The organism is Shewanella sp. UCD-KL12, assembly GCF_001957125.1.
Taxonomy (GTDB): Bacteria; Pseudomonadota; Gammaproteobacteria; order Enterobacterales; family Shewanellaceae; genus Shewanella.
Genome location: NZ_MPHJ01000018.1, coordinates 57,672 through 106,196, shown reverse-complemented (window position 1 = coordinate 106,196; position 48,525 = coordinate 57,672). Strand labels below are relative to the sequence as shown.

41 protein-coding genes (1 of these 41 cut by a window edge) are annotated in these 48,525 nt (G+C 43.7%); 16 read left to right on the top strand and 25 right to left on the bottom strand.

Going from position 1 to position 48,525, the window contains the following annotated elements; genetic code table 11:
- A partial coding sequence (locus BM736_RS21660; RefSeq protein ID WP_143562459.1) for a transposase occupies nt 1-603 on the bottom strand: 603 nt, incomplete at its 3' end.
- Between the two features lie 100 nt (nt 604-703).
- On the opposite strand from BM736_RS21660, the gene BM736_RS21655 reads away from it, so the two are divergent.
- The 3 genes from BM736_RS21655 to BM736_RS21645 all read left to right on the top strand — a co-directional run bounded on the left by BM736_RS21655 (nt 704) and on the right by BM736_RS21645 (nt 2,264).
- Nucleotides 704-1,225 carry an Imm26 family immunity protein gene (locus BM736_RS21655; RefSeq protein ID WP_076416110.1) on the top strand — a complete coding sequence of 174 codons (522 nt, stop codon included), beginning with the start codon at nt 704-706 and terminating at the stop codon, nt 1,223-1,225.
- 82 nt (nt 1,226-1,307) lie between these two features.
- Nucleotides 1,308-1,829, top strand: a complete 522-nt coding sequence (locus BM736_RS21650; protein WP_076416108.1) for a lipocalin family protein — start codon at nt 1,308-1,310, stop codon at nt 1,827-1,829.
- A 141-nt stretch (nt 1,830-1,970) separates the two neighbouring features.
- Nucleotides 1,971-2,264, top strand: coding sequence for a hypothetical protein (locus BM736_RS21645; protein ID WP_076416105.1), 294 nt, complete (start codon nt 1,971-1,973; stop codon nt 2,262-2,264).
- 807 nt (nt 2,265-3,071) lie between these two features.
- On the opposite strand, the gene BM736_RS21635 is transcribed toward BM736_RS21645, so the two are convergent.
- From BM736_RS21635 to BM736_RS21620, 4 genes are all read right to left on the bottom strand, one after another.
- Nucleotides 3,072-3,509, bottom strand: a complete 438-nt coding sequence (locus BM736_RS21635; RefSeq protein WP_076416099.1) for a hypothetical protein — start codon at nt 3,507-3,509, stop codon at nt 3,072-3,074.
- 180 nt (nt 3,510-3,689) lie between these two features.
- On the bottom strand, nt 3,690-4,652 hold the full coding sequence (locus BM736_RS21630) for a pseudouridine synthase (protein WP_076416096.1): 963 nt from the start codon (nt 4,650-4,652) through the stop codon (nt 3,690-3,692).
- Between the two features lie 207 nt (nt 4,653-4,859).
- Entirely contained in the window at nt 4,860-5,435 is a 576-nt protein-coding gene (locus BM736_RS21625; protein WP_076416094.1) for an LON peptidase substrate-binding domain-containing protein, read from the bottom strand.
- Nucleotides 5,436-5,712: 277 nt separating this feature from the next.
- Nucleotides 5,713-6,768, bottom strand: a complete 1,056-nt coding sequence (locus BM736_RS21620) for a patatin-like phospholipase family protein (protein WP_076416123.1) — start codon at nt 6,766-6,768, stop codon at nt 5,713-5,715.
- 113 nt (nt 6,769-6,881) lie between these two features.
- Here BM736_RS21620 and BM736_RS21615 point away from each other — a divergent pair, with 113 nt between their 5' ends.
- From BM736_RS21615 to BM736_RS21605, 3 genes are all read left to right on the top strand, one after another.
- A complete protein-coding gene (locus BM736_RS21615; RefSeq protein WP_076416091.1) occupies nt 6,882-7,316 on the top strand; it encodes a hypothetical protein in 435 nt (144 codons plus the stop codon).
- Between the two features lie 103 nt (nt 7,317-7,419).
- Nucleotides 7,420-7,881 carry a YhcH/YjgK/YiaL family protein gene (locus BM736_RS21610; protein WP_076416088.1) on the top strand — a complete coding sequence of 154 codons (462 nt, stop codon included), beginning with the start codon at nt 7,420-7,422 and terminating at the stop codon, nt 7,879-7,881.
- A 249-nt stretch (nt 7,882-8,130) separates the two neighbouring features.
- On the top strand, nt 8,131-10,425 hold the full coding sequence (locus BM736_RS21605) for an aminotransferase class V-fold PLP-dependent enzyme (protein WP_076416085.1): 2,295 nt from the start codon (nt 8,131-8,133) through the stop codon (nt 10,423-10,425).
- Between the two features lie 65 nt (nt 10,426-10,490).
- Here the strand turns inward: BM736_RS21605 and BM736_RS21600 are convergent, their stop codons facing one another.
- The 3 genes from BM736_RS21600 to BM736_RS21585 all read right to left on the bottom strand — a co-directional run bounded on the left by BM736_RS21600 (nt 10,491) and on the right by BM736_RS21585 (nt 16,127).
- Nucleotides 10,491-11,363 (bottom strand): AraC family transcriptional regulator, encoded by an 873-nt coding sequence (locus BM736_RS21600; protein ID WP_076416082.1) that lies wholly within the window; start codon nt 11,361-11,363, stop codon nt 10,491-10,493.
- A gap of 259 nt (nt 11,364-11,622) precedes the next feature.
- On the bottom strand, nt 11,623-13,107 hold the full coding sequence (locus tag BM736_RS21595; protein WP_076416079.1) for a tryptophan halogenase family protein: 1,485 nt from the start codon (nt 13,105-13,107) through the stop codon (nt 11,623-11,625).
- Between the two features lie 377 nt (nt 13,108-13,484).
- Nucleotides 13,485-16,127, bottom strand: a complete 2,643-nt coding sequence (locus tag BM736_RS21585; RefSeq protein ID WP_076416076.1) for a TonB-dependent receptor — start codon at nt 16,125-16,127, stop codon at nt 13,485-13,487.
- Between the two features lie 419 nt (nt 16,128-16,546).
- Between BM736_RS21585 and BM736_RS21580 the strand changes: the two genes are divergently transcribed.
- On the top strand, nt 16,547-17,821 hold the full coding sequence (locus BM736_RS21580; RefSeq protein WP_306170171.1) for a carbohydrate-binding protein: 1,275 nt from the start codon (nt 16,547-16,549) through the stop codon (nt 17,819-17,821).
- Nucleotides 17,822-17,945: 124 nt separating this feature from the next.
- On the opposite strand, the gene BM736_RS21575 is transcribed toward BM736_RS21580, so the two are convergent.
- Nucleotides 17,946-18,173 carry a hypothetical protein gene (locus tag BM736_RS21575; protein ID WP_076416074.1) on the bottom strand — a complete coding sequence of 76 codons (228 nt, stop codon included), beginning with the start codon at nt 18,171-18,173 and terminating at the stop codon, nt 17,946-17,948.
- Between the two features lie 302 nt (nt 18,174-18,475).
- On the opposite strand from BM736_RS21575, the gene BM736_RS21570 reads away from it, so the two are divergent.
- The 3 genes from BM736_RS21570 (at nt 18,476) to BM736_RS21560 (ending at nt 23,313) form a co-directional block, all read left to right on the top strand.
- Nucleotides 18,476-19,747 carry an MFS transporter gene (locus BM736_RS21570; RefSeq protein ID WP_076416071.1) on the top strand — a complete coding sequence of 424 codons (1,272 nt, stop codon included), beginning with the start codon at nt 18,476-18,478 and terminating at the stop codon, nt 19,745-19,747.
- 91 nt (nt 19,748-19,838) lie between these two features.
- Complete coding sequence (locus BM736_RS21565; RefSeq protein WP_076416069.1) at nt 19,839-20,690, top strand: ROK family protein; 852 nt, start codon at nt 19,839-19,841, stop codon at nt 20,688-20,690.
- 4 nt (nt 20,691-20,694) lie between these two features.
- Nucleotides 20,695-23,313, top strand: a complete 2,619-nt coding sequence (locus tag BM736_RS21560) for a family 20 glycosylhydrolase (protein ID WP_076416067.1) — start codon at nt 20,695-20,697, stop codon at nt 23,311-23,313.
- 22 nt (nt 23,314-23,335) lie between these two features.
- Here BM736_RS21560 and mepA read toward each other — a convergent pair whose 3' ends face one another.
- The 8 genes from mepA to BM736_RS21520 form a co-directional block, all read right to left on the bottom strand.
- Nucleotides 23,336-24,256, bottom strand: coding sequence for a penicillin-insensitive murein endopeptidase (gene mepA / locus BM736_RS21555; protein ID WP_076416065.1), 921 nt, complete (start codon nt 24,254-24,256; stop codon nt 23,336-23,338).
- Between the two features lie 2 nt (nt 24,257-24,258).
- The gene (locus BM736_RS21550; protein ID WP_076416063.1) at nt 24,259-24,813 is read right to left on the bottom strand and encodes a thioredoxin-like domain-containing protein; all 555 of its coding nucleotides are present in this window, start codon (nt 24,811-24,813) and stop codon (nt 24,259-24,261) included.
- A 458-nt stretch (nt 24,814-25,271) separates the two neighbouring features.
- Entirely contained in the window at nt 25,272-28,529 is a 3,258-nt protein-coding gene (locus BM736_RS21545) for an efflux RND transporter permease subunit (protein ID WP_076416061.1), read from the bottom strand.
- 47 nt (nt 28,530-28,576) lie between these two features.
- A complete protein-coding gene (locus BM736_RS21540) occupies nt 28,577-29,860 on the bottom strand; it encodes an efflux RND transporter periplasmic adaptor subunit (protein WP_076416119.1) in 1,284 nt (427 codons plus the stop codon).
- Nucleotides 29,861-29,949: 89 nt separating this feature from the next.
- A complete protein-coding gene (locus BM736_RS21535) occupies nt 29,950-31,281 on the bottom strand; it encodes a TolC family protein (protein WP_076416059.1) in 1,332 nt (443 codons plus the stop codon).
- A 228-nt stretch (nt 31,282-31,509) separates the two neighbouring features.
- The gene (locus BM736_RS21530; RefSeq protein WP_076416057.1) at nt 31,510-31,989 is read right to left on the bottom strand and encodes a hypothetical protein; all 480 of its coding nucleotides are present in this window, start codon (nt 31,987-31,989) and stop codon (nt 31,510-31,512) included.
- 233 nt (nt 31,990-32,222) lie between these two features.
- Entirely contained in the window at nt 32,223-32,423 is a 201-nt protein-coding gene (locus BM736_RS21525; RefSeq protein WP_076416055.1) for a DUF3012 domain-containing protein, read from the bottom strand.
- Nucleotides 32,424-32,483: 60 nt separating this feature from the next.
- A complete protein-coding gene (locus BM736_RS21520) occupies nt 32,484-32,855 on the bottom strand; it encodes an STAS/SEC14 domain-containing protein (RefSeq protein ID WP_076416053.1) in 372 nt (123 codons plus the stop codon).
- A gap of 285 nt (nt 32,856-33,140) precedes the next feature.
- Between BM736_RS21520 and arfB the strand changes: the two genes are divergently transcribed.
- The 4 genes from arfB (at nt 33,141) to accC (ending at nt 36,132) form a co-directional block, all read left to right on the top strand.
- Nucleotides 33,141-33,557, top strand: coding sequence for an alternative ribosome rescue aminoacyl-tRNA hydrolase ArfB (gene arfB / locus BM736_RS21515; RefSeq protein ID WP_076416051.1), 417 nt, complete (start codon nt 33,141-33,143; stop codon nt 33,555-33,557).
- Between the two features lie 193 nt (nt 33,558-33,750).
- Nucleotides 33,751-34,206, top strand: coding sequence for a type II 3-dehydroquinate dehydratase (gene aroQ / locus BM736_RS21510; protein WP_076416049.1), 456 nt, complete (start codon nt 33,751-33,753; stop codon nt 34,204-34,206).
- Nucleotides 34,207-34,228: 22 nt separating this feature from the next.
- The gene (accB, locus tag BM736_RS21505; RefSeq protein WP_076416046.1) at nt 34,229-34,714 is read left to right on the top strand and encodes an acetyl-CoA carboxylase biotin carboxyl carrier protein; all 486 of its coding nucleotides are present in this window, start codon (nt 34,229-34,231) and stop codon (nt 34,712-34,714) included.
- A 56-nt stretch (nt 34,715-34,770) separates the two neighbouring features.
- On the top strand, nt 34,771-36,132 hold the full coding sequence (gene accC, locus BM736_RS21500) for an acetyl-CoA carboxylase biotin carboxylase subunit (RefSeq protein WP_076416043.1): 1,362 nt from the start codon (nt 34,771-34,773) through the stop codon (nt 36,130-36,132).
- Nucleotides 36,133-36,302: 170 nt separating this feature from the next.
- Here accC and BM736_RS21495 read toward each other — a convergent pair whose 3' ends face one another.
- From BM736_RS21495 to BM736_RS21460, 8 genes are all read right to left on the bottom strand, one after another.
- The gene (locus BM736_RS21495) at nt 36,303-37,862 is read right to left on the bottom strand and encodes an ammonia-forming cytochrome c nitrite reductase subunit c552 (protein WP_076416041.1); all 1,560 of its coding nucleotides are present in this window, start codon (nt 37,860-37,862) and stop codon (nt 36,303-36,305) included.
- An 819-nt stretch (nt 37,863-38,681) separates the two neighbouring features.
- Entirely contained in the window at nt 38,682-39,545 is an 864-nt protein-coding gene (locus BM736_RS21490) for a hypothetical protein (protein WP_306170170.1), read from the bottom strand.
- Between the two features lie 35 nt (nt 39,546-39,580).
- Nucleotides 39,581-40,765: a BamA/TamA family outer membrane protein gene (locus BM736_RS21485; protein WP_076416039.1), complete on the bottom strand. Its 1,185-nt coding sequence runs from the start codon at nt 40,763-40,765 to the stop codon at nt 39,581-39,583.
- A 328-nt stretch (nt 40,766-41,093) separates the two neighbouring features.
- Complete coding sequence (locus tag BM736_RS21480; protein ID WP_076416037.1) at nt 41,094-44,279, bottom strand: HD domain-containing phosphohydrolase; 3,186 nt, start codon at nt 44,277-44,279, stop codon at nt 41,094-41,096.
- A 124-nt stretch (nt 44,280-44,403) separates the two neighbouring features.
- The gene (locus BM736_RS21475; RefSeq protein WP_076416034.1) at nt 44,404-44,994 is read right to left on the bottom strand and encodes a DUF4145 domain-containing protein; all 591 of its coding nucleotides are present in this window, start codon (nt 44,992-44,994) and stop codon (nt 44,404-44,406) included.
- Between the two features lie 464 nt (nt 44,995-45,458).
- Nucleotides 45,459-46,511 (bottom strand): MJ1255/VC2487 family glycosyltransferase, encoded by a 1,053-nt coding sequence (locus BM736_RS21470; RefSeq protein WP_076416032.1) that lies wholly within the window; start codon nt 46,509-46,511, stop codon nt 45,459-45,461.
- A 33-nt stretch (nt 46,512-46,544) separates the two neighbouring features.
- Nucleotides 46,545-47,105: a phosphatase PAP2 family protein gene (locus BM736_RS21465; protein ID WP_076416029.1), complete on the bottom strand. Its 561-nt coding sequence runs from the start codon at nt 47,103-47,105 to the stop codon at nt 46,545-46,547.
- Between the two features lie 148 nt (nt 47,106-47,253).
- A complete protein-coding gene (locus tag BM736_RS21460) occupies nt 47,254-47,502 on the bottom strand; it encodes a YgjV family protein (RefSeq protein WP_076416026.1) in 249 nt (82 codons plus the stop codon).
- 335 nt (nt 47,503-47,837) lie between these two features.
- Here BM736_RS21460 and rraA point away from each other — a divergent pair, with 335 nt between their 5' ends.
- Both rraA and BM736_RS21450 read left to right on the top strand, forming a co-directional pair.
- A complete protein-coding gene (gene rraA, locus BM736_RS21455) occupies nt 47,838-48,323 on the top strand; it encodes a ribonuclease E activity regulator RraA (RefSeq protein ID WP_076416023.1) in 486 nt (161 codons plus the stop codon).
- Between the two features lie 169 nt (nt 48,324-48,492).
- Nucleotides 48,493-48,525, top strand: the start of a protein-coding gene (locus tag BM736_RS21450; RefSeq protein ID WP_076416020.1) for a formimidoylglutamase. 1,011 nt of this gene lie beyond the right edge of the window; 33 of the gene's 1,044 nt are visible here — the first part of the coding sequence; its start codon is at nt 48,493-48,495; its stop codon lies off the right edge, out of view.

The window sequence follows — 48,525 nt, the reverse complement described above, 5'->3', positions numbered from 1 at the left end:
CTCCGAAATGGTTTGTAAGTATTCTTGCAAGACAATCTGTTGACTAGGGTGCGGTAATATCAGTTCAGTCAGCCACCGTAAGTGCTTTAGCGACCAATTAGCGGTGCCTCTATAGTTAATGTTATTTCTCAGCTGAAGCGCTTTAAGCTGGTATTTAGCGTCTTTTAAATCTTTCATCGCAGTTTCACGAGCACGAGATAAATCGCGGATAGCTTCATCTTCAGGCTCCGGTACGTAGATAGTGGTCAGATCTTCAGATTTGAGTAGCTTTGCTAACTTAAGCGCATCACGTTTATCGGTTTTAATTTTCTCACCAGGCTTTTTGGGAATAAGAGAAGGGGCTATAACATAGCAACAGTGACCTAGGCTGGTGAGCAATCGGTAGATCCAGTAACCGCAGGGCCCTGCCTCATACACAAAGTGTAAGGTTGCTTCTGGATACCTAGATTGAAACTGTCTAGCCAGTTTAGTGATAGAGGCTTTCGCACTTGAAATTCGTCCAAAATGAACCGCTTGCGCTCCTCTTTGATCTTCAATATAAGCAACTTCTACAAATTCTTTATGTGTATCAAGGCCAATAAAAAGTATGTTATGTTTATTCATGCTGATCTCCGATTTAGTTTCTTTAACAAAACTATTATGGCTCTGGCTTTCAGCTAACCCACGATTGATTGGAGATCAGCATCTTTAGTGGGGAGTCATTATGTCTAAGAGACAAAGGGAAGTGGCTAAGAAAACTTGGGATATAGGAAATATCTTTAGTGTTGAGTTAAGTGATGGGACATTTTCTATTGGCCAAGTTGTTGGGCGTGAGGCGGAAGTTCTTAACTCAATTACATGTGCTTTTTTTAAGGTTAGGTTTCAGCATTATCCTTCAATGGATGAAATTTTTGAGCTAAATGATACGAAGTTAATAGCTTGCCAATTTACAACTAAGGATCTTCTTACTAAACGTATTTGGAAAGTGCTAGGAAATAGGAAGCCAGTTATATCTACTATTTCATTTCCACATGAAGATTGCAGAGATAATGGGTGGATCGGTGCAGAAATGCACGGTTCAGGAATTATGAACCAGTTTCTTAATGCGTACTATGCTCTTGAGTTTTGGGATGACTGGTTCGAACCAGATTATCTCGATACTATTTTATGGAAACATGCCAAAAAACCTGAGAATTTGAGGTATAAATTGCCTCTTAACAAGCTGCTAAATCCAGATTCACCATAGCTGTCATGCCATTTGCTGCGCAAGTCGCCCGCCAGCTATGGTTCACTTATTAGCAGGGCGTTAGGTTTACACGGAGGTAACCATGAAAAAAATCATATTATTTATAGTGTTACTGTCTTTAGGTGGCTGCCTAGGGATGCCTAAAACCATCCAGCCAGTAAGACCATTTGAGTTGAATAACTATTTAGGTAAATGGTACGAAATTGCTCGTTTAGACCACTCATTCGAGCGGGGCTTGAGTAAAGTAACAGCCGAGTATTCGATGCGTTCTGATGGTGGTGTTTCAGTTATCAACCGTGGTTACTCTGCTGATAAAAACGAATGGAAAGAAGCGGAAGGTAAGGCATATTTCGTCAATAGTGAAAATGAAGGGTACTTGAAAGTTTCATTCTTTGGTCCATTTTATGGTTCTTACGTGGTGTTTGAATTAGAAAAAGAGAACTATGATTATGCGTTTGTGTCAGGTCCGAACAATGACTACCTTTGGTTGTTATCAAGAACCCCAACGGTAAGTGAAACAGTTAAATCGAAATTTGAGCAATTAGCAAAAAAGAATGGTTTTGCAGTTGGGCAGTTGATATACGTGGAACATAAATCAACCTAACAAACAATTTAAGAGTGACTCCTAACGCTTACCGGCTTCACCCATCGACCTTAATTTTATAATAATTCAACAACTTACCATGGTCAGCATAGCGATATCGCACCTTAAATGGCCATTAGCTTTATCAGGGATATAATTAAAATGGACTCAGCAGAATTACCAATCATATTACTAAACTTCATTATTATTTTAGTTGCTTACCTCTCGATATACCCGAAACTCGCAGGTAACAACTTTAATAAAATCTCTTTTTATGATCTTTTTACCTCAGCGTTTGCACTCTTAGTCGTTGGCTTAAATTATTGGGGTAGTGGACATGAGTTCAGTTTGTTATTCACCAATACAAATTGGTTTTGGTTTACGCTTGTGACTTATGGCGCAATAGAAATTCCGATCGCGGTTTGGTACTTTAAAAAGCACAAGGTTAATGTGTAAATAAAGCTAACAAGCTTCTGTCCAAAAACATGTCAGGCGCTACATTGAACTTGCTGGCAGAACATCTGCTGTGGGACGTGCAAGCTTCTAAATCAGGATGATTTAATAGAGCCATCAGGGATGATTTTACGGCGACTTGCAAAGGGACATAGCAGAAGAGCTGCATTTTATTGAAGTTGGATTGTTTGCTTTGGCTGTATGAACTACCCAAAGCGACTTATGTCCAGAAACGAATTACGACCAGTAAAACATAATCGAAGAAACAAATGACTCGATATAGATGCGGCTGTGGGCTTCCAAAACATGGCCGGAAACCTTCCCTCGGTAACTGCTCCCTGCATTAATCTACCTCCTGAACCCTTTCAGTCGTTCATTCTTCAGCATCCCCACCCTCTAACCCATAGGGATATGGGGAATGTCTTTAAGCGTCCGGAACGTTTAATACCAATCGGTATAAGAAAGTGGTCAGTTCAGAGTTATTTTTGGCGGCTTAATTCAAGGCGAATGAGTGAGGGAATGGTGATCCCTTTTGAGCTTATTCAACACAGAAGTAGGCTGCAAAAAAAACTCCTAGAAGGCGAGTTTTAGCACTTCTGATACTGCGTTAACGAGCTTAAACGTAGAATAACTATGTCTCTCACTCGCTGCCTTGTCTCACAAGCGCTAAACTCTCGCTGAATGGCCACATCTTTATACCGATTGGTATAAGACCTTATCGGTCAGATGTTTTGGTAGAGCATACAGGGACGGTACTTGCAGCGTCCCACTAAAGTATCGACATGTGAGGTCACTCATGCAGATCTATGTTTAATTTCCAGGTGGCTGGGCTGGCATGCTAACAGGCGCCGATACCGCTTGCTCAGTCCCTGGTCTTGGGTGATGAGCATATTCATTCCCTGAGTTAGGAGCTGATCTAGGCGCACGGTTTGCGTTAGGCGCCTGACGGGGTGGATGACTAGGTGTGCTATCAGCATCAGGTATGCTCTCTTGAGCGCTTGAAAGGCCTAGCTCTTTTACTGCTGGAGTGCTTTTAGCAACAATAGCAGGCTCGCTATCAGATGTCGGTGCACGCATAGAAACTGGCGCTACAGGCTTAGCAGCGGTACTTGCTGAAGCTTGAACTGGCTTCTCTGATGCTGATGTCGCCTCAACAGGTTTAGGCTCAGAGCTTAAACTTTGGTAACCGATAGCCCCAGCAACAGCGACTGCAACTAAGGTGATGGAGATCAGGGTAGATTTAGACATTATTATTATCCTTATTTTCTTTTATGTAGATAGCATCTACTCCTCGACCACTGATACCAAAAGATATTACTGAGGCTCTGACAGCTATTCGCTAGATTAACCAGCATAGAGGCAGGGAATAAAAAAAACAAGCATAGGATATTTTATCCAATAGTGACTTGTATCCACTCCATAGCTGCACTAAAGCGGAAAGGAATCAAACCCTTCACACTCAATATCTAATGCTATTTGGGTTATCGGATCGATGAACTTCAACCGTTTAGCCACTAACTTCAGTGGTTTACTATAATCATCGGCGGATTTTGGTTGCAGTTCTGGGTAGCATCTATCATTCAGAATAGGCATGCCTAGGCTCTGCATATGCACTCTCAATTGATGCGTCTTCCCCGTTATCGGTGAAAGCTCAAACAGACCAAACTCTCCTTTTACCGCGATTAGAGTGATCTGAGAATGTGTATTAGGCTCTCCTTCAACGACTTTCATGGTGAAACTTGGCTCACCTTTTACCATTCTATTTTTAACTGTCCAGTGGATAGGCAGCTCCAGCTCCTGAGCTTGGCCTTGGCTGTGAGTTTGAGTTTGAGTTTGAGTTTGAGTTTGAGCCAGTATTTCAGGGCTCAATCTGGCTAATGCCTGATACTCTTTCACTATTTGATGGTTTTTAAATAGATCATGATATTGGGTTCTAGTTTCTGGCTGCAAAATCATCATGACTATGCCAGCTGTTGCTCTATCTAATCGATGAGCTGGCACCATAGTCTCTATACCTGTTTTTATTCTTAATCGATTAACCAGGCACTCATTGACAAAGTTGCCACTTGGGTGGAGCGCGAGAAAGTGAGGCTTAAATGCAAGTAACACTTGGTCATCCTGATAGAGGATCGCCTCATCGAAGGGAACCTTAGTCTCAGCCTGCACTTCGCGGTAATAATAGACTCTGGCTCTGGGTTTAAACGGGGTATCAAGCTCAATTAAACTGCCATCTTGCCAATGAACTTTGCCATCAAGTATACGTGCTCTCCATACATCACTACCAACCTGCTTAAAGCGTTCAATAAGAAAGCTCAGCACAGTAGGCTTATCTATGACATGTTCAGGAAGTACAACATAGGAAGCTTGAGAGGCACGAACAGATGAAGGCATGATAATTCTAATTAATTCGATTTAAAGACAAGTTATTTTAACAGAAAATAGGCTGAGAGGGCGGGCCTCGCCCTTCGGGGACTTCGCTACGCGACTGCGAGCTCAAAAAAGTCAGAAGAAAAAAGGTTTTGCAATTATCTCGTAGGGAACTTGTTCCCGTTCTCGAAGTGAGCCAGTGAACGAACTCGAAGCGCAGCGAACCTGCACTTAGTCAACATGTGACTTAATGAGCTCAAGTACAAAGTCCATGGTTTTATGGCAATCAGGTTGGTTCAGTAATACCTGCTTATCTTTATTATACAGAGGCAAAACCTCAAGCCAGCGCTGACTCACCCAAGTCGCGTTATCAAGGTGTACATTTGAATAGAGACCAAACAGATCTGGGTTAACCTCATAAAATTGCTCTAGGGCTGCACTAATAAGTTCAAACTCACCTCTAATAGGCTCCTCTTGCCAATTATTACAGGGCAACGTTCTTGCTATCCATACCCCATCACGCTTTTGCGCCGCTGAGAGAATTTTGACCCGCTGTTTCCCCTCTAAAACTACCCCTAATGAGTCGTCATCGAGTTGATTAAAATCGATGATTTCACATTGAGTCGCATTGGGGTAACAGGGAGGGTTGCCATTGGCCATAAACATACCAAAAGCGAGTGGATAGTAGCCTTTAAGCACCTCGGCAATCACATGCAAGTAGCTAGGGTCGACAATACGTACTTCGAGTCTTCCTTCGGGCAACAGCACAGCATCGCGCGTCAGTAGCGCCATCTCCTGTGTTCGCATAGTAACCTCCCGCCCTTAGGCTAGGTAACCGGTACTGATACCAGCATTAGGCCCGATTTAAAATGACTTAATACAAAGCAATATTCCTAAAGTGTAGCAGGTGCAAAATTAAATGCTGCGAGGGCCTATTTTAGGTTTAAATACCAATCAACATAAGCACCATTTTTCTGCCCAAGTCACTTTAATTAGACAGAAGCAGGAAGGGATTTGTTTCACTCCCAACCTAACTATTATCAAGGCGAATATAAAAACGATAAATTGGATAAGTGCTATCTATTTAAAAAGGTTCAATAAAGTCCATGATGTTTTGTCGTTCAATGACATTATCCAACTCCTCTGCCAGCACCTGACTCATCGAGATGGTTTGTTGCCAGTATTTAATTCTCTGATCGCTCGACAGATGCTTAAAGTCACCTCTATCCGGTAACTTGCCATAAGGTAACCCGTCAAGGTAAGACTGAGTTGGCGCGAGAATCAGTGCATTATGGTAGTTATGCTTGGCCCGGCGCCAAGACAATGACTTATCAAACCATCCAGGCGTGATTTCAGGGTAAAAGTGAGGATAAAGTGTTAACCCTTGGGCGTGAGACAGTGGCAGGTCAAAGTGATAATCGGTGATCCCACCATCAACATAATGCCCCTTAGGTGCGCCAGGTATATCAGTAACAGGCGCTAATACCCAAGGAATTGAGCCTGTAGCCAGTAGAACTTGAGCAATATTGTTTTCAGTTAACGCCACATGTTGGCTAGGTAGATCGTTCAGGGTATTAAACGGAGAGTTAGCATCAACAGAGCTAAATAGGAAACGTTCAAAGTGCAAACCTAAACTCTGACGACTGATTAAATTGCTCGCTGCTGTCGTTGCTAAACCAAGCCCCAGTGCTAACCGGCTTGGTAACTGATTTAAGTGTTTGCCCCTGCAGGCAAGGAAGTGTGTCTTGAAAACGGAATTGTTGACAATATCACGTCCACTCTCCTCACCTAATAGCCCTCCAATAATGCCTTTAACCTGCTCAGAAACCTGCTGTGGCGTGGGCTTGCTATCGTACCTCTGGCAGATATATAACTCTTCAAAGCGAGAATAAGCCTTTAATGGATCTTTTTGCCCTAGACATGCAAGGCGCCAAGCCCCAGATGAGGCACCTAATGTGTGCAAAGGTTTGCTCTGTTGACTGAAAAACTCACCAAACAGATACTTATCTAATCCAGCAATGCCTATCCATTTCGGCCCACCCGATGCAGCCAACAATTGAGTGAAAAGCGCTGGTTTTAGTCCATTAGCCTCAATCTGTTTAATGGCTGTAGGTCCCGCTAGAAAACGTAGGGCTGACAAATCTGATTCTCCATCAATATTAGAGATAACATTATTTAACAAAAGTTAGCTTTTTAAAATAGTGAGACTACTATAGCCTGAAGAAAAGGATATCTTGATAAGGATTATCAGAGATGGAAAGTAACTATATTCGCCCCTTTAAAAAGCTTAGCTATACCATCGCACTTATTTCCACTGCCTATATTGTCTTTATTTTCAAAGTCAGTGTATTTGACTCGAGTTGGGATCTGCTCGTGCCCTTACTGTTTATCTGCACCTGTGTGTGGTGGATCTATTTCATTTGGCAACAAAAAATACAGTTCAACCATGATTCTGTTGAGTTTATAAAGCTATCCATAGAAAGTGATTGGGGCCCAGCCAAAAACCTATCGGTAAAGTACAGCGAGATAAACTCAGTGCGTTTACTCGGCGACCAGCTATTTATTCATGCTACTAAAGGAAAAATCAGCTTCCCGTTAAAACCTAAATCAACACTGACAAAGCAGTTAAAAAAAGCCTTCGAACTCAGGGATATTCCCTTCGAGATAAAGTCATGTTTACAGCCTTAGACTCCATTTGATTTCGATTCAGTCACTTTAATAGACTGGGCGCTTGAATAAACTCATTTGAGCGCTAAACTCTTGGTTCATAACAAATCAATCAGAGTAAAAAATGATCGTCGACAAACTCAATAACCTAGATCTTTATTCAAACATCAGCCCGAGAATCGCAGCCGCCTTAACTCATCTGGCCGAAACCGATTTCAGCAAGCTTGATGTTGGCAGCTATGAGCTCGATGGGAAAAATCTGTTTGTTATCGTCAATGACTATGAAACTAAGCCTCGCCAAGTTGAGCCATTTGAAGTCCACCAGCAATATATTGACGTGCAATATGTGGTGAGTGGCGAAGAGGAGTTTGGTTATCTGCCACTCGCACAGCAAATTCCTTCAAAGCCCTATTTTGCCAAGCATGATTACGCCGAATACGATTATGAAAGCAACAAAGATGATGCTGCTTTTATCCCATTTAAAGCGGGTATGTTTGCCATCTTCTTTCCTGAGGATATGCATATGCCAGGCACGAGTAATAAGCCACAACAGGTCCGTAAGGTCGTCATAAAAGTTAAAATTTAACTTTATACCTCTCACACAGTAACAAGCCTCTCTCTTGGATAGCGCTGATACTCTCAGCGCTAACTATCTCAGTAATTTATTGATACTCACTCAAGCTCACTATTAGGCTCAACGAGATTGTAAAAAACTAAAATAGTGATCTTGATCAATTAACCTAAGCTGCTAATATAACCACATCGAATTACATATTCCATTTAGCTATATACAAAGTCAGTATCGCTAAAAAAATAATAACAAGATGGATAACCTATGAGTCAGTCAGCCAGCTTAAGCCAAATCTACTTAGATGCTAACGCCACTACCCCCGTATTACCTCAAGCCGCTCAAGCTGCAATGCAAGCCATGGAGGAGCTTTTTGGTAACCCGAGTAGTAGTCATATCACGGGCATTAAAGCTAAAAACTTAATGGAGCAAACTCGCCAAAGAGCTAAAGTTCTGCTTGGTACAGGCAATGGCGCGCTCATTTTTACCAGCGGCGCGACTGAAGGCATTCAAACAGGAATTTTATCTGGCTTAATCAAGGCTAGAGAAACCATTGAAGCGGATAAGCAGTACAGTATTCTCTACGGCGCAACCGAGCACAAAGCTGTACCTAACTCTTTAGAACATTGGAATAAAATCCTAGGCCTCAATGCAGAAATTAAAGCGATTCCCGTCGACAGTTTAGGTAACTTAGATCTAAAGTTCATCGAGAATGAGGTGCCTAATGCACTCATGATCTGCACTATGGCCGTCAACAATGAAACTGGTGTCTATCAAGATATCCAACGATTAGATAAAACCATTCGCCAAAATAACCCCAATGTTTTTTGGATGGTTGACTGTGTACAAGCCCTTGGAAAGCGTGCAATGAGCTTGTGTGAAACCAGTATCGATTACGCCCCATTTAGTGGCCACAAACTTTATGCACCTAAGGGAATAGGGTTTGTTTATATTCGTGAGAATGCCCCTTTTACTCCGTTTATCGCCGGTGGTGGCCAAGAAAGTGGCCTGCGCTCAGGCACCGAAAACTTACCAGGCTTTGCAGCGCTCAATGTGATCTTCGAGATGCTGATAGACCATGAAAACTCCTGTTTTTCAAACGCTGAAATACTTGAAAACTACCGCCAGCAATTGGTTTCAAGTTTAACGGCGGCTTTTCCGGAGATAGTGTTTAATCACAGCTTTGAAAATAGCGTTCCTACAACACTCAACTTTGCAGTTCCTGGCTTTAGCAGCAAAGAGCTTATGGATCTGTTCGATGCGGCCAGCATTCGCGTTAGCTCAGGGTCGGCATGTAGCTCTAAGGTGACCCGCAGCTTTGTTCTCGATGCCATGGGACTGCCCGCTTGGCAAAGTGAATCAGCGATTCGCCTCTCTTTTGGCCCTGCCATGACACAAGATGAAGTAAACGCAGCCTGTGACAGAATTCAACTTGCTGCCAGCGCACTCACCCACAGTTGTTTAATGTTAGATGCCACGCAGCTAAGCGATGATAAAACTCCCCTAGATGGACTAGTACAACTCAGAGGCGGCGCGAGTTGCACATGGATCTATGCTGACCAGAAATCTAAACAAGCCCTCATTATCGACCCACTCCCAGAGCTTGAGAAACGCATAGATACACTACTAAAGTGTCAACAACTCACCCCAGTTGCCATAATCGATACCCATGGCCATGCCGATCACCATTCAGGCCGAGTTCCATTAGCAAATAAGCATCTGCGCCAACAAGCTTGTGATTATTTAGGCTGGCCTAAGTCGAGTGCTAAACTGCACATCGATGGCACTGAGGTCGAAGAGATAACGATTGGCGATCTGTCACTGCTCAAGCTTGACTCTCCCGGCCATACCGACGACAGCATCACCTTGTTATTAACGTCAGACACCAACAAGCTTCAGAGCGCAACGCGGTTCGCTTTTTGTGGTGATACGGTATTGATGGGAAGCCTTGGGCGCACCAACTTTGAGTCGAGTAGCGCCAGCAAGATGTTCCATAGCTTGAAGCAGCTAGATCACTTGATTGGCCGCAATACCTTGCTATGCGCGAGCCATGATTATAACAATGAGTTTACCACCACCTTAATGGCAGAAATTGCACGTAATCCACTGCTTAATGATGTGTTAAGTGAGCGTATTACCGAAAATCAGTTTATCAAGCAAAAGGCCCTTTTAGACGCTAACCTCAATGATGAAGTAGGCACTGAAATCATGTGTGGCGCCTATACCTCAGATTGCCATAAACTCGCGATTAAAGAGTACGATGCAACGACTCTACAGAGCCAGCTCGGTCACTCTGATAACATTAAAATTGTGGATATTCGAGAGCCCCATGAATATGTACTGCAGCACTCACTAGGCTTAAATGCGATCGCGACTGATGGCATTAATGTCCCTATGACTCGACTTGTACAGTTTATTCAGCAACACCAAGCAGATAAAAACAGTGAATGGGTATTAGTCTGTCGCAGTGGCAGTCGCTCACTTGTCGTAGCACAAGCCATGCAGCGTTTAGGTTTTAACAATATCGCCCACTTAAAAGGTGGCTATGCATTAAGTAGCTAACTAACTGATAAAAAATAATAGGCGAACTCATGGAGTTCGCCTTTTTTATGATTGCTCGCTACGACTTAAGAAAGCACATGCTTTATCTTGATGCTCTTTCTAAAAAAGCTAGGTGTACTGCCCTTTATCGATAAGAATTGGCGATTGAAATTTGAGATATTATTGAAGCCACATTTGTCGCTAATAACCGCAATGGGATGGTTCGAGTTAATCAATAATTTACAGGCTTTACCGATACGTAGCTGATTAATAAATTCAGTTAACGTCCGCTCGGTACGTTTCTTAAAAAAGCGATGGAAGTGGTTAGTACTCATATGTGCAATTGAGGCTAGTTCATCGGCATAAAGCGAACGATCGAAATTGTTATAGATAAACTCAATCACCCTATCGAGCTTATCGATTCCTGCATCGGTTTTATTGCCAAAAGTAAAAAAGCTACTCGATAACACCTTAGCTTGCGCATCTAAGCTCATTATATTGAGCAAATTCATTAGCAAAACATAACGAGAAAATGGGTCAGCATGCTCCATCTTCACAAAAAGGTCGATGGCACTTTGAGTACACTGATGCCCATAAAATAGCCCTCTTGAGCTCAGCTTTAACATGCTTTCAAGGCCATTTAACTCAGCATGTTCAGCCACGAGTCCATCGAGCCAGACCTTAGGGATTTGTGCCACATATACCGTCTGCTTGGTGCCGTTGTCATTCTCATCAGTATGCCAAGTGTGGGGCATATTCGGCCCAACCAAGACCAGATCTGCGCCTGAGTACTCTTCGATATTGTCGCCAACATATCTCAAGCCTTCACTATTAAGCGTTAGGCAGATCTCATACTCTGGATGATAGTGCCAATTAAAATCAATATTCGGCAGTTCATATTTCACAAATCGCCATGAGCAGTTAGCCGATGGGATCACCTTCTCACACATAGGTTTCATTTTAAAAATCCATTTTTTACTACTAGTCCTACAGATGAACCATCTCAAAATTATTATCTATCGTGGTGATCTGTTTAATACTGCTTACCTACTTTAAGGCTAAACTCACTCCTCTAAAATAAGTCTATCCGCTCACCTTTTAAATTGTATTAGACCTAAATAGCATATAATTTTTTTGATGACTAACTGCCAATCTGAGTATATAGAGCCCAATAACAGACTGATAAATATATAAAATATACAAACAAAGCATAAATCATTAACCAGGTAATGGTCTAAAGTACGCTTTGGCGACATTTTCGCAGTGAAGCTTGGCCTGTAAAACCAGTTGATTATCCAGAGGTTCATGGGCAAGTTTCAGTTCACTGTCACGGTAATCCATCCCTGCGAGCAAGGCATACCAAGAGGGACTAAAGTAAGCTAGCTCTGCATCTAACTGATACAGCAAGGCGTCAAAGTCCTCTCCTTTTCGCCAGCAAGACAAAATCTTAGCCAATCGCGGCGCCAAATACTGCTCAGAGCTCACCTGCTGCCAGTAGGCAGTATCTCTCCTTTGGCTCGTGACATAATGACCATGGATATACTCTTTAACCCCTAACACCAATTGTGTCATCTGCTGGTTGTACTTGTTTTTTACTTCCTCTATATCGGCTTGATCTTTATCCAGCGCTTTTATAAAGGATTCGATCCCCCACTGAGTCACCATTAAAGCTGTGGCTTCCAGTGGCTCAATAAAGCTATGGGACAAGCCGATAGCTAACACATTCTTTACCCATGGCGTGCGGCGCATACCTACCCGCATCTTCAAATGTTTAAATTTAGCCTGCTCAACATCAATATTGAGCTCAGCTGCTAGCTCGCTCTCAGCCTCTGCTTCAGTTAAGTGATTCGAGCTGTAAACATAACCGTTGCCAGTCCTCGATGTCAGAGGGATCTGCCACATCCATCCTGCCGACAACGCCTTAGAGATGGTGTAGTTTTCTGGCTGCTTGGTTTCATCCCTAGCGGTACTTATCGCCACCGCTGAATCATTGGCTAACTCTTTAGAAAAAGATTCAAATTGCACCTTGAGTGCTTTTTCAATGAGGATAGATTGAAAGCCACTGGCATCGACAAACAAGTCTGCCGACATATCATCTCCACTGACTAAATGAAGTGATTCAATATCACCATTTTCAGTCAAGTTAGCGTCCAAAACATCATCAAAGGCATGGCTCACCCCAGCGTTAAGGGCGTAATCCTTAAGCACTTTTGCAAGCTTAGCCGCATCGAAGTGATAACCGTACTCAGGTTCTGCAGTTAACGGTTTCTCGGCTTTGGGTGAACGCTGCAGCTTCGCTAAATGTCCAGATATAAAGAATTCATCTCCAGTAATATGCGCTCCCACTCCTCTGCGTCTAGCATTGGCACAGTGGAAAAAAATCTCTGCGGGCTTAACGTCTAATGCCGAATAGAATGGATGAAAATATCGACTGCCAGCTCCATTCCAGTTATCAAAATAGATACCAGTTTTATAGCTGGCATCACACCTGCTCATCCAATCAGATTCAACAAAACCTAAGGCATCCATAAAACGCTTTAGATAGGGCGTTGAGCCTTCGCCAACCCCTATGGTGCCAATCTGACTCGATTCAATTAAAGTAATATCTAGCTGGTGAATTCGGCTAGCCTTACTGAGCGCTGCCGCCGCCATCCAACCCGAGGTTCCTCCGCCTACTATGACAACTTTTTTAACTACGCCCATAAACTTAATCCCTTTAACGACACCTTAATGACTGAATATCTGGCTTTTTATACCAATCAGTATAAGAAAGTGATCTACTCAGAGTGCTTTTTGGCAAGTAATTCAAGGCGAATAGCTGATGGAATGGTTATTCCCTTGTGAAGCTGTTCAACGAAGAAGTAGGCGGCCAAAAACACTCCAGAAAGGCGAGTTTTAGCGCTTCATATGCAGTGTTAACGAGTTTAAACGTAGAATAACTATGCTCTTCACTCGTTGCCTTGCCTCTGAAACGCTAAACTCTCGCTGAGCGATCACATCTTTATACTGATAGGTATTAAACAACAAAAGGAGAGCCTGTACACAGGCTCCCCTAATCGTGTCACTAGCAATTTATACTGTTAAAACTGATAACTTGCACTCAGGTAGTAACGAGAACCGAACTCGATGGTATTTTGAGTCAGATCGTAGTTAGTATCTGTTGACTGTATTACTTCGTTAGTTAGGTTAACCCCTTCTAGCGTAAGGTTTAGGTTTTCAAGCGCATGCCAAGTAATTGAGGCATCCCATTGACTATAGTCATCGTTTAATACTGCTTGAGTCGCACCCACTCCTACCCATTCTGTACGCCAGTTATAGGCAATGCGAGTCGTGATGTAGTCATTTTCGAAAAACACTGAACCATTAAATGAGTTTTCAGATACGCCAGGTACCATCTCCTCTTCACCACCTGGGCGAGTCGTTGTACTGTCTACATAGGTATAGTTAGTCAAGACACCAAAGCCTGACTCCCATGTATGCTGTAGTTGCAACTCAATACCTTTAACAGAACCCTCTCCACCGTTACGTGGACGTGTTACGCGGCACTCATCCCAATCAGATTCTTCTGCTCCACAACCTTCAACGTACTCACGGCTTTCACTGGTAAAGACAACGTTGTCAATTTCTTTGATAAAAATAGCAGAGGAGAGCAAAGAAGAAGCAGAGAAATACCACTCTATGCCTAAGTCAGCTTGGTTAGATTTATAAGGCTGAAGATCTGGATTACCACCACTTGCACTACCAATATTGGCAGCAATGTTTAAACCTGGCTTTAAATCACTGTAGTTGTTTCGCGCCATGACTTGAGAGGCTGCACCACGCAAGATTAAATCATCACTTAAGTTATAAGCGATATTAAAACTTGGTAGCCAGTTATCATAATCTATGGTCTCTTCAAAAACTTGACCATCGGCAAAGCCTGTCGACTTTTGCTCAGTCGTCACATAGCGTAGACCTAAGTTACCGCGGTAGCTGTCACCCGAAAAATCGACTTGAGCATAAAGGGCTAACATCTCCTCTTCAACAGAGAAGGTGTTACCTTGGTTAACCACCTCTTCTAGCTCACCATTTTTATATTTCTGGCTAATAAAATCCCACCACTTATCTTCATCAAGATAAGCATAAGAACTTAATGTATTGCCCGAAGATTGAGAGTGTAGGTCGGAAAGCACGCCACCGCTCCAGTTAGATAGGTTGCCGTCTGGGACAAAACCTAAAATTTCACTTGGGTTACGGTTATAAGCTTCACGGGCAAAATCACTGGTGTTGTACTTGATACCAGAGGCAATATTGTCGATATAGTCATTATCTAGCTCAAAGACCAGATCAAACTGAGCATAAGCAACATCGTGCTCCTGAACTGACGTCTCATAGTTTGCTTCTTGAGCGTGCTTAAATTGGGAAGCATCCGTTGCATCTAGTGATGTGAGTTCCACTTGATAGGGGCCAGTTGCATCATAGCTAAAGCCTCCATCAACACTGCCCTGACCATCAGGAAAAGCGGGGTCACCAATCTTCTCGCCATCATCTGTTGCTGGGATCCACCACGAAGAAGCACCGCCCTGAGTACCACCTTCCGAAGTTGACTGCCCCACAACGCCACTCAAGGTGAAGCCGTCGCCAGTGTATTTACCAGTAAGGTTTAATACATCGGCTTCCATATTAACCGCATGACGAACCACAGGATTGTAGATAATAGACGCGTATCCTGGTTGGATGGTTGCCGACTCTGTGCCACCTTGAGCATTGTTCACCACATTCGTCGCTTCTGTACCACGCGCACTAACAGTGAGGAAGTTATGGTTAACGTGGGGATTATCAAATTCAAAGTTAAAGTAATCTAAAGTGAGCTCAAGGTTCTCAGTTGGCATAAACTGCAACGTCAGTTGAGCACTGGTACGCTCTCTTTCGGCTCTAAATGCTTGCGAGCCTATCCCCCAAGCACCTACTGCAGCCTCTTCACCCGTTTCCTCGTTCGCGCCAAAATAGGGATAATAGCCACTCAGTGATTCCAAGACCTGACGACCACTTGTCAGCTTTTCTATTGAATATGCCGCTAAGATACCGAAACGTTCATCTTCATCTTTCCAGCTGCCAAGAAAAGCGCCGCCAGGATCATTCTCTTCATAAAGTGAGCTTCGCGCCACTTCAGCCGAAATCATATACGTATTAGCGTCTAAATCTAACGGCTTACGGGTTTGCAGGTTCACCGTACCACCTAAGGCACCCTCTTCAATGCGTGCTTCTGGTGTCTTATAGACTTCAACGGCTGAAATTTGCTCAGCCCCCAACAATTCCATATTGAAAGTACGAGTTGCAGGGCCTAAATCATACCAAGAGGTGTTGGCTACAGACTGGCCGTTAAGCAAGATACGAGACTGTTCTGGTGCCGTACCACGAATGGTGACACCGCTTACTTCACCATATTGTCTGTCAACGGTCACACCTGAGATACGCTGCAGGGCATCACCGACGTTTTTATCAGGAAACTTACCGATATCTTCTGCTGTGATGGCATCAACGATAGAGTTAGCGAAGCGTTTGGTATTCAACGATTTTTCAAGGGAGCGACGCATCCCTTTTACTTCGATGACTTCAATGCTCTCATCGGCTTGCTGTTCATCAGCTGCCAGTACAGGACTAGATGTCCCCATTAATGCACCCGCTACGCAGAGTGCTAAGCTTGATCGCTTAAAATGTTGTAGATTATTATTAGCTTTCATGGTCAGTCCTATCTTCACATCCAATGTTAAAAAACTATTACTAATCTATACTGCAATCCGCCCCCATTTCGGTACCTTTCAATCAAGTGTTAATACTTATCTATCACAAATCAAAGATCATTCGTTCAAATAACCCTCAAATGTAAATATTTCGTTTCTAAAAACAGCGTTCCAAAACATGAATTAAAAATAGCACTTTATGATGCCACTCTAAAATGTCCGACACTTATAAAAATTAAAAATAACAAAACCGAGAGATAAAGAGGAATAAAGACTAACAAGATAGAAAAATACATTTATAAAATTGAATCGTACAACTTATACATATATTTCAAACCTAGTTTATTTATAGGCCGCCAATTATTAATGGCTGAATATAAAATAATTAATTACCCTGAGAAATGTATAAGGATATAAACGTGAAAATTAAACCACTTGTTTGTGCTCTATCGCTAGGATTAATCACTATGGCGCAAGCGCAAGCTGCTGATAAAACTATTTACCTGACCTTTGATGATGGCCCAATGAATGCCACTCCTGCATTAATTGACACATTAGATGCCGCAGGTATCAAAGCAACTTTCTATATCAACGCTTGGCACTTAGATGGTATTGCAGATGAGAATGAAGATCTTGCGCTAGTATCACTTTTACAAACCCTAAAGTCTGGCCATGTAATAGGCAACCATAGCTATGATCATATGGTACATAACTGTGTGGAAGAGTTTGGACCAACAAGTGGCGCGGACTGTAATGCAACAGGTCTGCATCAGATCAACTCCTACCAAGACCCTGTTTATGATGCCTCTATGTTTGGCAAGAACTTGGAGGTGATCCAAGCTTACATTCCTAATATTCATAGCTACCCAAACTATAAGGCAGATAGCCTAGCTCGCCTTCCCTATACTAATGGCTGGCGCTCAAGTGGCGAGCTAAAAGGTGACGGCCTGTGTGCGACATCTGATGATTTTTTACCGTGGGAGCCAGGCTATGTCTGCGATGAAAATAATCCATCAAACAGCTCATCTGCAGCCATTCAAGTCTCAAACATTCTAGCCGATAGTGACTACTTACTTCATGGCTGGGATCTTGACTGGGCCCCCGAAAACTGGGGGATAGCATACCCAGCAAACAGCTTAACTGAAGCAGAAGCTTTCTTAGGTTATGTTGATGCAGCACTGAACGCTTGTGCACCTGTGACGATTAACCCTGTCAATTCTAAAACCCACAACTTTCCCTGTGGTGACTCCCTTCATGCCGATAAAGTTGTCATCCTGACCCATGATTTCCTTTTCGAAGATGGTAAGCGTGGACAGGGCGCAACATTAAACTTACCTAAGTTAAGTAAGTTTATCGAGCTTGCTAAAGCGGCTGGCTACCAGTTTGATACCATGGATAATTACGCACCGAAATGGCAGCTAGAAACCAATTATCAAGAGGGCGATTACGTCACCTATATGGGTGTTATCTATAAGGCTGTTAGCCCGCATACGGCTCAAGCTAATTGGGCGCCAACAGCTAACTCAAACCTTTGGGTTAAGAGCACACCGAGTAGTGTCTGGTCTGAAAATGTCAGTTATCAGGCGGGTGATGTCGTCTCATATATGGGAACTGAATATACCGTTATTGCAGATCATACTTCTCAAGCAAGCTGGGCACCGAATAGCAGTGATACCCTATTCTCGGCTAACTAATAAAGCAGCCCTTAGCTTATAAATAAAGAGTCCATAAATAAAGAGGCCAGGTAGTCGTTACCTGGCCTCTTCTATAAAACCGGCTCAATATTAATACTATGCGCTATTAATACTGAGCATAGAATCAGTTAGAACACTGATTTTGAACACATTGCTCATAGAGATAATTAAACAATGGTTCACTGCTCGCACACGCAGAACCACCACCGCCTGCGCAGATCTGTATTTGCTGCTGTTTTGCGATAGTTTTACAAGACTCAGTACAAGATGAAGCAATAGCGCTCGTCGCACTTAAACCTAATGCTACGCCAAAAAATATTGCGACCAATTTTAAATTAGCTAACTTATTCATTTTAACATTCCTTATTAATTATTTAATCTAGCTGCAAGCACTATATAAACATTTATATAAACTGACTAAATAAACATGCATTATTTATTTAACTGAATCAACTCCACAAATTATCAAGCAAAATAAATAAAACTCAGTACCTTACGACATAAAATCAATGTGATGATTGAATAGTATTAATATTTGATAGTTAAGTATCTCTACTACCGTAAAACCTAGGCACTATATAACAAACAAATTAATAACAAATCAGCTCAAAATTAATCAGAACGATTGAGTGAGTGATGCAAAGGACGCAATTAATGAATAAGAGTAAATTTCTTGTAGGCTTAGTCTTACTCACCTTTTTTGTTGTATCTTTTATTACCAACATTCTGGGGCCGATATTTCCATCACTAGTCTCTGATTTCAATATCAGCTTAGCCATTGCAGGCTTTTTACCTTTCTCTTTTTTTGCCGCCTATGGTGTCATGTCAATTCCTGCAGGAGTCTTGGTCGACAGATACAGCGAGAAAACCGTGCTCTATATCGCTTTCATTATGGCTGCAACGGGTTCGCTCCTCTTTGGCCTAATGCCAAGCTTCACCATGGCAATGATGTCGCTCTTTCTTATCGGTTCGGGGATGGCCATGTTGCAAGTGGCGATCAACCCATTACTCAGAGTCGTGGGCGGTGAGGAGAACTTCGCCTTCTACTCTGTTTCTGGTCAGTTACTATTCGGTGCAGCCGGTACCTTGAGTCCATTGGTATACAGCCATATTGTTACCGGGCTAGAAACAGAAGCCAGTGCAGGCTTGCTTATCAGCACCTTAAACAAACTCGTCCCGAGCGAGATGAGCTGGTTATCTATGTATTGGTTATTTGCACTTATCTCACTCGCTATGCTGGTATTGATCTCTTTGGTCAAGTTTCCAACCGTGCAGCGCAATAGTAATGAATCCGCAGGCACATTCGATATCTATAAAGCCCTATTGAAAAACAAAACCGTCATCTTGTTTTTTATTGCCATTGCCGCTTACGTCGGTGCAGAGCAAGGTGTTGCCAATGCTATGTCGCTATTTTTACAGCAATACCATGGGCTCGACCCTGTCACTGAAGGTGCTGGTGTCGTCAGCCAATTCTGGTTAATGCTAACCCTGGGCTGCATTTTGGGACTAGGGCTGGTGAAAGTGCTTGATAGCAGGTTGGTATTAATCGGCTTCTCATTATGCGCCATCGCCTCATTAACGGCGGCAATCTTGGGCTCAACCCAAGTCGCGATGACAGCGTTTCCCTTGGTCGGTTTCTTCCTATCAGTGATGTGGTCTGTGATTTTTTCACTGGCACTCAATTCAGTTAAGCGCGATCACGGCTCTGTCGCAGGCATCCTCTGCACAGGCATCATAGGCGGCGGACTTGCCTCCCCACTTGTCGGTTTTATCGCCGATACCAGCGGCGACCTTAGACTAGGCATGCTTGTGGTCTACGCCCTGCTGCTTTACATCCTCAGCATAGGCTTTTGGGCCAAACCTTTAGTAAGCAACAAAACCATTCAACTATTTAAGTCTAAAGGAGATGTCTCCACTCAAGTATAAATATCAACACATAGAGCAAGTTACAGCTGTAGCTAGATACGTTTTCCATCTTATTCACTCTGCGAACTGCAGGGTTATGACTAGGTTTAATATGAGTTTTCCTTCTATTGTCACTCTCGATATTGGTGGCACTAAAATCAATGCAGGCCGTTACGTTAACGGTGTAATCGAAGAATCACATTCATTTGAATTTTGCGCCACGAAAAGTTCAGAAGATATTGAGGATTTTATTATTCACTGCATTGATACTTTTTTAATACAAAGCACTATGGGCATTGCCATAGGTGTACCTTGTATTGTCGATACTCAGCTAGGGGTGGTTTACGATGCCGTTAATATTCCGGCATGGAAAGAGTTTGATCTCAAGGGCTGGCTTGAAGCCCATTACAAGCTCAAGGTCTATGTCAATAATGACGTTAACTGCTTTACCGTTGGCGAGCATCAGTTTGGCGCAGGTAAAGGCTACGATGATATTGTCGGCTTATGCCTAGGCACTGGAGTCGGCTCAGGGTTTGTTATTCAAAACCAGCTTTATCAAGGTCATAACTGCAGCGCGGGAGAAGTGGGAGAGGTAAGCTACCTCAGTTCAAGTATTGATCATTACTGCTCTGGCCGTTTTTTTGAACAGGAGTTTGGCATAGATGGGGCAACACTCGCCAAACAAGCCAGATCGGGTGCTATAGAAGCGATAGATGCCTTCGATCAATTCGGCAAGCATCTTGCTCAAGCCATCTCTCACCTGCTACTGGTGATGGATCCCCAAGTGATCGTAATTGGTGGTTCTGTGTCTCACTCTTTCGATCTGTTTATCGAGGGGGTGTGGCAAGCTCTGGACAAGTTCCCCTATCAGAAGGTGATAGATAACCTCTCAATTGTCCCCTCGACTCAAGATAACAGCGCACTGTTAGGTGCCGCGCAACTCCATTTAGCCTCCATCAGGTAGCACTATGCATAAAAAAATACTGATTAGCTTATTCACACTTCTGTCAGCCTCAAGTCATGCTGTGCAAACCGACTCAGCACAGCAATCTCTGCAGCAGTTTGCCAGTCAACTGATGGTAAAGCATGAGTTCGTCGACTCACACCCACAGCACTGCCCCAATGATCTTGATGAGTGTTACTTATCGAAAATTCACCTGCAAACTCCCCAGGACACTAAGGTGGGAGTGAAAGATTGGGGGATCTACTTTAGTCAGCTCACCCCAGTACAGCTAGCACATTCTGATGAGTTTACTATTACTCATATCAATGGCGACCTTCACCGCATTGCTCCCACAGAGCAGTTCAGCGGATTTAAAGCAAACCAAGCGCTCAGCATCAGTTTTTATAGTTACGGCACCCAGATCACCCGCTCAGAGTTTATGCCCAATTACTTTGTTCATGCTGAGGGGTTATCCGCCACCGTTATTGATAGTACTCGCACAGGTATTGATGCCGAAACAGGCCTTGAAACTCAGGACTACCTGCTTCCCTTTACCGACAAAGTCGCGCAATTTAAACTCGCTGAGCGTGATAACACACCTTGGGCAAGCCCAGAGTACATATACGCCAGCACAGCGAGTGTGCCAAAAAGCCTCGATGTTAGTGACAGTTTGATCCCTCAACCTCAATCAGTAAAAACACTCTCAAAAGAGAACCTAGACCTAACAAATGGCTTAGCACTCAAGTTGCAGGGAGTATCAGCCAAGGCACTCAATCCAGCCATCGCCAGACTGAACCTGTTAGGAGTGAACCTCAACCCAAAGGGCCTGCCACTGACTATCAGAGTCGATAATACCCTCGACATACATGATGAAGGCTACCGTTTTACCAGCCAGAATGAGCAAATTTCTATCTTAGCTAAAACTGACACAGGCGCCTTTTACGGCCTTATCTCTTTAGCGGGGTTAATCACCTTAGATGACAAACGCATTCCATCTATCGAAATTGTCGATGCACCAAGATATAAGTTCAGAGGCATGCATATTGATGTCGCCAGAAACTTCCTCTCTAAAGCGTTTATCTTTAAAACCTTAGAGCAGATGGCCGCTTACAAGCTCAATAAACTGCACCTACACCTTGCCGATGACGAAGGCTGGCGTATTGAGATCCCAGGATTGCCAGAGCTTAGCCAAGTGGGGGCTAAACGTTGTTTTAATGCACCCGATAGATGTCTAATGCCTCAACTTGGTAGCGATATTAGCGGTGAAAGCCAAAGCGATGGCTACTACAGCGTCGATGATTATCAAGCTATTCTTGCCTTTGCAAAGGCAAGGCATATTCAAGTTATCCCCTCTCTCGATATGCCAGGCCATAGCCGCGCTGCGATCCACTCCATGGAAGCCAGATACCAAAAGTATTTAGCCGAAGGAAAAACCGACTTAGCCCAGCAGTACCGCTTAGTCGAGCCTGCCGATAACACCCAATATAGCTCGATTCAGCATTACTCCGATAACACTCTCAATGTTTGTCTAGACTCAACCTACGCCTTCATCGACAAGGTCATTGCTGAGGTGCAAACCATGCATCAACAAGCTGGAACACCGCTGACGACTTATCATATTGGCGCCGATGAAACCGCTGGGGCTTGGCTGGACTCTCCTGCATGTAACACGTTAAAACAGGAGCAAGCTGAAAAACTGAGCGGCTTACACACATTAAACGGTTACTTTATCGAGCGGATATCGGCCATGTTAGCCGATAAAAAGATCAAAGTTGCAGGCTGGAATGACGGCATGGGTGAAACTCGGCCTAACAATATGCCACAGCAAGTGCAAACTAACTCCTGGTCACTACTGTTTGAAAAGGGCCATGTTGCCACCCATCAGCAGGCTAATTATCACTGGGATACGGTGATCTCAACCCCAGAAGTCACCTACTTTGATTTCCCCTATCAAGCCCACCCAGAGGAGCCGGGTAATCATTGGGGCGCAAGAGCAATCAGCACCCGCAAAGTTTTCGAATTTATGCCCGACAACTTGCCCGCGCATGCCGAGTTTTGGTTTGATACCTACAATCTGGCTTATACAGCCGATGACCGCCAAACGCCACTGGCACAAGGCGTGAGGTACAAGGGGTTACAGGGCCATTTATGGAGTGAAATGCTGCGCAGCGATCGCCAAGCTGAATATATGCTATTCCCTCGCCTGCTTGCACTGGCTGAACGTGCCTGGCATAAAGCCGACTGGGAGCTTAATTATGACTATTCTGGTCAACTATACGATAGCAATAGCCAGTATTTTACCGAGAGCGCAGTACAGGCAAGAGAGAGTGATTGGCAACGCTTTGCGTCTATCTTAGGTCAAAAGGAGCTAGCAAAATTAGAGCAAGCCAATGTCTTCTACCGTATTCCAACGGTTGGCGCCAAGGTAGAACAAGGTTATTTGCAAGTAAAAATGCCCTACCCAAATATCGCTGTGGAGTATCAGCCCATTTTAGAAGAAAGCAGTGCTGAGAATCCGGCAAACAGTGAGGAAAAACCAGCTCAATGGTTACCTTACACCCGTGACTCTAAAGTTAAGGGCCCGATAAAGATCAGAGCCATGAGTCTAGATGGTCAGCGCAAGGGCCGCGCTCAAAAGCTATAACAAACGAGCGATATAGCCTGAGCTAATTGAGAAGAGATTGACACTGCTCAGGCTTTATTTTCACCCGTTTGGGTTTGGGCTTAGCTTGTTGCTTGCCCTTTGCCAGCTCGCTTTTATCAGGTTTTACCGGATCTAGTACCTGCTGTTTCCACCAGCCTAATTCTTCACAACCAGTGCCGCTTTTGGGCGGCTTTTGATTCTGGCATAACCCATCACCTTGCGGGCAAGCCAGACGTACATGCATATGGATCTTATGCCCCCACCAAGGACGCACCTTCCCAAGCCAATCATGTGATGAAACACTAGCGCCTTTAGTTTGCTCACAGAGCTTTTGCTTTATCGCTGGATTAACAAATACCCTAGCAACCTGCGGATTTTCAGCGGCTATGCGTATCATATCACCATGCACAGCTTGCCAATTGCCATTAACCCCAAAACGGCCGCTATCTACCAGACTCAACTCATCTGGCGTCTCTCTTTGTTCAAGGCTTTGCTGCTCACTTGCTTGCCTGAACCAGATATCGACATCCAAACCAATTTGATGACTTGAGTGACCAGAGACAAAGTTGCCACCTCGTGGCATGGAGATATCAGCAATTAACAGATCGTCACTACCCGACTGATGTAGCTGCTGAGAAAAGTTCTCAACAAAATTGATAAGCTGAGGGTGGCCAAAATATCGACCTCTCGATGTACGGATCACTTGATAGCCAAGCCCCGCTAATGGCAAAGCCTCAGCACCGGCTAAACAGCCATTGGCATAGGAGCCGATGGCTAAGCTATCTATGCTTGCTGCCGAGCCTGCATCAAGATTTTGGCTCTGCACTGAGTAAGGCGTTTTAAATTCGCTCCACACGTTGGCTAAGCTCAAAGTAGATGTCAGTATCAAGGGCGCGACAAGGAGAAAAACCCTCCCGCCATGATGATAGCTTCCTCGTTTCATTCTCAAAACTTACTCATATCTTGGAATGTAGAGCCATCAACTAATATCTCTTTCCACTGCTTCACAGAGCTCACCTCGAAGCTGTTTTCAACAATGCGAGTATGCTTATCTAACCTTATTGCATAAGGAAGTGATGTATATCCATTTGCAAATGAGCGGTTCTGTAGCAATTCCCCACCGTCAATTGCTAACCATGCCTCACCGGAGAAGTTTGCTCTATCTAGCATAGCTTTTACTGCATCGATATCGTCATCGAGTGCAACGGCTAAGAAGCGGGTATTAAACTGAAAACTTTCCTTGAGAGATTCTATATTTTTAAGCGAGGAGAAACAGGGCGAGCACCAAGAAGCAAAAAAGTAGATAACAACCTCTTCGCTATCAAGTTCATCAAAGGATTGATGGCCTCCATCTAAATTAATAACAACGACTCTTTCTATCGGCTCACCGAGTGCTTGTTGAGCTTGTAAGATTTTAAGCTCGTAGGGATCTAGCTCATCATCTGCATTCAATGTCGCAGAAAAGAGTAATGCTGAAACCAATAAAATCCATTTAGACATAATAATCTCCATATTAATTATGTTTTTTCACTGGGACTGAATGTACTTCTACTTTGAACAAAGGAATCATCACTGACAACCAACATACCCAGCATGCACTGAGTTTTCAATATGTCGTTATTGTTAGACTCTTATAGCAACAAAAAAGCGCAGCATCCTGCTGCGCGTACTAAATCGACTCACCGAAAACGTATAAAGAAACTGATCAGGTTAGACATCTAATCAGCACACTCGTTTATTTACGTTGACCTCTGCTCACCAGAGGTCAGTAAGTGAATGTAGCGAATAAAAGGTGCGACGGCAGACTAACGCTACGCACCTTTTGACAAGCTTCCAGCTCACAGAAAAGTGTTAAGTGATAAGTCATAAGCTGTAAGTTTAATATTGTCCATTTGGACGGCTGTGAATACACTTCGCCAACTGGTTTTTGCTTACAGCTTAACGCTTAAAACTTATCGCTAGCCTCTCTCTTCCCTTCTGTACATCCAACGGTAAAGCGTTGGCAGTACTAGCAAGGTCAAAGCCGTTGAGCTAAACAAACCGCCGATAATCACTACAGCTAACGGCTGCTGGATCTCGCTACCGACACCCGATGACAGTAAGATAGGGATCAAACCAAGGGCCGATGTTAATGCCGTCATCAATACCGGACGCAAACGCCCTACCGTACCTTCATAAACACTGGTATATAGGCTCTCTCCGGCATTGGAGCCTAGCTTCTCTTTCAGTGCTGTTTGTCGTCTCTGGTTAATCGAGTCCACCAGTACAACACCGTTAAGTACTGCGACACCAAACAAGGTGATAAAGCCGATTGAGCTAGGTACCGACAGATAAGTGCCACTAATAAACAGCGCCACTACGCCACCAATTAAGGCCAATGGCACGTTAGCCATGATCAGCCCAACTTGCTTAAGCGAGCCAAACGAGAAGAACAATAGCAAGGCAATTAGACCAATCGAGATAGGCACAACTAACATCAACTTTTGCTGAGCACGTTGCTGGTTTTCATACTGACCGCCAACAACCACTGTATATCCCGCTGGCAGCTCAGCCTCAGGAATAATGGCATAGATATCATTAACGACCGAGCCCATATCACGACCCGAAACGTTAGCCTGCACTACAACACGTCGCTGCACATCATCGCGGCGAATGTTAGGTGGCGCCATCTCAACTTCAACACTGGCCACCTCACCTAGGCGCACTGTCGCGCCGCTAACACCGCTGAGAATAAGATCTCTCAGTGCATCGGGAGAGCTACGATACTCCTCAGCCAGACGTACATTAATATCGTATCTTGCGTTGCCGTCGATCACTTGGCCTGCACTCACGCCACCGATACCTTGGCTAACTAGGCTCATCACCTCATCGACACTGATGCCGTAACGCGCAAGTAGATCGCGCTTAGGTCTCACAACTAACTGAGCCTCACCGCTCACCTGCTCCAGCGATACATCAACCGCACCAGGGATATTCGACACTAACTCAGTTAAGCGCTCACCACTTGCAGAAAGCACATCTAAGTCAGGGCCAAAGATCTTAATCGCCAGCTGAGCTTTAACACCAGATAACAGCTCATCGACTCGGGTTGCGATTGGCTGAGAGAAGGTAAACAGCAAACCTGGGTATACGCTAAGCTTCTCCTCCATTTTACGCTGTAACTCAATGCGAGTTTCCGCATGCTCCCACTCATCAATTGGCTTAAGACCGATATAGATCTCGATATTACTCACAGGCTCTGGGTCGCCGCCGAGCTCTGGCGCACCGATACGGCTCAGAGCGTAATCAACCTCAGGAAATTCGAGCAGCATTTTTTCAAGCTTAGGGGCCACATCAATTGAGGTACCAAGACTTGCGGTTGGCGCTAACGTCACACGTAAGTTAATGGTGCCCTCTTCAAGCTCAGGGACAAATTCAGTACCTAGGCGTGGTAAGAGCGCCATACTTAGCGCAAAGAGTATCACAGCCGTAATGACGACCATCTTAGGTCGAGCCATAGTCGCAGATAACAGCTTGCGATAGACAGCCTCGATAGGCTTAAGTACCGCACTTTCTCTTAGGGTGATACCACGTTTAAACAGGAATACCGCTAACGCAGGTACTGCAACCAGTGCCACCACTAAGGCAGACAACATGGCTAAGATGATACTGACCGCCATAGGCTGAAATAACTTGCCCTCCACACCTTCAAGCGCAAACAAAGGTGCAAATACGACGATGATAATCGCTGTCGCAAAGAAGATTGGGCTACACACCTCTTTAGCTGCCAGCATAACGCGCATTCCTATGCCGCCTTCACTGCCCCCCTCACTGCCACTGTGAGCGAGCGTCGCTGCACCATCTTCACCAGCATGATGTGGATCGGCCTCACCATCGGCTCGGCTTCTAGCATCACTGAGATGTTGTCTATCTGGCTGAGTCAGATGCTTGAAGATATTCTCCACCATCACCACGGAGCCATCCACCAGCATACCGATTGCTACCGCCAGTCCACCTAAAGACATCAAGTTAGCCGACATGCCGAAATATGACATCACCATCAGCGCTAAACCTATCGAGACAGGAATAGACAGCAGCACTAAAAGGGTCGCACGTATGTTCACCAGGAACAGCGCTAAGATCACCACAATAAACACAAAGGCCATCAAGAGCGCATCACGCACTGTGGTCACCGCTTGATTGACTAAGTCAGCCTGATCGTAGAAAACTTCAAAGGTCACGCCATCTGGCAAAGCCTGTTCAACTAAAGCGGTACGGGCGTTGATATCATCAATGGTCGCCTTAGTATTAGCGCCCATACGTTTAAGGATAACTCCCGCAACCACTTCACCCAGTTGTTGTGGCTTGCCAGCCTCATCACGGCGCGTCATAGTCACAGCGCCTACACGGATTTCACTGCCATAATCGACATTAGCAATATCACCCACACGTACAGGGGTGCCTGCAATTTCAGTCAGTGGGATCTGTTTGATCGCACTGAGTCCAGCATCCCCTGCAGGCAACAGACCATAGCCACGAACAACCAGTTGCTCTTGGCCTTGATCCATAAACCAGCCACCCGCATTGCGGTTATTGCTCTCTAGCGCAGTAGTGACCTGCTCCATGCTCAAGCCATAGCTAAGCAATTTATTGGGATCTATCTGTACTTGATACTGACGGACATCACCACCAAATGAGAGCACCTCAGTGACACCACCAACAGGCATCATGATGAGTTTAACCAGATAGTCATTGAGACTACGTAGCTCGCTTGCACCAATACCTGACTCAGGTTCGGCGCGTAAAATATACTGATATATTTGCCCTAAACCTGAAGTATTTGGCCCGATTTCAGGCACACCGATACCATCAGGGATCATCTCTCTGGCGGCTTGTAACTGCTCAAATACCTGCTGGCGAGCGAAATAGATATCGGTACCTTCAGCAAATACCACTGTCACCAATGATAACCCCGTACGCGATAGTGAGCGCACCTCAGTAACTGCAGGCAAGGCGTACATGGCCGACTCGACCGGATAACTGATTAGCTTCTCAACTTCTTCAGCCGCTAAACCTTCGGCCTCAGTATTTACCGTAACCTGCACGTTGGTCACATCTGGAAAGGCATCCAGATTCAATTTGGGTAACATAGCAACACTGGCTATCACAATGGCGATAAGTGCCAGCACCACCATTAGTCGGTTGCGCACGGCAACCTCTATAAGTCTCTGTAACATAAGAGAGCTCCTTAAATTTTTACAATGTGGTTATAGCTAATTGCTAATTAGTGGTTATGGATATCAAAGCCAGACTTCGCTTGCTCTGAGGCTAAGAAAAATGCCCCGGACACCACCACATTGCTGCCAGGTGCTAGGCAACGAACTAAGTTCATGCCACGCTGACGCTCTACCACCTCGACCTCTACCGCTTCGAAGCCATCTTCATCTTCAACAAATACCTGCCAGTCACCATCGCCACCACGAGTCAGCGCCGCATCAGGCAATATCACACCACCTTGCACAGAATTTGGCAGATACAGCTCGGCAAACTGGCCCGCATGGATCACATGACCAGGATTTTCCAGACTCACTAAGATCTGCTCGGTACGAGTCACACTGTTAAGCTCGTGAGAGCGGCCAATGATCTTAGCTTCTAAGGTTCTATCACCAACACGTACCAAAGCTTTGCTACCAATACTGATATTTTCAGATTGCGCAGGAGTCACCTGAGCTTCAACCCAAAGGTGAGACTCATCGGTGAGTTGCATAAGGGCAGTACCTGCGGCTATCACTTGTCCTAATAGCGCCAGATCTTGCTGTACACGCCCATTTATCGGTGCCAGCAGTTGATAACTACCGATAGTACTTGGATTGGATTCCAGTTGAGTGATCTGCTCAGGCGTCATCTTCATCGCCTCTAAAATAGCGCGCTTAAGCTCTGCATCGACCTGTGCTTGCAAACGGCGACTAGCGCTAACAGCACTTTTCCCCATACGGTTAACCCGGCTCCACTCTGCAGCGGCGTTGATATAATCAGCTTGCGCTTGAGCTACGGCAACACCACCTAAAGTCAATAAGGCATCACCTTTACTCACCTCCTGACCCGGCACCACATGGCGTTCTAACACGCGCACATCGAGTTGAGGGGCAAGTGCCATGGTTCTATCTCTGTCGACAACCAAGGTGGCCGTTGCTACAGCTTCCAAGCTGAAAGACTCTTCAGACAGTTGTGTGACCTCTATCCCTGCGAGGGCTTTCTGCTCATCGGTTAACTTAAGTGCGTGGTCCTCCCCACTCTCCTCTTCACCTTCGGCGCCGTGACCATGGCCATCATCTTCAGTTGCGGGCTCAGCCTCATGTTCGTGACCATCCTCCTCAGAATGTGCAGCCACAACTTTTTCCGTTTTAACCGTTTCGCTGCCATGATCATGTCCTTCACCAGCAAACGCAGTTGTCGGAGCGACAACTGCTGTCGTCAGCGTCATTAAAAATGCAAAACTCATGGCTCTTGCGATAGCATTTAGATGAAATGGAGTCGACTTGATCTGTGTTTGTGGCTGATTTTTCATATCTTTGCTCATGCTATTTAATCTGTTTTCAGTGCTTATACTTTGTCTATTCAATACACGTGTTTTCATAACAAGCATCCCATCTAAAGTTAGTACTTGGCCGAAGCGCTCTGGCGGGCATCTGCCACTGCTGAGGCAGGTAATTGCGCCTGTAGGTAGGCTTCCAACTGGCCACTCACGCCCATCCACTCAAGCCAACTTGTATAAAGAGCAGTCTCTAATGACAGTCCAGCAAGATAACTAGTAGAAAGTTGACGCTGGCTCTGCAGATAAACGCTGGTTTCAATATCTCCAGCGCGCCATTGTTGAGTAAGCCCCGATGCTGCTTCATGACCTGAGTTGAGCACGAGTTCGCGCCAATCTTGATAACGTTTAGTGAGCCTTGGCAAACTCAACTCAAACTTCTTCTGCTGCTGCCGTAATACCCGCTCTTGTGCTAAATAGGTTTGCTCTGCAATCGCTATCTCTTGGCTGGCAACCGCTAAGGTATCGCTATAGTTGTTACGAATTTGCAGAGGAATAGACACGCCTATTCCTAACTTGTTTTCTTCACCTTCACGCTCAGCACTTAGGCTGATAGTCGGATCCACTGAGGTATCCGCTTTTACCTGCTGTGCATTAAGCTTAGTGAGCATCACTTGCTGATAAGCGCTTTTAAGCGCTGGCAGTTCTGGGTCTACTTGTGTTGAAGAGGTAGGCAGTGCGAGTGCACTGATAAAGCTAGTGAAAGCCTGCTTGCTATCACCGAGTAGCATAAGCACGTTTGCATCTGCAGCTATGGATGCTTGTTCTGCAATCGCATAGTCTGCGGCTCGACTTGCCACATCAAGCTGGACTAACTGCAGTGCAACCGATGAGAGGTCCCCAACCTGTAACTGCTGTTTAGCGATATAGAGAGAGCGCTTAGCTGAATCGAGTTGCTGCTGTTGAAACTCTAAGGCTTTACGGCTCTGAGATTGCTCCACAAGTGCTTGAATGGTCGCTGCCAACAACTGGCTACGCTCGAGTGTGATATCAGAAAGCAAGATCTCCGCTTGAAGCTGAGCAATACGAGTTGCAGCCCCACGCTTATCCCCCCAATCAATGGTCTGGCTGATCCCAAGTGTATAAGTATCTGTGTCTGCATTTTGATAATCGACACCTAACTCTGGGTTATAGATAGCTTGATCGGCGGCCTTAATACTAAGCTGGGCTTGGGTGCGTTTTGCCTCTTGCGCGGCGACCTCTGGTAAACGATTAAATGTTTGCATCAGGCTCGGTAACCAAGTTTTAAAACCCACTTGATTACCTGCTGTAAGCCAAGATTCACTGCTGTTAACAGCAGAATTAGTCTCTAACTGGTTTGAATTTTCAGCATAGACAGGCACAAAACTGCCCGTGAAGCTGGCTAATAACAGACTGGCTATTATTGTCTTTTTCATCGTATATCCTAATCCCCAAACATGCTCTTGCAGCAATCGCTGCGCAGCAATTTGAACGCGACCTAAATATAGGTATTCGCGATGAAATTCAGCTATAACAGAGTGTTTTAGGGTTAAATCATATCGAAGATCATTGGGCTAATACCCTAAGGATCCACTTAACGTTAGTCATGATTTTCTACTTGCGATAGACGGTTCACCTTAAAGCGATGTCAGCAAGTATAGGAGTTATACGATTGGAGGGCGGTAATCAGGTAACGCTTCAGGAGGTAAGTAAGGACTAACCATAGCGATAAGTTCATCGCTTGTTGGCACTGTAGGCTCAGTAGACAAGGCTGACATTACAGTAGCGTGACCACCATGACACTGACAATCTAAGCAGAGATCAAAAAGCTTGGTCTCGGTCTTACTCACTTTATGAGTGTGGGGTTCAACATTAGCCGATGCTGAAAAGGCATCATCAAAACTAGCAGCAAAGTAGCCATTTGAAGCAAACTGGCCATCGGCATATACGTCATCACAACTCGTGTCTTGATCAATATAGCTTGCATCGGTACATGCTGTACATTGCTCTAATTCAACCGTAGTAACCTGAGCTGTAAACTGAACATGGGGATGATTTGCAGGCTCTTCGTCATGACTACCAAGATGCAGCTGATGCTCGCCCATGTTGCCACCTGCAAATTGCAGAAGCACAACAGCGATCATTGCTATAGCGATCTTGTGAGTGAATTGACGAAAATAATGTTGCAAAGAAAGCCTTATTTAATCAAGATTCAGAAAACTAATTACTGGGTTCTTACAATCTGACTGATATTGTAATCAAAAGTTCAGCACTGACAATACAAAATACCTAAGTGTTTTTGTAAAGTATTGTCAGTGTCACATAAACTCTTTTATTTTATGCTGCTTGGTCCACACTAAAACAACTAACCATGAAGCTATTTAAATACACAATGCTTAGCATAATCAGTCGCTTCGTTAGTGCTCCAGTCGCCTTTATCTTTCTCTTCCATCTGCTTACACCACTTGTCACTTCCCACTTCTGGTGCGCAGCCACTCAAGCCAAGGGTAAACATAGCCGCTAACGAAATAGCACTCAACTTAACTAATGGACGGCTAAAAATATTTGATACTGACATCTTATTTTCCTTTAAAATTCAGGTGCAACCAGCAACTCATTTACTGGCCTGGATATAGATTTAAACTTGGTGACTTTTTCGTGCTGCGATCCAATCTATTGCTAGCTGTTTCTCTTCAAGCGGGTACCAGGCGACTTCAGCCTGCATAAATGGACCTAGCAACTTAACAGCATTGCCAAACCAATCGGGGCCACCGACTAACACCAAACCATCAAATTTAGGCAGTTGAACTTCACCACTACCCGACAAGGATTGAGAGTCCCAACCTTCTAGCAATACATCTGCTTCAATATACAAACACACCTTACCTGACTGTTCTCGGTAGTCATCGATAAGTGGCTTTAATTTTTGCTGATAATCCGATGTCGACAAACGCCCACTTGCGAAAAGGCTTATCACCCCATCGGCAATATCAGGGATTTTGCATAGCATAGAGAAACTCCGAACAAGTATGAACTGTCATGCAATGACTCGCCTTCACAGCAATCATGCATATCAGATTTGCCAATATCAACTATCTCGATACAAGCTGAATAGCCGAAGCATACCAGATTTCCCAAAGCTGACTATATCAAAGCGAAATTATCTTGTTTAATTACGCCTAGCTCCCAATCTTTGCTTCCCAAAGTTGCTCTGCCATTAGTGATAAAATCGCTAACAGTACAGTAACTCAATAAAATGTTAATATAGCTGCATCAGATAACGACTTATTTAGCCATGATAAAAATCTCAAATAGTGTGTCACTAAAAGATCATGAATTAGAATGGCAGTTCATACGCGCTAGCGGTGCTGGCGGTCAACACGTCAATAAAGTATCTACTGCGGCGCAGATTATTTTCGATATTAATGCCTCATCCCTGCCTGATTTTTACAAACAAGCCCTGCTAAAACGCGCTGATCATCGCATCACTAAGAGCGGTAAGATTATTATTAAATGTCAGCAGAGTCGCAGTCAGGACTTTAACCGTCAAACGGCACTGGAACAGTTTATCGAACTGGTTGCCAGCGTTGCCATTGTACAAAAAAAGCGTGTAGCCACTAAGCCGACTAAAGGCAGCCAGCGCCGACGCGTAGATGCAAAAAAGCAGAAAGGTGCCACCAAAGCGCTGAGACGAAGTAAGTCGGATTATTAATAATGCTTAAGATTTAAAGTTCCTAGGCACTAGATCCTAGGTTCTAGAACCTTCTTCCCATCAATTTCGTCGAAAATGCAGCCAAATGTCGACATCTTCAGCAACTTCTGTTGAAATCAGATGAATCATCTTATCTGTGGTTTATACCAATCGGTATAAACCACAAGTCATCTGTATTCTTAAGGATTTTGACATGAGCAGCAAAGCAAAGGTCTTACTCATTAACGGCCCCAACCTTAACCTTCTGGGACGCCGAGAGCCTGGACATTATGGGGTAAAGACCTTAGATCAAATTGTTAGAGATCTTACAGAGGAATCTAATGCTGCAGGAGTATTGCTCGATCATATTCAATCGAATGCTGAGCATGAGCTTATCGATGCTATTCATAACAGCGATGCTGATTTTATCATCATCAATCCTGCAGCCTTCACCCATACCAGCGTAGCGATACGTGATGCGATTTTGGGTGTCTCCATTCCCTTTATCGAAGTTCACCTGTCCAATGTGCATACTCGTGAGCCATTCCGCCATCACTCCTACTTTTCAGATAAAGCCATTGGCGTGATCTGTGGTTTAGGCTTTGAGGGGTATCACTTTGCTCTACAGTCCGCTATCACGCGACTACATGCAAAAACGGCTGAACACTAAGCGAAAACGTTGAGGGGTTGAAATGGATATTCGTAAAATAAAAAAGTTGATAGAACTCGTTAAAGAATCAGGTATAGAGGAGCTAGAGGTCAAAGAGGGTGAAGAGTCTGTACGGATCAGCCTTAAGAGTCCGACTCAGCAACATACCCAGCAGCACCTCTATACTGTCAGCAATGATAGCTCTAAAGTTAATAGTCCTAAAGTTAATGCCGTAACACCTGTTACTGACCCAGCTATAGCGACAACAGACCCCGTCGAGCCCAATGAAAATTGCGTTATCTCTCCTATGGTCGGCACTTTTTATCTTTCCCCAGCCCCAGAATCCGATCCACTGATACAAGTGGGTCAAAAAGTGGAGCAAGGGCAAGCTGTCTGTATTATTGAAGCCATGAAGATGATGAACCAAATAGAAGCGCACCGTAGTGGTATTATCAAAGCTATCTTGGTTGAAAATGGTGACGCTGTCGGTTTTGATCAGGCGCTGATTGAAATTGGCGATAGCGAATAGCGAATAGCGAAAAAGTAGTGAGCACAATTAAGGTTTAGCAACAGGAATAGTGATTGATGAATATGCCCATTGCTCGCCCCATTAAACGTGTACTGATTGCCAATAGAGGTGAGATAGCACTCAGAATTCAACGTGCTTGTCATCAACTTGGTATTGAGACCATCGCTATTTACTCGAGCGCAGACAAAGATTTACTACATATCAAACAAGCCAGTACCAGCTTATGCATTGGCAAGTCAGATGCAAATGACAGCTATCTCAATCTTGCCACGATTCTCGCGGCGGCAACCGCCACAAATGCTGATGCTATTCACCCTGGTTATGGCTTCCTTTCAGAAAATGCCACTTTTGCCGAGCAGGTTGAAGCCTGCGGTTTTGGCTTCATAGGCCCTGATGCTGAACTCATTCGTTTGATGGGTGATAAAGTCTCGGCCATATCCGCAATGAAGCAAGCAGGCGTTCCTACTGTGCCGGGCTCAAATGGCACACTGTCTAATGATGAGCAACTCAATCAGCGCTTAGCTGACAAGATTGGTTACCCTGTCATTATTAAGGCGACAGCAGGTGGCGGCGGCCGTGGTATGCGAGTCGTCGAGAATGAACATGACCTGATAGCCGCTGTTGAGCTCACTCAGGCAGAAGCTAAAGCAGCTTTTGCGAATGGCGACGTTTACATGGAGAAATACCTACAAACACCACGCCATATCGAAATTCAAATCCTTTCTGATGGTCAAGGCAGTGCCATTCATCTAGGAGAGCGTGACTGCTCTATGCAGCGCAAGCATCAAAAAGTGGTTGAGGAAGCACCCGCCATAGGAATAAGCCAACAGGTTCGTCAACAGATAGGTCAGCTTTGTGCCAATGCCTGTATCGAGATAGGCTATCGCGGCGCTGGCACCTTCGAGTTTCTCTACGAGGCTGGCCAATTTTACTTTATCGAAATGAATACGCGTATTCAGGTAGAGCACCCTATTACTGAGATGGTCACAGGCATAGATCTCATCAAGGCGCAGTTGGAGATAGCAGCAGGCGAACCGCTATCAATCGAGCAAGGTGATATTTCACTTAACGGTCACAGCATAGAGTGCCGTATTAACGCCGAAGACCCACAAACCTTTATTCCCTCACCTGGTACTGTCACTAGATTCCATGCTCCCGGTGGCATGGGTGTACGCTGGGATTCACACCTATATCAAGGCTACACAGTTCCCCCCTTTTATGACTCTATGATCGGTAAGCTGATCACTTGGGGGCCATCGCGAAATGAAGCTATGGTCCGTATGCAGACAGCGCTCAATGAACTTCTCATAGAGGGCATAAAGACCAATATCCCTTTGCTACAACAGATATTAGAAGATGAAGGATTTCAACAAGGCGGGCAGTCTATACACTACTTAGAAGAAAAGGTTTTAAAGTAAGGACTTCATTAACAGCAAGTGAAGGTTAGCATTAGACGCTAAGAGAGATGATTACTAGCAACTCAATGCCAATAAAAGATCGACACCATAAAAAATGTCAGCTGATGGAGCTCAGCTGACATTGGTCTAACACGGAGGAGATGTTATTTATAACGTGGAGTCGAAGCTTACTATTTCAGCTCTGCTGGCCACTCTTTTTTAACGCGCTTTTCGATGAAATTATCTTTCGACTTTCTCATGCCTTCAAGGTCTAAACCAGCTAAAGGCTGCACCTTAGCTTTAGTATCGTATTTACTTGCATCGTACTTATACTTAGGAGCATATTTCGCGAGTAAGCTATTAGCTTCAACAAGTGCCGCATCTAATATCGTATTCGACTTTGTCAGCAAACGCACAGCTTCTGCTGGGTTGTGTGCATGTATGCCATGAGAGGCTGTTGCGCTATCCCAGAACCATTGTGCATTTCTCACTTTAACTAACAAACTATTCATCTCAGTTGATAATGCATTATCAGCTTTTAAAGCAGCTTCATAGTTAGCTTTAGCCTGGGAGATCTTCTTACCAGCCTCTAAACCCTTAATGCCATTAGCAGCCCAAATTGCCTGTGCTTTAAAGTGCACTTCGGTTAAGCGAGGATCTGTGCCATTAGGCTCAAAGCGGAGCTTATTAATTTCAGCCTTACGTTCAGTGAATATCTCTTTGAAGTCTGCACCTTCATGACAGCTTAAGCATGTCTCAGGCAGCTTCTCAGCTTCAAAAGTCACTTTATGATTAGAGTATTTAACTCCATTTTCATTAGTCGCTTCAGGCATATGACAGGTCGTACAGCTGAACTCCAAATGCTCATCCATCTCGTGAGATGTACGATCCATCAAGTTTTCAAATTCAGGATGCTGCGCTTTTAACGATGGCGCACCAGAGATAGCATTAGTCCAATCTTTAAAACTAATTAGATCATAGTAGGCTAGCTGTGCTTCAGCGGCAAAACCTTCATACAAGCCATCTGTTCCTTTATAACTTACGATTTTCTTATAATCGGTTTTTACACCTGGAACCCAATGATCCCATGGGTAGCGTACCTTCTTGCTGTCTTTGCCATCAAAGTAGTATTCAACATGACACTGAGCACAAGTTTGACTGGCTTGCATATCTGCATTTTGCTTAGAAAAATCAAGCCCAACCGCCTTCATGGCACGGTCTGCGTATGGGCGGCTCAACCTTAGCTCATCACTACCCAACTCATGACAATCAGCACAACCAATGGCGTTATTTATTTCATGACCCCAAGTCGACCATGCATTATCTGAAAAGTTTGCTTCGCCAACTTTGTCATACATACGAGCTACGTCTGGCGTTTTGCAGGACCAGCAGCTTGCAGGCATAGCTTCACCTACTACTTTTCCATCATGCCCAACAACAGGGTGACCCGTTCTAAGGGTGCCAATCATGTCAATTAATGCAAAGTGATGGCCGCGGGCACGATTGTAGTCCTTAGCAAATCCATAGCCTGCCCAAGCAGAAACCAGATTCGGGTTTGCTTCCAATAGATCAACGGGCTTACCAGACTCAGGGTTACTCTGCTCTGTTTCAGCCCAAGTCTTATACTGCTCTGGAAAGCCCTTTTGCCAGTTATCGCTGTTATATAGGTCTGCTTTACTATCATTAGCCATAGTATTGCCAGTAAAAACTGCCGATATCATTACAGCAAGCGCAAGCTTTTGTAGTTTCATACATCACTCCTCAATGGGATTTATTTTTATATCCAATAAATATTAAATGTCATCACTAAAACTTAAATACACTTATAAAAACTGTGCTTAAAAGTTATTGAATTAATATCACAGCAAAATTAACCACTCATAAAATTGAGTGGTTAATGTGACAAGCATCTAACCCGAGGTAGTAACTTAGTTATTAATCATATTTTCAATCGTTTCACGTACTCACTTGTAGGTATGGATTAAGTATAAAAATAGGAATTAGAGAAAGTCACTTATATTTAAAAGTAATAAACCACCTATAAATAAATTATAAAGAGACAGCAATACTTAGCTTTTAAAATGAAAAATATTAATATTAAACAACACGATAAGAAGACAACCATCTACTTACGACTTAAGACTAATAAATGAGCAACTAATAAACCCTAATGTTAATTAGTATTGAATGCGAAATTAAAACTTTGAACTAGCGCACAATAATTCGAGTTTATAAATTAAGGTAAATCGAATGAATCATTTAATTAAAAACAACTAATAGACCTCAAACTTAAATTTATATTAAAAAACAATTAAACCAAACTGAAGGCGTTAACATTTAATAGGATAATTTAAGACAAATTAGTTCTATAGTTGAAAATAGAAATAAAAAGAACCAACAAAGAGAAGAATAGATAAAAATTAAAAATTAGATGAGCATAAGGTTAGCCATACAGGTATTAAGTAAGCATAAATAATCGAGTGTGAGCCGATAAATAGCGCCCTTCTCATGCCAATCGAAATAAATCACTACGTAATCAGCCAGCGTTTGTCACTCCGCCAGATAAAAGCTTAAGGGTTTTGTGAGGCGGTTTCGCAAGTTGAATTATAACTATCAAGCTCAATTAGGCCTTGAAGTATGATGCCGTGGTAGCGGGCTTTAATCAGTTGGTAATCCAGTGATGGCGCAAAATAGTAGGTCACATCCTCCGCGCCAGATTGTTCGACAGGCACTAAGCTTAACTCCCCCCAAGGCGGCACATTGGTTATCTGAGCATCCTTAACATAGAGTTGATAGGGCTCAGTTTCATCAGAAGCTTGCCTGATTAAAGCAAACTGCTTACGGCCTTGAAGCAGATATTGACGCATCTGAATCAACAAAGTATCCACATCTCGCAGCGGGATATCTTTGGAGCTATAGCTATCTAGCTCCCCATCTATATTTACTTGAGATTCAAGGCCATTTTTATCAAATGTCACCTGCATATCTCTAGCACGAAACCCAGTGACCTTTTGATCAAACTTTTCGGTTATCCACTCATTAGTGCTATTCGACCAAGATAGCTCTGTACGCTGTTGGTACTGTGTGCCAATACCTAAGATACTCGCTTTACTTAATGATGTGACAACAGCGTGCTGATCACGCCAAGTTTCCACTCTGCTCATTGAACCTGTGTGGATACCGCTCAGATAGATAGAGTAGTTTGATTCGCGCACGCACTCCTCAAGCTCTCTATCTGCTGACTGCTTATCAGCTGCATAAGCAGTATGGCTTAACAATGGCGCGAGTAATGATAATAGAATGATGACGCTAGTTTTTAGGCAATAAGATGCCCTTGAGCGAGTAAAAAGTGACAAGCCTCTATGGCAGCATCGAACAGTGGGCTTCATAGATACAGCAAGGACTGAGCGACTTAAGGCACTTAGTATCATCATCTAATTACTCTTTAATACTCTTATCAAATTACTGATTAAAAGACTTCATTTACATTGAGGTAGAAGTTGGTTTCATTCTCACCCACACCTATATCAAAACGTAAGTTAATATTGTCTTTAATATTAAAACGAAATCCTGTTCCATAGGAAGTTAATAGCTCTTCAGTAAGATCACTAACCTTAGGTGCTACACTGCCAACAGCTCCCCAAAAAACCATACCGTAACGCTGAAAGATAGGTAAGCGATACTCTACTTGCCCCATCATCATCTGCTCGTCACGATAACGACCTTTGATAAAACCACGCATGGCACTAGAACCACCAAGATCTGGCAACATATTCCAAGGCACATCGCCATCGGTAAAGTGCCCTTGCACTTGCCATGCAATCAGTCCGGGGGCTGCGCTTAGCACTGAAGTAGAACTTAGATCGATATAGTTAGCTAACTCAATATCATAGGTTGAAAATGATGAGGATTCATTATTTTGATACAAGCCGGCGTCAACCTGAAATAACCAGCCTTCAGTCGCGTTTAAACGGTAGTCTCGTGAATCATAAACACTGGTCAATACGACGCCTGAACTGAAGTTATTTGGCAATATGTCGCTTGAGTCTACAGGGGTGTCAGTGTCTACTAACGTTAATTTATCTGCACTTGCATAGATAAAGTCAGCACCGACACCGATAAAGTAATTATCAGTGACTTCTGTCATCCAGCGAGGTTTGAAGCTGTATAACTGCCCTTCATATTCGTGATGATTAATGTCTTGATTGCCTTGCTCTATCCCTTGGCCGTAATACACTGCCGCTTCATTATTGAGCTCTAACTCCAGCAGTAACCTTTGCTTGCCTTCGTTGAAAAACGTCATATTTTCAACTTCAACGCCATAGGAGTTATTCATCGAAACAAAGGAGTTCAACACTAAGGATGATGGCTGCTCTTCTGGTGAAGCATCGTCAGTTTTATATAGACCTACCATCAATAGGCCTACACCAAATTTTTTCTCTGGTGTGTAATAGGCTGTCGGTAGGTAACTCATATCGATAGCTTTACTGTCGTCAAATTCGCCATCGGCACCAAAGACTGACAAGATATCATCTACCCATGTCGGCTCCATATCTTTGGGAGTATCAAACAGGGGCTCTACGGCCATCGCGCCCTTAGAAAAGGCAGAAAAAGCAGAAAAAGCAAACAGGGTTAACAGTAAAATCCGTTTCATAAAGACTCTTATCTATGATGGGGAATAAAGAAGGTACTTAAGACCTTTCTGGCAGTCACTTGACTTGCCGGCCGCATTCTAACACGACGACAATTTTGAACCATTAATTTGTGTTTAACCAATCTGCTCTCCTCCCTTACCACGTCGTCGTAACAAAGGAGTTTAGTCAGAAACGGTTATAGAAAATATCAGGTGATAGGATAAGGTGGTTTACGCAAAAAAATGTGAAATAGCCAATTTGAACATTTTATTCCGGCCAAAGTAGCGCCGGAATGACAACCTAAATCAACAGCCAAAATAAAAATCATAGCTGTATAATCTCCAACAATTACGCACTTTTTCGCTTTGGCTCTTCATCTAGGTACTTAGCAATGTCAACTTCGTTGATCTGCTTAGCATCGAGGAACTTATGGGCATACTCTAGATAAATCCCGCTTGTTAGGAATAACTTAAAGACCTCTATATCTAAGTGCTCATCCAGGGCCATTTTATGTAGAATATCAATCGCAACGCTAAGTGGTTTTGCCTTTTTGTAAGGTCTGTCAGCAGCGGTAAGCGCTTCAAAAATATCAGCAACAACCAAAATACGCTCAGGAATAGACAGATCATCAGCTGATAGCTTACGTGGGTAGCCTGTGCCTTTTAGGGTTTCATGGTGTGTTGACGCATAACGTGGCACTTTCGCGAGCTCTGGTGGGAATGGAAGATTTTCCAGCATCTTAATGGTACTGGTCACATGCTCATTAATCTTAAACCTATCTTCAGCGGTTAATGTACCTCGTGAAATAGACAGGTTGTAGAGCTCTCCTAAGTTGTATTGATGCTCTGGAATATCCATCTTGATATTAAACTTAGGATCAAACTCCACTTTATTAATGCGCTTAATAATATGCTCAGGTTTGTCTCTTAACAAAGGCTCGGTGACTGGGAAATTAACCTCATCGACTTCCTCACTAAGGTTAAGCTCCTCGACGGGCGACAAACCTAGCCTGTCGTCAAAGTGACGTTCCCAAGTGATGCTCGCGAGCTGTGCCAACCTGTCTTTATGGGCTTGGTCCATAAACTCGCCGCCTACATTAGCATTGGCGATAAAGGTAAAGTCTTCCATCAGTTGCGCTCGCTTTCTCTCGAGTTCAACAACTAAGGTGTCACTCTTTCCAGTAGTAATAACACCTTTTAAATATTCAATTTCAGCATCACGCCATAGTACTTCGAAACGCATACGAACTTCATGAATACGGTTATATACAGCCTCGAGTTTAGTCCCTTTATCAACAATATATTCAGGCGTGGTGATCTTGCCACAGTCATGTAACCAAGCTGCGATTCTGAACTCACGTTGCTCATCTTCAGAAGCAAATTTAAACGCTTTAAAGGGGGCTTGTTGTGACTTTTCGGCCGCTTCAGCCAGCATCATGCCTAATTCAGGCACTCTATTACAGTGTCCAGCTGTATACGGGGACTTATCATCAATCGCTTGTGCAATTAGCTTAATAAATGACTCCATCAACTCTTTCTGGTTAAGCTCATAGAGCTGAATCGACTCGGACATATTAGACATTGAGCTCGCTAGCTCATCAATCTCCTCAATACTGCTACTTACATTTGTGACCTCATCATAACGGCGCTGCCTTATCTTTTCGTTCTCGATAGCCAAGGCTTTTATAGGGCGGATGATTGGTGAAGCAAAAAACCAAGAGATAGGGAGTACTAATAACAAGCATAATGTGGTGATAAATATGGACTGGCTAACCTTCTCTTTACTCGATGCTAGCAAGACTGAAGCGGGTACCACGATAGCAAATTTATCTTGAGCAGCGGTATCATCGCCAAAGCTAGTAACAAAGATAAACTGCTCAATGCCGTTTATCTTTGCGCTAATCAGTTGATTTTGTTGCTTAGGATCTGCAGCCTTATCTATCAATATCTCATAGGGAACGGTCCCTTGCGGAGTAAAACTCTGCAGTTCTCCATGCGCAAACCATTTCGCAGCTAAGGCATCTCTTTGCTCTTGGGTAATATTTTTGATGGCCTGATTGATAATAGTAATTAAAGGAATGTTTTTCCCTTGCATCACCATATGTAGCCCTGTAGGGACACTTGTACCACCAAAGCTAATAGACTCATGGTATTTAATTTGATCAATAAAGTAGCTCTGGGCTGTGTAATGTAAAATCACGCTGTTATCAATTGCTGCAAATACTTCACCACGCTCTACGGCTTGCAAGATAGCCTGAGTCGATGCCAATTCAACAACATGAATCTCAGGAAAGTCTTTTTTGATCCATTGAATGATTGACCAGCCTTTTGGAATCGCAACACGCTTGCCGTTTAGCTCTGAGAGTTCGGTTATTGTATCGATTTCAGGCCGAGTCACTAGGCCATAATGAAGATCTAAAAAGGGCTCGCTAAACTCACCTAAACTTTCATTTTTATCAGTCCACATGATCGAGTGAAGCATATCTAGCTCCTCCATCATGTAACTATCGATCAATTCGTTCCAGGTAAAGCCATTAACAAAATTAAACTTCAGCCCAGTCGACTGCCCAATCATTTTTAGTAGGTCAATACTATATCCCTGTGGCTCCCCGGAAATAGTAAAATCAATCGGCGCCCAATCGAGCTCGTTAGACACCAGTAGTTCAGGTGTATTAGCAATTAAATCACGCTGCTTGGTCGTTAATGATAATTTTGGACTTTCTGGCATCAAGGTATTGAGCTGAGGCTGGCGGTTTGAAGCAATTAGCTCACCAGTAGGTTTATACAGGTAAGTCTCAAGCTTAGATTGATCCCCCCTTGCTATTAGATAATCACTGAGCGTTGACAGCGCAATATCGACAGCTAGTACAGCATCAGAATTAGCAAGCTTAATCGAATAGGTCTGCCCAGGAGCCTGAAGGTGCTGAAACAGATAAGGCTCAGTTTTATTAACAGTGACGCGATTAGCATCGGTAAACCAAGGGCGCAAGCGAGCATCATACTCAGTCGGCTTTTGACGGCTTGCACGAAGATTGAATGCCGCATCGAAATATTGATAGTTCTGGCTTCGCTCACTGCCCTCGCCTTTAATCTCAATAGTCACCCAGCGATCTAAATGAGACGCTTCTAGCTGAGAGCGAATAATAGGATGAGCATCAAGATTAATAAGCTCATAAAAGTCACCACTCGGTAAGCCAACATAGATGGCATAAAACAGAGGATTGCTTTTCATCACCTCGGCAAAAGTATCAATAGACTCAGGGTTGAATGAATCGTTTTCGACTAAGTTATCAAAGCTGGATAGCAGTTTAGTGACATTGTTTGCTTGAACATCGATTTGAGAGAGATAAGTGGAGGCGTTTTGAGCCGCTTGATTATAAAATTTAAGGGCTGAGTCGGTCGCCATGGCCTTACTAAAATAATATTGCAGACCTATAGCGATGGCAGCGGTTATCACCGTCGCTAAAATAAATATCCCTACAACAGTAAACCTGATAGTGAAGCGCTTACTTTTTCTTGTCGTTCCGATATCCATTGCTAGTCCCTGACAGCTCAATCCATGAAGCTATACAGTGTATAAAAGCAAAGCTGCAAGTCAACCAGATTTAACAAGAAAACAACAATGAGACAACCTTTTGAGTGGTAATTAAACGGATTAACTAACTGGCAATTTTCTCAACTTTTTCCAAGCACTCGCTTTCCCCTTCACAAGCTAAAGTCTCAAGGTGACTAACAAGTTTAAAACAGAGCTCAATATATTGAACCGCTTCCACCTTGCCTATCTCATAACCTACTGCGTGGGCGACGCGATTTCTAAGTTGCCTGAGTTCACTAAATAGCTTTCCTTGTTTAGTGTTTATCAGGTTTTCTCTAAGTAAGATGCTCTCGATATGTTTATAACGCGTATTTAAATCTAGCTTTATATTAATCTTTTTAGCCTTAATCAGCGCTTCAGAAGCAGTATCAACCGCTTCCCATGCTTCGAGTACCGCTGAATTGGGCAAATTATTCGCCGAGGCTATCAGCAGTGATTTACTGTCATATTTAAGCTCAGGAAAGGCGCCTTCTGCTTTTTGACTGATCGCTTTCAACTCTTGACCGAACTCGACTTCTAACTCTTTAAACTTAAACTTCTTAGCCAAGGGGATCAATTTTGAGATAGGTCGTTTAAGGCTAAACACACAGATAAGGAGAGCCACTGGCCAAGCCAACTTATCAAAAAGCTGTATAACAAATTCCATCCAATTCATGTTTCATTCCTTTGATTTACTCACTTAAGATGGAGAGTAGCAAGTTAGCCAAACGAAACCTAGAGGTTGATGTGCTTGTCGAATAACAAGTTGCTTAAATATTTTTATTTCATCATTGGGGGTTATTGGTACTTGGCAGTATTTTGCATACCAATATTGAATTGTTACCTATCACCTGCCGTGGGCTTATGTGCAAACACTTCTGCGACACGCCGCAAGTATGTCCCTATAGTCTCTACGACAGCATCCATGCTGTCGTAGGTCGCAACAGCGTTTACACCGGCTTTGGTTTCGAGAGCGCTACCTCTTCGATTTGAGCTTACTTGTAGTAACTCGTTTTCGGGCAGAAATGTGATGATAGGTCAGATCACAACTCCCAATACCGAATCAGCTAAAAGCTAAAACAAAAATGTAATCAAGCTTCATTTGAAGCCTGTTTATTTAAAAATAGGGGAAGAGTCCCCTTAAGGGCTCTTTCTCTGCCAACTTTGAGGCAGTTCCACCTCATTCCATAGCTGACGACAAAGCTTATCTCCTGTGTGCCACTCACCTGATAGCAACCACTTGACTAATGCATCGCCCACTTGTGGATAATGGATGGGCTCAGGAGCCGCTGATTTTAGCCATCTACGTAAAGCTTCATTGTCGAGTGATGCCATCGTTTCTGCAGCCCCTAACAGCTCCAAGGCAGCAACGTTTGATAACTGTTCAAACTGCCCTTGCAGCGGTTTGACTAATAGCTTCTTGCCTAATGTTAGTGCTTCACTTGCGAGTTCAAAACCAGCACTGCTAATAACACCACCACAGCTAGATAATCTCAACTTAAAGCCTTCGCGATTGAAGCCTGACCAAATAATATGTTCAGGACATTGAAGTGTAGGTTTATCACCATGGTAAATGTAAAAGCGATAGTCAGTGAAAGGCGCTAACAAAGAAACTATCGCATCGGCATCTTCAAAAGGAAGGTAGACCACTATCTCATGAGCATTGTTTGAAATAGCAGGTTCAACCTCTACGAAAGGTGGCAAAATATCAAAACCAAAGTGATGCCAATGACACCCAAGTGAAATATCAACAGGTGCAAAATAGTTTAATAAGGCATCATTAAACCAGCTTTCACCAGCCTTAGGTACAGCATGTTTTAGCGCAGCTTGGTGGCTTATTCCTATCGAAGGCACACCTTGCAACTTTGCCGCCCAAGCTGACACAGGCTCAAAGTCATTTAGCACGAGATCGTAACCACTAAGATCCAATGAATGGATATCGCTAAGTAAAGATGGAACTGAATTTTTCCAAGCCGTTTTAGCTCGACTCACACGCCCATGTTGTGTAGCAAATGTAAGGCCAGCTTCGACCTGGTATTCACCAAAACACTGCATATCGAAAAACTGACTCTGACACCGGCCAGAAAAAAAGAAGTCAACATGAACCTCTGCTTCCTGCAGTGACTTTGCCATAACACGCGCTCGACTCAAATGTCCGTTGCCAGTTCCTTGGATCCCATAAAGAATTCTCATACTTACTCCATCTATTCGGTTAAGCAAAACGGATTAATAGCCCACAATATTGGCGACAACTGTCACTGAGCTAACTCCCAAAATGATCCCAGCTAAAATGTCCAAGGGGTAGTGAACGCCTAAGGCGATACGCGAAAGACCAATCATTGCGCCCCAAACAAAAGCGATATATGAATAATCTGGATATACCAGGTGAATTGAGCTTGCAACTAGGAATGCGGCGGCAGTATGTCCCGAGGGGAGACTAAACTTATCAGAAGGTTCAAATTGTGTTTGAACAGTTAATGTTGCCGAGGCGGTAGGGTTAACCTTGTCATTAGCCATTAGGTATAAATGGCACGGTCGAGTGCGTTTAATGACATTTTTTAGCAATAAATAGAGGGGAAGCTCGATAAGAAAAGCAGATAAAACCAAACTAAATAAGCTTGACCCTTTATCGCTGCATATTAGTAAGGTCAACACGAGTAACAGGTAAAATGGACCGTCACCACTTCTTGATATTTGCCTAGCAACAATCAGACTGGCCCTCCCTTGGGAGCGCTCAAAAACTTGCAAGAATACCTGTCGATCAAATCTTACTAAGCGACTAAACATAAAAAGGCTCCTCATCAGCCGGTATGCTAATGAGAAGCCTAAAAAAGTGTCATGACAACCAAGTGACAAGCTGTCTAAGCTTTTATGACACTCAGTCCACCTAATATCATTCGATATTAAGTATCAATCAGCAGGGGTAAACGGCAAATTATGCAGTTACGGGCTGCTGAGATTTAGTTCGGTATATTTTGATCAGATGATAGATGTTGATACAAGCTACAAATGCATTCATGCCAGCAACAGGCCAAGCTGAAATGTAGACCCCATAAATGACAAATAGCGTACACCCTGTAAAGTTTAGACATCTAAGCCAAGTGATATCTTTCATCATTAGTGATATTGCTACCATTATTGATGCAGAATAACCAATCAGTTCAATCGTGTTTGAAGCTTCCATAAGGCACCTTTTTCAGGCCCTCTGCCATCCATAAGCTAATTGGGGGGTCCGTGCCCCTAAAGCAAAGTTAAAGTTAAGTTAATCAAATCTGCGTATATGCTAACAAACTTACGAACAACATGTAATAAAAATACGTCATTTAATGACCCACATCATATTTCACGATGAATTAATCAGCAGAACTAGAAAATTTACTACAAAATAGTTATCAGGCTATTTATCTACAATTGCGTGATTGATAACACTTTTCTTTTTATTAATCCCTTATATACTGGCGTTATCTCAATTTTTTGTGCATCTATGCCCTGCACAATATCGATCTTAGGAGTATGACTATGGAATACAACACATCTGAACTTTGCGATAATTACATCGATGTCGTCGATGTCGTCGAGCCGATGTTTAGCAATTATGGTGGTTGTAGCTCTTTTGGTGGCTCAATTAGTACTATCAAATGCTTCGAAGATAATGGCCTGATTGCAGAAGCCCTCCAGCAAGATGGCGAAGGTAGAGTCCTTCTCATTGATGGCGGTGGTTCGCTTAGACGCGCACTTCTTGATTCCTCAATTGCTCAAGTCGCCGTTGATAATAAATGGGAAGGGATCATCGTTTATGGTTCAGTCAGAGACGTAGACGCATTAGAAGATCTAGATATCGGTATCCAAGCTTTAGCTTCAATTCCTGTTGGTGCTGATAGTAATTCAATTGGTGAATTAGAAATTCCTGTCAACTTTGGCGGTGTTACCTTCCTACCGCTAGATCATGTTTATGCTGACAATACAGGTATTATCCTTTCGCCAGAGCCTTTAGATATCGATTAAGCTGGGCGTTAGAGCGATAAGCTTAGCTTCAACAATAACCATAGAAAGATGACCTCAGCGTCATCTTTTTCATTTTTCAGCTCACTGCGACTTTTTATCAGTCATTGCCATTCACTCCCAGATTAAGCCACAATGTCTCAAAGCATCATAAAATAAGAATCGAATCACTATGCAGTTTCTCACCCCTTTTACCGCTGAAGAT

Bases quoted from the DNA above. Each gene is read 5' to 3' on its own strand.
- BM736_RS21655 (WP_076416110.1), top strand. From the start codon at position 704: ATGTCTAAGAGACAAAGGGAAGTGGCTAAGAAAACTTGGGATATAGGA.
- BM736_RS21650 (WP_076416108.1), top strand. From the start codon at position 1,308: ATGAAAAAAATCATATTATTTATAGTGTTACTGTCTTTAGGTGGCTGC.
- BM736_RS21645 (WP_076416105.1), top strand. From the start codon at position 1,971: ATGGACTCAGCAGAATTACCAATCATATTACTAAACTTCATTATTATT.
- BM736_RS21635 (WP_076416099.1), bottom strand. From the start codon at position 3,509: ATGTCTAAATCTACCCTGATCTCCATCACCTTAGTTGCAGTCGCTGTT.
- BM736_RS21630 (WP_076416096.1), bottom strand. From the start codon at position 4,652: ATGCCTTCATCTGTTCGTGCCTCTCAAGCTTCCTATGTTGTACTTCCT.
- BM736_RS21625 (WP_076416094.1), bottom strand. From the start codon at position 5,435: ATGCGAACACAGGAGATGGCGCTACTGACGCGCGATGCTGTGCTGTTG.
- BM736_RS21615 (WP_076416091.1), top strand. From the start codon at position 6,882: ATGGAAAGTAACTATATTCGCCCCTTTAAAAAGCTTAGCTATACCATC.
- BM736_RS21610 (WP_076416088.1), top strand. From the start codon at position 7,420: ATGATCGTCGACAAACTCAATAACCTAGATCTTTATTCAAACATCAGC.
- BM736_RS21605 (WP_076416085.1), top strand. From the start codon at position 8,131: ATGAGTCAGTCAGCCAGCTTAAGCCAAATCTACTTAGATGCTAACGCC.
- BM736_RS21600 (WP_076416082.1), bottom strand. From the start codon at position 11,363: ATGAAACCTATGTGTGAGAAGGTGATCCCATCGGCTAACTGCTCATGG.
- BM736_RS21595 (WP_076416079.1), bottom strand. From the start codon at position 13,107: ATGGGCGTAGTTAAAAAAGTTGTCATAGTAGGCGGAGGAACCTCGGGT.
- BM736_RS21585 (WP_076416076.1), bottom strand. From the start codon at position 16,127: ATGAAAGCTAATAATAATCTACAACATTTTAAGCGATCAAGCTTAGCA.
- BM736_RS21575 (WP_076416074.1), bottom strand. From the start codon at position 18,173: ATGAATAAGTTAGCTAATTTAAAATTGGTCGCAATATTTTTTGGCGTA.
- BM736_RS21570 (WP_076416071.1), top strand. From the start codon at position 18,476: ATGAATAAGAGTAAATTTCTTGTAGGCTTAGTCTTACTCACCTTTTTT.
- BM736_RS21565 (WP_076416069.1), top strand. From the start codon at position 19,839: ATGAGTTTTCCTTCTATTGTCACTCTCGATATTGGTGGCACTAAAATC.
- BM736_RS21560 (WP_076416067.1), top strand. From the start codon at position 20,695: ATGCATAAAAAAATACTGATTAGCTTATTCACACTTCTGTCAGCCTCA.
- mepA (WP_076416065.1), bottom strand. From the start codon at position 24,256: ATGAAACGAGGAAGCTATCATCATGGCGGGAGGGTTTTTCTCCTTGTC.
- BM736_RS21550 (WP_076416063.1), bottom strand. From the start codon at position 24,813: ATGTCTAAATGGATTTTATTGGTTTCAGCATTACTCTTTTCTGCGACA.
- BM736_RS21545 (WP_076416061.1), bottom strand. From the start codon at position 28,529: ATGTTACAGAGACTTATAGAGGTTGCCGTGCGCAACCGACTAATGGTG.
- BM736_RS21540 (WP_076416119.1), bottom strand. From the start codon at position 29,860: ATGAAAAATCAGCCACAAACACAGATCAAGTCGACTCCATTTCATCTA.
- BM736_RS21535 (WP_076416059.1), bottom strand. From the start codon at position 31,281: ATGAAAAAGACAATAATAGCCAGTCTGTTATTAGCCAGCTTCACGGGC.
- BM736_RS21530 (WP_076416057.1), bottom strand. From the start codon at position 31,989: ATGATCGCTGTTGTGCTTCTGCAATTTGCAGGTGGCAACATGGGCGAG.
- BM736_RS21525 (WP_076416055.1), bottom strand. From the start codon at position 32,423: ATGTCAGTATCAAATATTTTTAGCCGTCCATTAGTTAAGTTGAGTGCT.
- BM736_RS21520 (WP_076416053.1), bottom strand. From the start codon at position 32,855: ATGCTATGCAAAATCCCTGATATTGCCGATGGGGTGATAAGCCTTTTC.
- arfB (WP_076416051.1), top strand. From the start codon at position 33,141: ATGATAAAAATCTCAAATAGTGTGTCACTAAAAGATCATGAATTAGAA.
- aroQ (WP_076416049.1), top strand. From the start codon at position 33,751: ATGAGCAGCAAAGCAAAGGTCTTACTCATTAACGGCCCCAACCTTAAC.
- accB (WP_076416046.1), top strand. From the start codon at position 34,229: ATGGATATTCGTAAAATAAAAAAGTTGATAGAACTCGTTAAAGAATCA.
- accC (WP_076416043.1), top strand. From the start codon at position 34,771: ATGAATATGCCCATTGCTCGCCCCATTAAACGTGTACTGATTGCCAAT.
- BM736_RS21495 (WP_076416041.1), bottom strand. From the start codon at position 37,862: ATGAAACTACAAAAGCTTGCGCTTGCTGTAATGATATCGGCAGTTTTT.
- BM736_RS21490 (WP_306170170.1), bottom strand. From the start codon at position 39,545: ATGATGATACTAAGTGCCTTAAGTCGCTCAGTCCTTGCTGTATCTATG.
- BM736_RS21485 (WP_076416039.1), bottom strand. From the start codon at position 40,765: ATGAAACGGATTTTACTGTTAACCCTGTTTGCTTTTTCTGCTTTTTCT.
- BM736_RS21480 (WP_076416037.1), bottom strand. From the start codon at position 44,279: ATGGATATCGGAACGACAAGAAAAAGTAAGCGCTTCACTATCAGGTTT.
- BM736_RS21475 (WP_076416034.1), bottom strand. From the start codon at position 44,994: ATGAATTGGATGGAATTTGTTATACAGCTTTTTGATAAGTTGGCTTGG.
- BM736_RS21470 (WP_076416032.1), bottom strand. From the start codon at position 46,511: ATGAGAATTCTTTATGGGATCCAAGGAACTGGCAACGGACATTTGAGT.
- BM736_RS21465 (WP_076416029.1), bottom strand. From the start codon at position 47,105: ATGTTTAGTCGCTTAGTAAGATTTGATCGACAGGTATTCTTGCAAGTT.
- BM736_RS21460 (WP_076416026.1), bottom strand. From the start codon at position 47,502: ATGGAAGCTTCAAACACGATTGAACTGATTGGTTATTCTGCATCAATA.
- rraA (WP_076416023.1), top strand. From the start codon at position 47,838: ATGGAATACAACACATCTGAACTTTGCGATAATTACATCGATGTCGTC.